Origin of the sequence: Caldicellulosiruptor bescii DSM 6725 (genome assembly GCF_000022325.1) — a bacterium.
GTDB classification, from domain to species: domain Bacteria; phylum Bacillota; class Thermoanaerobacteria; order Caldicellulosiruptorales; family Caldicellulosiruptoraceae; genus Caldicellulosiruptor; species Caldicellulosiruptor bescii.
The window spans coordinates 1721272-1777477 of record NC_012034.1 but is presented as its reverse complement, the minus strand read 5'-3'; the positions used below and the strand labels follow the sequence as shown (position 1 = coordinate 1777477).

Sequence of the window (56206 nt, the reverse complement as noted above, 5' to 3'; positions counted from 1 at the left end):
TCAGAAAGTCTAAAAGACAAATAAATTTAAGGGGATGCGAAAAACATCCCCTTTTTATATTTTCACCTTCCTACCGTGCTACGCTTCAGTTTACAGAAGCCTCCGTATTTTCACTTTCTTTCAAAAGCCGACTGATTTTCTTTGGTGTCTCCTCAATTTTTGAAAACTCTTCTGCTTCAAGATTCTCAAGTTCAACTGGCAAGTTGAATTCTTTTAAATTAATCAAGTTGTAATCAAAATAGATGTCACACCTGGGAGAAAACATTTCAAATCCCCCCTTCCAATATATATTATACCCTCTTTTTCGTTAATATGTTCGATGTATGCAGGGATACTTCAAAAATACATGTATATTTAAGGCCAAAAATTTTTGCTATAATAGAATGTAGTTTGGCAAAAAGGAGAAAAGTAAAATGAGCGCTTTTATAGAGTTTAAAAATGTGAGCTTTTCGTATGTAAGCTCTGATGGGACAAAAACACCAGCTTTGATTGATATAAATCTTAAGATAGAAAGAGGAGAATTTGTTGCGATATTGGGGCTAAATGGTTCTGGCAAATCAACCCTTGCAAAACTAATAAACGGTCTTTTAATTCCAGAAAAAGGCGATGTGATTGTAGATGGTATGAATACAAAAGATACAGAAAAAATCTGGAATATCAGAAGAAAGTGCGGATATATATTTCAAAACCCTGACAACCAGCTTGTTGCATCAATTGTTGAAGAAGATGTTGCATTTGGACCTGAAAACTTAGGAATGCCGAGAGAAAAGATAAGAAAAGCTGTTGATAGCGCACTTTTGGCTGTTGAAATGATAGAGTATAAAAATCATGCCACATACAAACTGTCTGGTGGGCAAAAACAGAGGGTTGCAATTGCTGGTGTTCTGGCGATGAAACCAGAGTGCATCATATTGGATGAGCCAACCTCTATGCTTGACCCAAAAGGAAGAAAAGAGGTTATAGCTACTATACAGAGACTTAATAAGGAAGAGAGAAAGACCATTGTTTTGGTCACACACAATATCGACGAGATGATCTTGAGCCAAAGAAGCATTGTGCTGGATAAAGGACGTATAAAGTTTGATGGTTCTTTTCTTGAGCTATTAAAGCTTGACTGGTTTTATGAGATGGGTTTTGACATGCCACAAATTTTGAAGCTCTCAATTGAACTTAGAAAAAGAGGTGTAAAGATTAATAAGGAAATCTGGTCGGTTGACGAAATGGAGAGATTTTTATGTTCATTGAAATGAAAAATGTAGACTTTATATATGGCTACAAAACACCATTTGAAAAAAAGGCGCTTGAAAATATAAACCTATCAATAACAAAGGGAGAGTTTATTGGAATTATTGGCAAAACTGGTTCGGGCAAATCTACTTTGGTTCAGCTGATGAACGGGCTTTTGGTGCCGCAGATAGGTGATGTTGTTGTTGATGGTATAAATACAAAGGATAAAAAGAAGGCAAAGGAAATTCGAAAAAGAGTTGGGCTTGTGTTTCAATACCCTGAATATCAGCTATTTGAGGAGACAGTTTACAAAGACATAGCGTTTGGTCCTCAAAACCTTGGATTTTCTGAAGATGAAGTAAAAAGAAGGGTAAAAGAGGTGTGTGAGCTTTTAGAGATACCCAAAGAGCTTTTAGAAAAATCGCCGTTTGAACTTTCGGGTGGTCAAAAACGAAGGGTTGCAATTGCAGGAATACTTGCAATGGACCCAGATTGTATAATTCTTGATGAACCAACAGCCGGGCTTGATATGCGTGGTCGAAAAAGGATTTTTAATATCATAGAAAGACTTCACAAAGAAGCAAAAAAGACAATAATTTTGATTTCACACAGCTTAGAAGATGTTGCAGTGCTCAGTGAGAGGGTTATTATTCTGAGCAAAGGCAAAGTTCATTTCGATGGTCCCAAACATCAGGCTTTTGAGAATATAGAGCTTCTTGAAAAAAGTGGACTTTTGCCACCTGACATTCTTTATCTCCAACACAGATTAAAACTTAAGGGTTTTAAGATTGACAGGTTTGAATACAGTATTGAAAATGTTGCTGATATGATTGTGAAAAATCTTGCATTCAAAAGAGAAGGTGAAATGCTATAATGGTTGACTTTGTGATTGGTCAGTATATAAAAAAAGATTCATTTGTGCACAGGCTTGACCCAAGGACAAAGATAATAGTGCTATTCTTTTTTTGTATCTCAATATTTGTGGTAAATAACTTTTATGGATATATATTTTTGTTTGCCTTAATACTTCTATGGATTTTGCTCTCAAAAGTAAACCCGCTTATACTTTTGCGCGGAACAAAACCTGTATTTATATTAATCCTTATAACAGTAGTTTTTAATCTTTTTATGACTCAAGGAAAACCTGTGATAAAGATATTAGGGCTTGTTATAACCGACAGAGGTATTATACTTTCTATCTTTTTAGTAATTCGACTTTTGCTGCTCATTTTTGCAACAAGCCTTCTTACTCTCACAACATCGCCAATTGAAATAACAGATGCTCTGGAAGTGTTATTAAAACCTCTAAAAAATGTGAAATTTCCTGTTCATGAAATCTCTATGATGATGTCAATTGCCTTAAGGTTTATACCAACCATCTACGAAGAGGCTGACAAGATTATGAAGGCTCAAATGTCAAGAGGTGCTGATTTTGAAACAGGGGGATTAATAAAAAAAGCAAAGTCGCTTTTGCCGCTTTTGATTCCACTTTTTATTTCAGCTTTCAAAAGAGCAGATGAGCTTGCAATTGCGATGGAGGCGCGCTGCTACAGAGGTTCAGAAGGTCGCACAAAGCTCAAAAAACTTGAGTTTGGAATTCCTGACTATATTTCGTTTGTTGTATGTGGGATTTTAATCATACTTGCGATTGTTGTGAGGTGAAAATGCTTGAGAAACATTCTTTTGACTATAGAATATGATGGCACAGGATATTTTGGGTGGCAAAAGCAGCCCAATAAAAAAACCATTCAGGGAACTATTGAAGAGGCTATAAAGAAGTTGACAGGAGAAGAGGTAAACTTGATTGGTTCTGGAAGAACAGACAGAGGTGTTCATGCTTTAAATCAAAAAGCTAATTTCAAAACAAGCAGCAAAATTCCAACAGACAAGTTTCCGCTTGCCTTAAATTCTGTCCTGCCTGGCGATATATCTATAAAAGACGCGGTTGAGGCGCCTTTAGATTTTTCTGCGCGATACAGTGCAAGGCAGAAGACTTATAAGTATCTTATTTATAACAAAAAAAGCCGTCCTGCGCTTTTGAGAAACTATGCGTATTATTATCCATACCAGCTTGATGTTGATGCCATGCAAAGAGCATGTGAATACTTTATAGGGGAGTATGACTTTAAAAGTTTTTGTTCTGCTGATTCTGAAGCAAAGACAACCATAAGGCGTGTATACAATGCATATTTGACCTTTGAAAATGAGTGCATTGCAATATATATAACAGCCAATGGCTTTCTTTACAACATGGCAAGGATTATCGCAGGAACAATCTTAGATGTGGGAGCAGGAAAATTAAAACCAATGGATATTCCGCTTATAATAGAAAGCAAAGACAGAACCAAGGCAGGAAAGACCTTGCCACCATGGGGACTTTACCTTGTGGATGTTGTTTACTGACAAAAATAAATGGTGGGGATAATAGGACTCGAACCTATGACCTCTTGCATGTCAAGCAAGCGCTCTAACCAACTGAGCTATATCCCCACCAGTTAGCTATTTACTTTTTGCAGTATGTATTATAACATATATCTTGTAAAATGCAAATATCAAATGAAGGCTGCAATTGAACATAAAGGAAAATTTGAAGAATGTAACGGGGAGTACTTTAAATGAGAAAGTTTTTAAAAATTTCGCTTTGCACTTTGGCTACTGTTATTTTGATATTTGCAGTTACGGAAGCATCAATAATTATTTTTGGCATTTCTGCAAAGCCTAAAAAGTCAGACTGTATTATTGTTTTGGGCTGTGCAGTTTATGGCGATTTTCCAAGTCCGTTTTTTCGAGAAAGACTTAACAGAGCTTTTGAACTTTATAAAAATGGGTATGCAAGATACATAATTGTCTGTGGTGCAAAAGGGCCGGGTGAAAACATTTCTGAAGCTGAGGCAGGCAAGAGGTATCTTGTAGAAATGGGAGTTTTGCCTGAGTTTGTTTTGAAGGAAGATAAATCTTTTTCGACATATGAAAATTTGTTGTATTCAAAAAGGATTATGAACAAGAAAGGTTTCAAAAGCGCTATAATTGTTTCAAATATGTTTCACTTAGAAAGAGCACATTTGATTGCTAAAAAATTAAAAATAAATTCTTCTTTTTCAGGTGTATATGTAAAACAATATTTGCATGAAGAATACTATGGTTTTGTGCGCGAAAGTGTAGCTGTGTGGTATGAGATTCTCAAAACTCTTACATCTTTCTGATTTTTCCCGCCCAACTTAGTGTAAAATATTTATAGGACATTGGATGGAAAAAAGCTCCCTCCTCTTGGTAGAAGAGAAAAAATGAAGTAGAATATAATGATGAAAAAATAAAAAAAGAAAAAGGAAAAACAAACCAAAGGAGGGAGCAAAATGACTGAAAATATTGTATCAAAAATAGAAGAACTTTTAAAGACTTTTGAGGAAGGATTAGAGAAGATAGTGAAAAGGGAGAAGGATTTAGCGGAATATTCAATTGAACTTAAGAAGCAGTTAGACCTGATAGGCAAGGAGATGATAAAGGAAGCATGTGAACTTATAGATGAATCATTGAAAGAAAACGAAGAGAGGAAGAAGAGGTATGAAGTTGTGAGGAGAGACAAGAGGGGTTTAAAGACAATATTTGGTGATATTGAATATGAGAGAACATATTACAAAGATAAGGAAGGCAAAGGATATGTTTATTTAGTTGATATAGTTTTAGGGATAGAGAGATATCAAAGGATAGACAATGCGGTAAAGGGAGCGATAATAGAGAGAGTAGTAGACATGTCATATGAGAAGGCAGCAAAGGAAGTATTAGGGGAGGATAGGATTAGTAGACAAAGTGTAATGAATATTTTGAAAGGGATAGATAGTAAAGAATTAGATGAAATCCAGCATAGCAAGAGTGTAAAAGGAGAGAAGAAAGTTGTAAAAGAGCTTTATATCGAGGCGGATGAAGACCATATTTCATTACAGAATGGGAAGAAAGAGATAGCGAAGCTTGCTTACATAAATACGGGATATAAGGAAGAGAAGGGCGTTGTTATTAGGAAGGAATTAAAGGATTTGCATTATTTTAGCAGTGTAAAAGAGGATGCAGATGATTTTTGGGCAAAAGTGGGTAAGTATATTGAAGAGAATTTTGAAGTTGAGAAGATAGAAAACATATATCTTTTAGGAGATGGAGCTAATTGGATAAAGAAGGGATTAGAGTGGATAGATGGAGCGGAATTTGTATTAGATAAGTTTCACTTAACGAAGGAGATAATGAAAATAGCAGGAGGGGATAGAAAATTATTTAATGAGATTTTGAAAGCATTAAGAGAGAAGGATAGAGAGGGATTTGAGGCATTAGTAAAAGAAAAGATGGAGGAGGTAAAAGAAGATGAGTTAGCTAAGAGGAGGATAAAGAAGGGAAGGAGATACATACTTTCGCACTGGGATAATATAGTATTAGAAGCAGCGAATGTTAATATAAAGGGATGTAGTGCAGAAGGGCATGTAAGTCATGTATTAGCAGAGAGGATGAGTTCAAGACCAAGAGGATGGAGCGAAGATATAGCGGAGACCATGGTAAAGTTATTGAGTTTAAAATATAATGGTTTTGAACTTATGAATGTATATTTAGAGAAGATAAAAGCCAAGAAGTCAGAAAGGCAAGAAGTTAAAGAAATAGCAAAAGGAATTATAAAGAACGGGAAAAGAGTACGAAAAGGTACGGAAAAGTGGAATAATATACCAGTTATAGCAAATGGTAAAGTTAACCAGTTACGAAGAGCATTAAAGTCTTTGATTAGTTGTAGCTTCTATAATGCAGGTATATTCTGATAAAAATTTTTTCCTACAAACTCTTGACACTATCCCCGCCCAAATACCTATTGACAACATCAAGATAAGGTATTATAATATTCAATGTGCAAAGGGAAAAAACGAGCGGGTGTAGTTCAATGGTAGAACACCAGCCTTCCAAGCTGGCAGCGTGGGTTCGATTCCCATCACCCGCTCCAGAAAAAGAATATAACGCCCTCAGCAGCAAAAAGCTGTTGAGGGTTTTTTGTTTTCTGTTTAAAAACAAAATATTCTATTTCGACAAAATATTACATTAAATACTGAAGGGTTTTTTAGGGTAATATAGAATTAGAAATAATATAACTTTCAAATCGAGGTGCAATAAAATGGATTTTGAAGCAATCATTATGGAAGGAACACTGATTTTAAAGATAAAAGGCGAGCTTGACCAGTACAATGCAGATAAATACAGAGTCAGATTTGATATGAAAATTGTAAGTCCAGAAGTTCAAAAAGTTGTGATAGACATTTCAGAACTTTCATTTATGGACTCATCAGGTGTTGGCTTTCTTGTAGGAAGGTTCAGAACGGCAAAAGCGTTTGCCAAAGAACTTGTTCTGGTTTGCAACTCAAACTATATCAACAAGCTTCTTTCAACTTGTGGAATAGAAAAGCTTATAAAGAAATATACCACTATTGAAGAGGCATTGAGTTAAATTAAAAGAATTGAAAGGGTGTGAATTTTTGAAGATGAAGGTTTTAAATTATATGGAACTAAAAATTCCGTCAAAAGCTCAAAACGAAGCATTTGCAAGGGTTGCTGTTGCTGCGTTTGTTGCTCAGCTTGATCCTACTTTAGATGAAGTTACTGAAATAAAAACTGCTGTATCTGAAGCTGTAACAAATTCAATAATTCATGCATATGAGGATAAAATTGGGGAAATAATAATAAAAGGAAAGATTTATGAAAATTATGTTGTTGAGATTGAAGTAATTGACTTTGGTAAAGGAATTGAAGATGTTGAGCTTGCTCGGCAACCACTCTTTACAACAAAACCTGACCAGGAACGCTCTGGTATGGGATTTACTGTGATGGAAACATTCATGGATAAGCTTGAGGTTACATCAGAGGTTGGTAAGGGCACATGTGTTAAGATGCTTAAAGCTATCAAAAAACGAAAGAGCGAGGGAGTTGAAATTGAGCAAGGCTTCCCAGGAGGAATTGATAAGTAGGGCTAAAAATGGTGATAAACTTGCACGCCAGCAGTTGATAGAAAACAATCTTGCGCTTGTGTGGAGTGTTGTAAAAAAGTTTGCTGCAAAAGGGGTAGAACTTGAGGATTTGTTCCAGATAGGCTCAATAGGGCTTATAAAGGCTGTTGACAGGTTTGACCCGTCGTTTAATGTCAGGTTTTCAACATATGCTGTTCCTATGATAATTGGTGAGATAAAAAGATATCTGCGCGATGATGGCAAGATAAAGGTTTCACGAAAGATAAAAGAAAATCAGGGTAAAATAAAAAAACTAAGAAACCAGTTTGTATCAAACCATGGAAGAGAACCCACAATCTCAGAGATTTCGCAGTTGACAGGACTTTCAAACGATGAGATTTTGCTTTGTTTGGATGCGTCATCTGAGGTTGCATCGCTGAGTGAAGTTATAAATCAGGAAGAGGGAAAACCTATCACGCTGATGGACATAGCATCTGATGAAGAAGATTATTCGACAAAACTTTTGGATTTAATGGCACTAAAAGAAGGGCTTAAAAAATTAAAAGGACGGGAACGCTACATAATATTTATGCGCTACTTCAAAAACAAAACACAATCTGAGATTGCAAAACAGCTCAATATCTCCCAGGTGCATGTATCAAGGATTGAAAAAAGAGCTTTGGAGAGGATAAAAAGGGAGTTTGTTTGACACGCTGTGATTGAGAAAGCGTGTCTTTTATTTTTATATAGAAATTTTTTCCCTTTTGTGATTTAATATAAATAAAATTACCTGTTCAGTTTTTAAAATTTCAATGGAAAAACTAATTGAATTTTTCTTCCCGCCGAGGTGTGCATTTTGCGGCAAGCTTGGCAAAAGCCTGTGCGATGATTGCAAGAAAAATATAAGATTTATTTCAGGCAATACATGCCAAAAATGCGGAATACCTATTGGTGATAGTGATTTGCCGTTTTGTCCATCTTGCTTGAGAGAAAACTTTGCATTTGAAAAAGTCTTTCCAGTATTCTACTATGAAGGGGTAGTTCGAAGAGGCGTTCATCTTTTCAAGTACAGAGGTTTTTATCAAAATGCAATAACCTTCTCAAGGCTTATGGTTAAAAAGATTATTGATGCTGGTATCAATGCTGATATAATAACCTTTGTGCCAACAAGCTATGAAAGGTATTTACAAAGGGGTTTTAATCATTCTTATCTGCTTGCCAAAAATATTGGGAAGATACTTAAAATTCCCACGGTTGACCTTCTTACAAGAGTAGGTTTTACAAAACCTTTTTATAACCTCTCACGCCACGAAAGACAAAGTGAAATAAAAGGTAAAATTAAGCTTAAAAAAGGGTATGAAAATATTATAAAAGGCAAAAAAGTTATTCTTGTTGACGATATCTTCACAACAGGTGCTACAGCAAATGAGTGTTCAAAAGTTTTGCTTGAAAATGGTGTAAAGTGCGTTTTTGTCTCTGTTCTTGCAATAACAAAGCTTGCAAGATAAAGTGCCAATTTAAAATTTTAAAAGGGGGTTTTAAAATATGGATGTCAGAAACTGTCGAAGATGTGGTAAAATTTATCTTTATGATGGAAGTCCTATTTGTCCTCAATGCAGAAAAGAGGAAGAAGAGGATTTCAAAAAAGTGAAAGAGTATCTTTATGATCATCCCGGTGCAACCTTGCCAGAAGTATCAAACGCAACAGGCGTGTCACCTGAAAAGATTTTAAGGTTTTTAAAAGAGGAAAGACTTGAGATTGTGGGTGAGAGCAATATCATTTTAGAATGTGAAAGATGTGGGAAGGCAATTAAAACAGGAAGGCTTTGTGATGAGTGTAAAAAAGAGGTTGGAACAAGGTTTTTGAGTTATCTTGACGACAAAAAGCTTCAAGAATCGAAAAAGAAAAATGAAGAGTTTGCAAAAAGAAAAGAAGCAGGTTACAGGTATCTTTCGAAGGAGTTAAAAGAAGATGAGAACAAGTGAAAAATTAATTAAACTTTTTTGAATTTTCACACGATAATAACTGTAGAAGAAGCTTCGAAGCTAATAAAGTCGAGGTAGGGATGCAAAATGAGGATAGAAGATAGAATTAGGATATTTCAGATCTACACCCAAACAGCAAAGGTAACCAGAGTAGAAAAGAAGCAGGAGCCTACGGCAACTGATAAGGTTGAAATATCAAGCGAAGCAAGAGATTTTCAGGCAATTTTGAATGCTATAAAGCAAACACCTGATGTTCGTGAGGATAAAGTAAATGAGATAAAAAAGAAGATTGACTCTGGCACATACAATGTATCTGGAAAAGATGTTGTTGAAAAGCTAATAAGAGAATACAAAGATTCAAAAAAGAACGAGTAAATTATTTGGCTGCTTTTAAAAATTAATAGCAGCCTTAATGTTTATTTATAAACGTTTGTGATTTTTAATATCAAATAGAATGGGAAGGAAACAGGAAGATGAACTATGTAGAAAAAATAATCGAGCTTTTAGAAGAAGAGTATAAGGTATTTGAGAGGATTTTGAACCTCAGCAATGAAAAAACAAAATACATTGTAGAAAATAATCTCTCAGCGCTAATTGAAGTATCAAATCAAGAGAAAAAAGAGACAGAAATAATCGAAAAACTTGAAAGAGAAAGGCAAGAAATCTTGAATGCTTTATCAAAAGAAAAAAATATCGCTATTGTCAATCTAAACGAGCTTGTAAATATAGCCACACCTGATGAATGGCAGAGAATAAACGATTTGAAAGTAAAACTTGGTGAAATTATTTTTAAGCTTAAAAAAACAAATGACCTTAACGCTTCATTAGTTTCAAGTGCACTTGAATATATAGATTTTATGACAAACGTAATTTCATCGTATTTTTCGGACAACACTACATATCAAAAGGATGGGCAGACAGGGTCACAAAAGAAAAACCTTTTTGATGTTAAGCTGTAGAAAAAAGGGGTTGAAGTAGAATGTCGTTTTACGGGCTTGAGATTGCAAGAACAGGTATATTTGTCAACAGAAAAGGGTTAGAGGTGACATCGCACAACGTTGCCAATGCTTCAACGCCAGGGTATACAAGACAGGTTTTAAATGTAAAGTCAAATCCACCATCTGCCAAGGTTGGTTTTTATAGCCCAAAGTTTCAGGTTGGTTTGGGTGCTGATGTGCAAAGCCTTGAGCAAATAAGAGATATGTTTTTAGATGTTCAATATAGAAACGAATATTCGCGCCAGGGAGAGTATGAAATAAAAGCTGATAACCTGAATTTTATTGAAGCCATATTTAATGAGCCAAGCGATACAGGCTTGTCTTCTGTTATAGACCAATTTTTCTCAAGCTTGCAGGAGCTTTCAAAAAATCCAGAGAGTTTAACAGTTCGTGCGCTTGTTCGCCAGAGAGCTCAAGCTTTGACTGATGCGATACATAAAATGTATAAACAGCTTGAAGATTTGCAGAGCGAGCTAAATGACCAGGTATATGATAAAATTTTAGAAATAAACAGCATAGCTTCTCAGATTGCAGATTTAAACCAGCAGATATTTGTTTTGGAGCTTCGAGGTGAAAAGGCAAATGACCTTCGTGACCAGAGAAATCTTCTTGTTGACAAACTCTCAAAAATTGTTGACACAACTGCTTATGAAGACAAAGATGGCAGGTTCATTGTGCAGATAGCTGGAGGAGAGACCCTTGTAAATCACTTTACAGTCTATCAGCTTGAGACAGACAAATCGAAAATTATGAGAAAAAGTGGATTTGACTCAAGTGGTCTGCCAACAGGATTCAATCCTGACGACCCGCTATCACAGCAAAATCTTTACGATGTTCCAGGACTTTTTGTTGTTATGTGGAAAGACACAGGGCAGGTTTTGAATATAAAATCTGGTGAATTAAAAGGATTATTAGATGTTCGTGATGGTGTAGGTGGACTTGATGAAGATGTGTCTGTAAATGGTCAGCCAGTTGATGTTCCCAATAAAAATTCTTTTACAGGTATTCCTTACTATTTGAACAGACTCAATGAGTTTGCTCAAAAACTTATCGAAAAGTTCAATGAACTTCACACACAGGGTTGGTCACTCAACGGACAAAATACAGGTATAAACTTTTTCGAACCACCTGTTGGCCAGACATTTTTCTATGCAAGGTATATAAAAGTCTCTGATGCTATTATGAACGACCTTAACAACATTGCAACAACTTATGATGCAAGTAGTCTTCCAGGTGGGAATGACCTTGTTGTTGATATGCTAAAGCTAAGAAACGACAATTCAGTTTTCAAAGAAGGAAAATTTGAAGATTTTCTAAAGTCTTTAATTTCAAACCTTGGGGTTGATTCTCAGGGTGCCAAAAACTTTGCAGAAAACCAAAAGGTAATGGTCACCCAGCTTGACAACAGACGCCAGGCAGTATCAGGTGTTTCCATAGATGAAGAGATGACAAACCTAATCAAATACCAGCACGGTTTTCAAGCCTCAGCCAGAATGATTAATGCTTTTGACGAGATGCTTGATGTTATAGTCAACAGACTTGGTATTGTTGGAAGATAGCAGGCTTTTTATAGAATGAGAAGTTTGTGAGGTGAAGCTTTCGTGAGAATTACAAACAATATGATGGTCAACAACTTTTTGATAAATCTAAACAAAAACTTAAGCAGGTTAGACGACATTCAATATAAAATGGCAACAGGTAAGAAAATCCGTTATCCGTCAGATAACCCGGTGATTACTGCAAGGTCATTGAGACTGCGAACTGACGTTTCTGAAATAGAACAGCTTCAGAAAAATGTGGATGATGCAATATCGTGGGTTGACACAACAGAAAGTGCTCTTGCGGATATCAATGAAAGTCTTCAGAGAGTTAGAGAGCTTGCTGTGCGTGGTGCAAACGGAACAAACACAAAAGAAGATATGGCTCAGATTGCAAAAGAGGTTGCTCAGATAAAACAGCATATAATTCAAGTTGGGAATACAAACTATGCAGGAAGGTATATCTTCTCTGGTTTTAAAACAGACACAGCACCGATAAATTCTGATGGTTCTTTTTCAGATACAAATAGTTTTGATTCAACTGGAGGGTATCCTATTGATTTGTCGACTGGTAAAAATATTATTCAGTTTGAGCTTATGAAAGCGAACTATATTAGCATTAATAAGATAGCCAACCAGGTTTTTTATATTCAAGGTGAAACTGATGAAAATAAAGGTAATTTATTCAAAGTTTTAGATAATCTTATAAATGCACTTGAAAGCGGGGATGTAACTTCAGTAAATTCTCTTTTGAGCGATATTGACAGACACATCGACAACGTTGTTGCACAGCGTGGAGATGTCGGTGCCCTTCAGAACAGACTTGAGCTTATTAAAAATAGGCTCAGTGACGACAATGTGAACTTTACTACATTGCTATCAAACAACGAGGATGTTGACATGGCAGAGATTATTATGCAGCTGAAAACCGCAGAAAATGTTTACAGGGCAGCACTTCAAACAGGGGCACAGATTTTGCCACCAACACTTTTGGATTTTCTAAGATTTTAAATAGCATTTGGCAGAAAAGCTTGAGGAAGTGCTAAAAATGCAAATAGCAAGGATTCAAATTCACCAGGAGTTTGTAAAGGTAAAACTTTCTCAGGAGCATATAAAAGTTAGAATAAATCAAGACAGGTGCTGGGAAGAGGTAAACCTTGGTTCAACAGACTACCTTGTGCGAAGCTCTGCACAAAGAGGTTATGAGCAGGTTTTAAGGTATATAGAAAAGACAGCAGAAAATGGCAACAGGCTTGCCAGAATTGAAGATGGTGGTCAGCCTATAATTGACATATGCATAGAAGAAGCATTTCCTGAGTATGACTATAACGTAGATGTCATCCCAAAAAGCCGCCCGCAAATTTACTTTGAAGGTGGCAAGGTGTATATAGATTTTGAGATGGGCAAGGTTGATGTGAGGGTATGATGGAAAAAGATAAGATTGTAAAAATTTTAAGGGAGTATTTTGAGAAAGAGGATGCTGTTGTATTCGCATATTTGTTTGGTTCATATGCAAAAGGGAAATTGCACGAAAAAAGTGATGTAGACGTTGCAGTATATCTTAATGAAAGGATAGCAAAGGATTCAAAAAAAGTATTAGAATTTCAAATCAAACATATGTCAAATATTTCTGATATATTAAGAAGAGAAGTGGATTTAGTAGTTTTAAATCAAGCTTCACCTCTGTTGAGGCATGAAGTAATTTCTGAAGGCATTTTGCTGCTCGAAAAAGACCATGATAAGTTAGTAAATTTCAAAAAAATGAGTTTTTATTATTATCAAGATTGGCTGCATATTATGAAAATCAAGATGATGTATATAAAAGAGAGGATAGCAGCAAATGGTAAAAAAAGAGTTGGTCAGTGAAAAAATAGATAGGATATGGTTTAGTTTAAACAGATTAAAAAGATTTCAAAATATTAACTTGGAAGAATTCAAAAAAGACCAAGATGTTCAGGACATAGTTATCTATAATCTTTTTTTAATAATTCAAAATTTAATAGATATAGGAAACCACATAATAGCAGATGAAGGTTTTGAAACTCCAGGTTATTATGGAGAGATTCCTGAGATATTATCAAAAGAAAAGGTTGTTTCAGAAAATTTGGCTTCAGTTTTTAAAAAGATGATTTCTTTTCGGAATATAATTGTGCATGAGTATTCTAAAGTTGACTTAGCAAAGGTTTATGATATTTTAATTTACGGCATTGACGATATAAATAAAATCCTTGATGAAATTATAAAATATGCAAAACTTTAAACAGTTGAGCATATAAAGAGTTAAAAAGAGGAGATTAAAGATGGTGGTACAAAAATCAGTTGTAAAATCAAGAGTTTTTGGCGAGCTTGAAGTCAGTGAAGAAAACATAATATTCTTTGAAGAGGGTATTCCTGCATTTGAGAATTTGAAGAAATTTGTCATAGTAAAAGAGGACCAAAGTCCATTTTACTGGCTTCAATCAGTTGAAGACAAGGATATCGCTTTTGTAATAATCAATCCTTTTGAAATAAAGCCAGATTATGAATTTGATTTGCCAGATGAAGTTGTAAATAAATTAGAAATAACTTCTGCTCAAGACGTTGCAGTTTTTTGTATTGTTGTAATTCCAGAAGATGTAAAGCAAACAAGAGTTAATCTCAAAGCTCCAATTATTATAAATGTGCACAAGAGAAAGGGAATACAGTATCTTTTAGATGATGAAAGATATCCACTTCGATATTACCTTTTTGAAAATTTGAATTCAGATGAGCAGAAATGAGGTATATAAAAGATGCTTGTTCTTTCACGAAAAGAAGGAGACCAAATTTTAATTGGAGATGATATAATAATAAAAGTCATCAGCATAGAAAAGGACTGTGTAAAACTTGGAATAGATGCCCCAAAAAATATAAAGGTTTTACGATATGAGCTACTTCAAGAAGTCAAAAACGAAAATGTCGAAGCGTTGCAGGGTAAAGAGAGGCTTATTAGAATCAAGGATTTGAAAGGGCTTTTCAAAGATGGTTAAAGATGAGATTGTAAAGGTTTTAAGAGAATATTTTGAGAAAGATGATAAGGTTATATTTGCATATCTTTTTGGTTCATACGCAAGAGGAAATGCTAACAAATCAAGTGATATCGATATTGCTGCATACATCAAAAAAGGCAAAGATGCAACTGAAGATCTGTTATATCAACTTGATACAAAGAAAAATCTTGAGAAGATTTTAGATAATGAAGTAGATTTTGTTATTTTGAATGATGCTGATCCTCTTTTGAAACATGAGGTTTTTAGTGATGGTATATTGATAATTGACAAAGATCATGATTTATATGTTGATGTTAGAGTAAAAAACTTTTATGAATATATGGACAAAAAAAAGTATCTTGAAATTTGTGCACTTTATCAAAGGGAGTATTTTATGGATGGTAAAAAGAGAGATTATAACTCAAAAGGTTGAAAATATAAAAGCAAGTTTAAAAAAAATTAGATTGTTTTCAGATCTTACATTAGAACAATTTTTAGAAGATGGAATAGCTCAAGATGTTGTAGTTTTCAATCTGTTTTTGATTGTCCAAAATCTTATTGACATAGGAAATCACGTTATTTCAGATAACAGTTTAGGAGAACCTTCATCTTATAGCGATATCCCTATTATTTTAAAACGTGCAAAGATATTAAATGAAAATGAGATGCAAATTTTTAGGTCTATGATTCAGTTTAGAAATATAATTGCTCATGAATATGCTAAAATAGATTTGCATATTGTATATGATATATTCAAGAACAAGTTAACTAATATAGAGTTAATCGTGAGTAAGTTTATAGAATACTGTGGGATTTAATTAAATGTTTTAAGGCAGGCAGAAGACCTGCCTTTTTACTTTTTTGGCAGGACAATCTAATAAATATAGTCTCAAAAATACAAAGTATACTTTGAAAAATTAGCTTAAAAGTATAAAGTATACTTTAAATTTTTAGACTAAAAATTTAAAGTATATGATATAATATTAAATAAGGAGGTGAAAAATTGACTATTACAAGCTCAGAAAACATATTGAGAATTTTATACTCTTATAATCCCTGGTGGAGAGAAGGATATTTTCCACAAGATTTATCTAAACCTGTAAAGAGAATGGCATACTATAGGGTTTTTAGTCTCCTAAATCATCCAACCATCAGAAGATATATTATACTCTCAGGCGCACGTCGTGCAGGTAAAACAACCATATTATACCAAATAATAGAGTCACTTTTAAAGGATAAAGTTAATCCCAAAAAGATACTATACGTTTCGTTTGATCATCCTTTGTTTAAACTTTGTTCATTTGATCAAATTTTGAGTCTTTATGAACTAAACATTAACCAATCAGAAGAAGCTTATATATTTTTAGATGAAATTCAATACGCGAGCGATTGGGACAGATGGTTAAAAGTATATTACGATACAAAACCGAAATGGAAAGTTGTTGCCACAGGTTCTGCTTCACCTAAACTTATTGAAGGAGCAAAGGAAAGCGGTGTTGGTCGCTGGACAGTGATTTCTGTTCCGACTCTTTCTTTTTATGAATTTTGTGAAATACTTGGTACTAAAGAGTGCCCCAAAGATTTACCAGATTTAAATTTAAGAGAGCTTTCAAATTTAAGTAACCATCAAATTTCTGAACTTGTCTTTTTGCTTATGCCTCTGCAGAAATATTTCAACAGGTACTTGATGGTTGGGGGCTTTCCTGAATTTGTATTTTCAGAGGACTGGTTTTTAATTCAGAGAATTTTAAGAGAAGATGTTGTAGATAAAGTCATCAAAAGAGATATTCCTTCTCTATTTAGTGTTAGAAACTTGACAGTATTAGAGAAAGTTTTCTTGTATTTGTGCTTCAACTCTTCAAGTGTAATAAATATTTCGACCATCAGCAAACAAATTGAAAATGTATCAGTGACCACGATAGAAAATTATATTCATTTACTTGAAAATGCAAATTTGATTTACAGAAGTTTTCCAATCGAATTAGGGGGCAAAAAAATTTTGAAAGCAAAACCAAAAATATATATATCTGACCCAGCTATTAGAAATGCAGTTTTAATGATAGACAATCTCTTTATTGATAGCAAAGAACTTGGAATTACAGTTGAAACAGCAGTTTTTAAGCATATATACAGCTTCTACAGTGAAGAGAATGTAAAGATAGGCTATTTTAGAAAACCGACTGATAATCAAAAAGAAATTGATATAGTTGCCCAGCTTCCAAATGGTAAGAGCCTAATTGAGGTGAAGTTTAGAGAAGATAGCACACTTTCTGAGAGTGATGCAATTGTGGAGATGTGTCAAAAAGAAAAAGATATAATCTCAGCAGTGCTTATTACAAAGAGAGCAGAAGATTATGGCTGGCTTGAGCTATCTGCAAAGGTTCGAATAATAAAGATTCCTGCGTTTGTGTTTATGTATTTGTTTGGGAGAAGGTAATTGAGAGTGTTATTTTGAAAATTTGGTGGGTAATAAAATATCAAATAATAAAAAATGAGGTGGTGTTACTTGGTGGGAGAAAATATTACATTAGGTGATATTGTTTATTGGTTTTTCAGATTAAATGGTTGTTTTACTATCAGAAACTTTGTTATTCATCCAGAAAGACGAGGAAGTCAAAGAACAGAAGTAGATCTATTAGCGGTAAGATTTCCTTATAGAGAAGAAATAGGAATGCAAGATCATGAGATTTTTGTGAAAGAGAAAACTCAATTGTTTATTGTAGAAGTAAAGTCAACAGATAAATTTGGTGACTTTAATGAAGCAACTATTAGAAACTTAGATGAGATAATAAAACGAGTAGGGTTTGTTAAAAGAAATGAGATTAGAGAGGTTGTTGATACTTTAAGAACAAGGGCATTTTGGGAAGATGGAAATAAAGTCAAGAGAATAGACTTGATGTATGTTATAAAAAAATATCCCCATGATTTAGTGAAAGTAAAAGATTTCTTATCATACAAAAATTTTCTTGTTGTTGAGAGCGATATCTTACCATTTATATTTAGAAGGTTTACAGAATACTATAGGCAAAAAAGAGATCATGAACAGTGGGATATAGTAGGAAAGTTTCTATTTGAATTGGCAATTAGAAATGCTGAAGGTGATTTTTGTAAAATGGCAATAGAAAAACTAAATAGATCTATCAAAGTTTAAAAATTTTTTTCTACCTCTAAATTTACTTCGGGATATTTCCGATAATTTTATTGAAAACAAAATAAAGCTTCACAGGGACGTGAAGCAAAAAATTAATTTCAGGGAGGGTGTTGTTAAGATGCGTATTAATAATAACATTCAAGCATTAAACACTTATAACAGGTTAACAATCAACAGTAATAATTTATCAAAGTCTTTAGAGAAGCTTTCATCTGGTATGAGAATCAACAGAGCTGGCGATGATGCAGCAGGTTTGGCTATTTCAGAGAAGATGAGAGCGCAGATTAGAGGTTTGGATCAAGCTACTCGAAATGCTCAAGATGCTATTTCGTTGATCCAGACAGCAGAAGGTGGATTAAATGAGGTACATTCAATTTTACAAAGAATGAGAGAATTAGCAGTTCAAGCAGCAAATGATACAAATGTTGAACAAGACAGAAGTGCTATTAGTGATGAAATTAACCAATTGATTCAAGAACTTGATAGAATTTCTTCAACTACCGAATTTAACACACAAAAACTTTTGGATGGTACATTTAGTGGAAAATTTCAGATTGGCGCAAATGAAGGACAAACATTGCAGCTCAACATTAGTAAGATTAATTCAGCTTCTTTAGGATTAGCATCATCGATTGAGGTAGAAACTGTAAATAATGCAAATGCGGGTAACTTGATAAAAGATGGTGTATATACAGTAGATAGTTCAAACAACTTGATAGATGCAGCTGGAAAGATAGTAGGTACAGTGAGTGGGATGACGATTACTTTAGCTGATGGAACCACAACAGTTAGTTTTACAAGTGAAAATATTACAACAGGTGCTATTATTAGAGTATCAGACAATGGTAATACTTTTACTATGGAAAAGACAGTAGTAAGTGGTCAGACAAACGATAAGTTAGCAGCTGGGACATATACAATAAGTGGTTCAGATGTGTTGAAAGACAATGTAAAAATAGGTACGGTAGACACTACAACTAAAACAAAAATTAATTTGTTAGATGGCACGTCAATTGATTTAGCAATAGTATTTGGTAAGACGGCTAATTTGGCTGATGGGGATACGTTTGTAATTAAAGGTGTTAATGTATCAAACAATTTCCTTGCAAGTGGAAGTGTAACGGCTATAGATAAAGCGTTAGAACTTGTATCAAAAGAAAGAGCAAAACTGGGTGCTTATCAGAATAGACTTGAACATACTATTACAAACCTTAGCACATCTAGTGAAAACTTGACAGCTGCAGAGAGCCGAATCAGAGACGTTGACATGGCAAAAGAGATGATGAATTATACAAAGAACAATATTCTCATGCAGGCTGCAACAGCAATGCTTGCACAAGCTAATCAGCTTCCGCAAGCAGTATTACAATTATTAAGATAAAATATATTTGTAGATATAGTAAAGGGCTACTCACAAATCTGAGGGAGAGTAGCCCTTTACTTTGTAATATATAAATTATGAAGAAACTTTGTATTGTTAGCAAAAAAGTATAAATAGATAAGGGATAATGGATTGGCCTTTATGAGTAAGAGTTTGTTTTTGGTTTTTTTGTGTTATTTAAAAATGTTAAATATGGGGTTGTGACATCAATGTCTAAAAGGAAGATATTTATAGAGGGTAAAAATGTTGACGAAAGAACTTGTTTTGGATGGCAAGATCAGGACGCAGCACTTTATGGACTGAGAGAAGGATATTTGAACGCAGCTAATGATCTAGTAAGTTTAGTTATCGAAAGGGGAAAAATAGGAGATGTGGCTATATTAGACACGTATATATTTCCGATTTTCTTCTTGTATAGACATACTATAGAATTATGTCTCAAACTCAAAGATATATATTACAGATGTTATAGACTGATACCTAAGGGTGAACATGATTTAAGTATTTTGTGGAAAGAGGTAAAAGAAAAAGTTATAGAAAAAGCAAAAGGAATTACGTCTTCTGAAAAGCTAAGAAGTGTATTTAACATGATTAACATAGAAGAGATAGAGGAAATGATTTTAGAGTTAGATGATGTTGACAAGAAAGGTGATGTGTTTAGATATCTTATTGATAAAAATGACAATCTTTATTTTACATCTCAGGAATTTATTGATTATATTAATTTAAAGGAAAATATAAACTATTTATATGAAACTCTTGATTATATTTACAATGTTATTGAAAAATGCTTAGACAAATATAGCATTAGGAATTTGATAAGTAATGATGAGTCTGACAAGGAGCATATTGAATCTTCAAGAGGAAAGGGCGAAGAAATAAAATAAAAAATTATGCAGAAGAAATTGTTTACTGGTATTTTAGATTTAATGGGTTTTTTCATCATTAATAATTTTGTTTTGAATAGATCTACAAATATGATATTTTAAAATAAATTTGATTACGGCATATTTACAATTGTTGAGTGATAAAATAAAATCGTGTTATTCCAAGATTAGTTGATAAGTATACTAAATTTGTTAAAAATAGATATTTTTGAAAAGCCAAATTATACAAAAGTAAATTATGCATTTCAAATAATATTATTCAAAGAAAGAGCAGATATGCGTTTTTTCTCTTGGTGTTAGTCCAAAGTTACTTAGATTTATTTGCAAAAATTTTATAAGGACTTGCTTTTAAAAGTGATGTTCCACTAGAAAAAATCACAGAAGGCTATATTCATACATACAAAAATTGCTTTGTATCTTTTTTGCTGGTGAAGATATATAATTTGAAAATTAGATAATTTTATTTTAAAACAAATATCAATAAGGGTATTTACATTAACGAGAATTCGTTTAAAATGTGGAGGGATGCGTTATATATTTAAACGAAAATGAAATTGAAAAGCTCGAAAAGAAATTTTATGAAGATGATTTCAATGAATGTCTTGAGCAACTCATAAAAATGGATATGATAGAAAAAGACTTTGTAAAAGATATTGCAGAAATAGTTTTGACAGAAGGATATGATTCATTGTCAGAAAATCAAAGGAGAGCTTTTATATTTTGTGCTATTAAACCAAATTCCAAAAAAGAATGTGATAGATGTGGTATTGAAATTCCATGGTCAGAGATGATAGAAGCTGTAGAGACGGGTTTATGTGGATATATTGTTTGTATAAGCTTCAGCATGACAAGTAATAAGGTGGGTAAAAGGAAGTATTACTGGAGTAAGAGTTATTTCTACTTCAAAAACCATTGAACACAACACCACATACCTTGCAAGTTTACTTCAAATCCTTGAGAAAAACCACATCAACTCCTTGGCGTATATGTCGATTTTGATGATGAGGAGATAAAGAGCACTTGGGAGGAAAATAAAAGTGGATGAGATTGTTAAAGAAATATCTGCCAAAGAATTTTATGAGATTTTTAAAAGGTTTAAGTATTTCAATAATATTTTTATAGGCTTAGAAGTTAAGAATAAAAACTTTGGATTGGGGAAAATACAATCATTTAAAAAAAATGCGGGCGATTTCTTAGTAACTGTAAAGTTTTTGAACGGTGAGTTTTTCAATTTCAGCATGAAAAGTTTTGAGATATATTTTCAATCGGTTAGGTTTCCCACTAAGAAATTAAATGTAATAAATAAGTGGATGCAGAAAAAGGTTTCAATCGTTTTTTCAAAGAAGTTATTTATTTCGAAAAGATTTAAGAGAAGATATTTTTATCAGAAGAAAAAAGGATACAAACCAGCATATTTTATGTTTAAAACTTTTATTGAGCAGCTTAGACAGAAATACAAAAGTTTCGGAATTTACCATTATACAGATTTTACTAACTTAGAATCTATTTTTAAAGAGGGTTTCTTGTATAGCAGAGTGGATTGTATAAAAAAAGGATTACAATTTACAGATGGAGCAGATCATAATGTATTAAGTATTGCACCTTATGATGTAAAAAACAAGGTCAGATTTTATTTTAGACCCAATACACCGACTCTTTTTGAAAATGAGGGAATAAAACTTCCAGCTTACATTGGGAAAGCTCATATGCCTATTCCTGTGTGTTTGTTATTTGATGATGAATTGATTTTACTTGACACCACAGAATTTTCAAATGGTAATGCAACAAGTGTTAAGTATACCCAAATTGGTTGTACATATGCTTTTTTTAAATCAATGGAATGGGATTTAATATTTCATGAAGGATATATTGAACCTTTTGAGAGGAATAAAATAGTCAACAGAAGAAATTCTGAATTGTTAAGTACTACACCTGTATCTTTGAAATATTTGAAGAAAGTGATTTTTCGAACTAAAGCAGATTTTAAAAGAGCAAGTAATTTGTTTGGTATGAATAAAAAGTTTTGTGTAGACATAAATTATTTTTCAGACAAAAGCAGGAATTATTACTCAGAAGAAAAGATGGTGAATTTTATTGTGGATTACGAAGTTGATGTTTATTTTAATAAACAAAGGAGAATTAGTTCAATAAAATTGGAACTATATTCCTGGAGGCGTCATGAAGATTATAAAATTGAGGTAAGGTTTCTCGATAAGAGGGGAAATATTCTCCCTTTTGGCAATTTTAGAATTGAAAAATCATTAAATATTTCAACTACCGATGGAATGTTTTTATATGTGGATCTTTACAACGTAAAAGGAGATTTTTCTTGTGCAGAAAAATTAGAGGTATTGATGAACAACGTCGTTTGTGTGGAAGAATTTTTAGATAGATTTAAAGTAAAAGATATAAAAATTAATTTTAATTCATGCGTGAATGGTATTCAGATTCTGTTCGAGGTAATGATTGTAGATATAAGTCTTTTGTTTAGTAAACACAGTGCTTGGCTGTACACGTCAAATGATGAAAGAAAATATCCTGATTTAGAGGAACGAAAAATTATTTCTTTTGAAAAAATATTATTGAAGCAAGAATATTATAATATTCAAAAAGAAGATGTTGAAGTAATAATCTATATGGTAGATAATAAAATTGTGAAAAGTATAATTGTTAGCAAAGGGGAATAATACAATGAGTTTGAAATCAATAGAGAGAATTGAAAATATTATATTATTTCCTGGTACTGTTTTCAACGCAAATGCTGATGCAATAGTAAATACAGTCAATTGCATGGGTGTTATGGGAGCAGGTATAGCCTTAGAATTCAAATTAAGATATCCAGAGATGTACGAAGATTACGTTGTTAGGTGCAAAAATAATAGGGTCAAAATTGGCGAACCATATTTGTATATTGCAAAAGATGGAACTAAAATTGTTAATTTTCCGACAAAATATCATTGGAGATATCCTTCAAAAATTGAGTGGATTAAGATGGGACTTGAGTATTTTGTTCAGCATTACGAAGAGTGGAAGATAAAATCTATAGCATTTCCCAAACTGGGAACAAATGCAGGGAGGTTGCCTTGGTCGCAAGTCAAAGCAGTTATGGTTGAATACCTCAAAAAGGTGGATATTCCTGTTTATATTTGTCTTGACGAATTGGAAGAAGCTGAAGGTATTGAGAGAGAGATGTTAAGAATATTAAATGAAGAAGGCGATAGGTTTTTAGCTGAAATAAAATTGAGGCGCGACCTTCGAGATGCTATTTTAAAACAGATGCCAATAAAAAGGTTAAAGTTTTTGCAAAGTGAAAAGAAAATAAGTAATAAAACGTATGAAAAATTATTTATTGAGCTCTATAACAGAGTAAAAAAATCACAGTCTAATCACTATGAGAATTTATCATTTTTTGATAGATAGGTAGATAGGCGTAAAATACTTAGTTGTAAGTTAGAAGACACTTTTATAAAGACAATTAATTTTATTTGCTCTTTGTTATCAAGATTTGTTGCTTTTTTATATAAAAAATAGGGAGATTTCAGCACTTATCAACAAAAATAAAAAATTAAATCTTTTTTCTTGATATTCGAATATAAGTTCTGATATAATATATGCTGAAGATAGAGGGTGTTAAAAAAAATGAAACTTGAAGAAATAATTGATAAAGCAAAAAGTGTAATTCCCGAACCAAAGAGTTTAAGAGCCCAACTATTTGAGGACTGTAGAAAAAAGTTTGAAGAGAAAAAAGATTTTGAGTATTTATTGCGCTTTATTGATGAACGCGGACTTGAAATGTTTAGGAAGTATGAACAGAAGGCTTTTTTATTAGCTTTGCAATTGTTCTTTGAAAATAAGTTTAAAAATAAACAAAAAACAGAAAAAGTATTGGAAAAGTGGAAAAATATTATTCAAACAAAAGGAACAACCGAATTTATTAGATTACTGTCTAAAGAACTTAATGAAGCAATTGAAATTATAAGATTATTAGAAAAAAGTATTGGACAGATGAGAAAAGCAAGAGCTGGTGTGCAGTTTCAGGAAAGTATTAAATTTTTGCTTAGTTTGTATGGGATCAAATCGGAAATTCCAACAAATAATGAAGATAAACAAAGACTTGGTTATATTGATATTGTTGTTCCTTCTGTGGCTGAAGCTTTTACAAAACCTGACAAATGTTTTTTTATAACTTGTAAAAGAACTTTACGAGAACGTTGGCGTCAAGAAGTACCACAAGCAACAGTTAATCAAAGATTTTATTTTGTTACATTGGATTTAGACGTTCCACTTAATAAAATATGTGAATTTCAAGAAAAGAAATTAATTATTTATCTTCCAACAGAAAGTTATAATAAAATAGTTGAGGAAAGCAAAGATAGTAAAAAACCTATCAATGTGAGTTATATAAGACCCTTAGGTGAATTAGTAACTGATTTAAAAAATTAAGCAAGGTGAAATAAAATGGAAAATTTGAAATTTGATTTATTTTTAAGTAATGTAGATATCGATTTTAAAGATTACAAGATAAAAGAGTCCGTTCATGGTATTCATTCTTATCCAGCAATGATGCCAGCTCCATTAGCAGAATTTTTGATTCAAAGCTTTACAAAGAAAAATGATATAGTTCTTGATCCTTTTTGTGGGTCTGGAACTGTACTTTATGAAGCTTTAAAAAATGGGCGAAATGCTATTGGCGTTGATATAAATCCTTTGGCGATATTAATTAGCAATGTTAAGATTAACATAGGGAAAATTGAATTATCTAAATTAGAAAAATTCTTTATAGAAATCTTTAAAGCTTACCAGCAACTTGAAGGTAAAGAGTTTGAGCTACCTAAATTTAAAAATATTGATTTTTGGTTTAAAAAAGAAGTTCAAATAAACTTACAAAGATTAAAAACAGCTATTGAAGTAGTAGATCAAGATATATATAAACTTTTCTTTAAACTTGTATTCGCTAAAACAGTAAGAAATGTAAGTAATACTCGTAATTCAGAATTTAAATTATACAGACTCGAAGAAGAAAAATTGAAACAACATAATCCTGATGTTTGGAAAACTTTTGAACGAGACTTTAAAGTAACAGAGGAAAAACTTTTGTACAGAGAAATTACTAATAATTCTAATTATGTAAAAATATTTCACAAAAATATTTTAGATTTGGATGAAGTAGAAAATGAAACAGTCGACTTAATATTGACCTCTCCGCCTTATGGAGATGCTAGGACAACAGTTGCTTATGGTCAATTTTCAAGACTCTCTTTGCAGTGGCTTAATTTATGGGAGTATGATGTTGATAAAGAAAGTTTAGGTGGAAAGAAAAAAATTGGAGAATTTGATCCGATTTTATTCCAATTACCTGTTTTAAATTCTGTTTTCAATAAAATTTTACAATTGGATAGTAAAAGAGCCGAAGAAGTTCTAAGATTTTTTCATGATTATTTTTATTCAATCAAGAAGTTAACTAAGTTAGTTAGAAAAAAAGGATATGCAGTTTATGTAGTTGCGAATAGAAAAGTTCGAGGTATAGAAATTCCTACAGATGAAATTACTAAAGAAATGTTTGAATTTTTTGGATTTGTTTGGGTTGATACATTAGAACGTAATATTATTAACAAACGAATGCCCTTAAAAAATAGTCCATCTAATATTCAAGGGCAAAAAGACAATACTATGCTAAAAGAAAAAGTAGTTATACTTAGAAAAATATAGCTTATTATTGGGGTTACAAAATGTACATATAAATTATATTTAAAGATATTTAAAGAATATCCAAATTAGACCAGGAGGTATTTTATTGAAACTAATATATTCCATTGGCTGTTCATCAACAAGATTAATATAATTTTATTAAAGCAACGGATAGAAAAACTATCAAATTGATTAAATATAAAAAATGGAATAGTTTAGATGTTATTTTCAAGGGTATAATAGATATGTATAGAATTTTTATATTGTACTAAGCATAGTTTTTAAAATTATTAGCAAGCCTGAAAATATTTAACAATAAATTTTCGATTATATTAGTAGGCGACTATTGACTAATGCTTTCCGTTATGCATATAATTAAATAGCAATAAGTTTTTCAAACTGGCGTGGAAGCAAAGCAGGTGATTATAATGAAAAATTATGTTAGCATTGAATATATCAAAAATAAAATGGAAATTTTATTTGAAAGTCCAGATAAAAAATATTTAAAATTGGTTTCTTTTTTGGCTTTATATCTCAAGTCACTTTTATTTATTTTTGAAAATCCGGAAATTGACATTAAAGAAAAAGAGATTTTTGATGAATGGTTTGAAGAAAAAGGGAAGCAATATTTAAATGATTTAATTGAAGTTGTTCAGAGATATGGAAAGCATGTAGAAAATTTTGATGCTGTTATTGATTATTACATGTTCTATTTAGAAGATGCGATGGAAAATAACGATTCATATGAAATAATTGATTGGTTATATGAAATTTTTAAGAGTGTGAAAAATAGGCTATTGGAAAGAATTAATGTGGGTAAAGGCTTAGATTTGAATGAGGTTACAAAGTTTGAATTTACTTTTCAAGAAAAGTTGGATAATATAAATGAAAATGTATTTGAAACCTGCGAAATAAACGCAGGTTTTTATTTATATTAAAGTTTTCAAAAAATAATAAGACCAGATAAATTTGACGAAGCCGTGATGAATTATTTAGCTTTATTGTATTCTGAGTTACATAAGGTAGAAGTAAAATCTGTAATAGGCTGTGTTACAATGGAAACTAAAGAGAGGTTAGAAAAACAATTAGAATTAATTACTAATGGAGAGAAATTTTATTATTGTTTTGGGAGAGAAGAATTAAGAGAAATAAGAGATGCTAATTTTTGGAATAATATTGCATAGAAAACAGCGAATGGTAAAATCAGGCAAATACTACCTAACATTGTATCCTAATCCCATACTCCTTAATCTCTTTTACAAAAGGATTTTCATCGGTAAAATCTTCAGGTCTAAAAGGATGGGGTTCAATCCTAAGGTCGATGTCTCTTCTAAGTCGCATTAATAATAATCTATCTTCAATGCAGTTACCTTTGAACTGGTCAGAAATTACTGCAATATCAATGTCGCTATCATTATGATAATTTCCTTTTGCATATGAACCAAATAGATATACATCAATAACATTTATTTCTTTTTTGAACTTAGCGATATAATTTTTAATTGCATTTTCTACTCTTGGCTCAAACTTTTTAGTCATACCAAGATGTTTACCAGTGTTTTTAAAAATATATTTTATCACAAATCTAAAGTGCAAAAAAAGCACTCATTAAACTTTTCCCTTCCCACAACCGATAATATAAAAAGAAAGACTAAAAAGAGAGGGAAAGATAATGGTTGTTGATGGCATTGGAGTCAAAACCATTGATATATCAAATGTAGTGCTAAGAGTTCAAGACAACCGAACAAGACCCGAAAATATTGATGTTAGCTTGCAGGAAGAAAAGGGTATAAATAAAGAAGAAGTTAATGATAAGCTTGCAGACAAGAACAGCAGAAAAGAGCTTGATGAAGATACACTTATTAAAATGATAAACCAGGCAAATAAAGCGTTTGAGGCGAAGTACACAAGGCTTGAATTTTCAATACACAAGGAGACACATGAAATTGTTGTAAAAGTATATGACAAAGAGACAAATGAACTAATTAGAGAAATACCCCCAGAGAAGATTTTAGATATAATTGCAAAACTTTGGGAGCTTGCGGGCATTTTTGTTGATGAGAGAAGATAGGTGGTGATAAAAAATGAATGTTAACTCAACTAATTCGACAAGCTATACAAATCCTTATGACATGTATAAATACTACACAAGAGTAGGTGGGCTTGCAAGCGGGCTTGACACAGACTCTATCATCCAGGGTTTGATGAGTGTTGAGAAGACAAAGTATAATAAACTCTATCAGCAAAAACAGCTTTTAGAGTGGCAAAGACAGGATTATATGGATATGGCAAGTGCTATATCAAGTTTTAAAGACTATCTATTTAATCTCAAGCTTTCAAGTAATTTCGTAAAGTTTAAAACAAGTGGAGAAGCTGTTGACGCTGGTTATGTTTCTGTTACAGGTACAGCTAATGCTCTTGAAGGAAATTATCAAATAAAAGTAGAACAGCTTGCAACCCAGGCGAATGCTGTAGTGAATGATCTTACGGTAATTACTAAAGATGCTCAGAATAATGTGAAACTTCAAGTTGAATTGACAGTTGGCAGTTCGACTGTCACAAAAACAATAGAGCTTGCATGGAATCCAGGAGATTCTACTTCAACTTTTGGTGCTAATTTGGCAAAAACAATAAATTCAGTATTCAGCAGTGATGGTGGCTTGAAAGCCTATTACGACTCAACCTTAAATAAACTAATAATAGCTTCTCAAAAAACAGGGAGCAATGTGAGTTTTACTGTGAAAGATGTAAACAACAATTATGCTCAAATAACAAGTGGAACAGGCACAGATGCAAGAGTTTATATCAAAGATAGTTTCAATAATGAATCATTTGTTCAATCATCAACAAATACAGTGAATGTATATGGTATGAGTATCACATTGAATAAAACAACATTGGATGCCCAAGGCAGCGCACAGTATAAATCTTTTTCAATTTCAAAAGATATCGATGCGATTGTAAACAATATCAAGGACTTTATTAACAAATATAATGAACTTGTTAGCAAGATATACAACAAAATTACAGAGAAGCGAAACAGAGACTATTTGCCACTGACAGAAGAACAGAAAGCCCAGATGAAGGACACAGACATTCAAAAGTGGGAGGATGCAGCTAAAAAAGGGCTTTTATATGGTGATTCTATACTTTCAAGTTTTTTGGACAATATGCGAAACTACTTATACAAACAAGTTTCAGGCCTTCCTTCTAACTTAGATACGATATCTGAAGCAGGAATAGAAACATACAGCTATTTTGAAAGCAAAGAAGGAAAAATTTATATCAAAGATGAAGCTAAGCTCAGAGATGCGATAGCAAATAATTTTGATGCATTTGTGAAGCTGTTTACAAGCAGTGGTGACGACACAAAATCTATTGATGATGATGGGATTCTCCAGCGATTTTACAGCCTTGCAAATGATACCCTAAAGAAGATATATGACAAATCTGGCAAACCATATTTTACAAGCACATATGACCCGAACAGCTTTATAGGAAAGCAGCTAAGAAGCATTATTGACCAAATGAATGCTGAGCAAGAGAGACTGCAAAAGGTGGAAGATAGATATTACAGGCAGTTTACTCAGCTTGAGCAGTTAATTGCCCAAATGAATACTCAAAGCTCGTGGTTATCTCAACAGTTTAGTGGTAGATAGCATACTTATAGAAATTTAGTAGTATAGAAATTTAGTAGTTCAGAATAACAAATTAAAATTTAAAGAATAACAAAAACATGAGGAGGCAAAATTTATGGACGCAGCAGCAAGATATCAAGAAGAAGTTATAATGACAAAGCCGCCTGAAGAACTTACTTTGATGCTTTATGATGGATGCATAAGATTTATAAAACTTGCAATGCAGGCAATTGATGAGAAAAAGTTTGACAAAGCAAATGAGAATATTATCAAGGCAGAGAATATCATCACAGAACTCATGTCAACCCTTGATATGCAATATGAGATATCAAAAAATTTGATGAGCCTATATGATTTTATTTACAGATGGCTCATTCAGGCAAATTTGAAAAAGGAAAAAAAGTATCTTGAAGAGGTACTTGAAATTGTGCAAGATTTACGAAACACATGGGCAGAGGCAATAAAGATTGCAAGACAGCAGAAGAATAAATAAAAAAGGACTGGGGTTTATGTATAATAAGCTTGTAAGTCTTCTTGAGGAAAAGGAAAAGCTTTTGGATAGGTTTTTGACGCTCACAAGTTTGCAGCAGGAGTATATTTTAAATGACAACTTTGATGAGATTTCTAAGGTTGTTGATGAAAAAGGGGATTTGATTGAGAGAATAAATAGAATAGACAGTGAGTTTTTAGAGGAGTTTGAAAGCATCAAAAGACAAAAAGGAATAAAAAGTTTTGATGAGATAACAGATATTGATAAAGAGACAGGCATTTTGCTCAAAAACCTTACATCATCTATTTTGCAAAAACTTCAAGTGATAAAAGACATAGACGAAAAGAATAATATTTTGATTCGAGCAAAATTTGATGAGATAAAAAAGACTTTAAAAAGCATGAGGTACAAAAAAGAGGCTTTGAAAGACTATTCCCAGTACAAACAAACCCAGTTTCCATCCGGCTTTGACAGGAAAGAATAGGGGCTTAAAAAGCCCCTTCTTTGTTGGTCTTTTGCCTAAACTCATTTTCTATCTTTTCAAAAAGCCAAGTAGGCTCTTGTACCTCAGGGCAAGTTTCATACAGAACAAGTGGGTCTAAGTCAAGGCAGGTTGTCTCATCGTAATTTCCACTTACATCCCATGCAAGTGTTCCATTTAAAACAGTGCATCTTTCCATAAAGAATATTTTATCTTTAAGTCTTTGAAACTCACCCTTTTCAAGAAGACTTGATGCATCAAAGAGTTTTATGCTGCCGTCATCAAAGTAAATATAAACTTTATAGTCTTCTGTAGGTATAACCTGTACAACCTCAGGATAGTATTCCATCATATATTAATCACCTCAAAAATTTTAAACTAAAGGATTAATTCTCATCAGTGATTTGTGATCTTTTGCAAGTTCCCAGTTTTGCATAAGTTCATCTTTATGAATTTCTGCCCAAGCCAACACAAGTTTTAATTGTCTTTTAGGCAAAAAACCTTTTATAACCCTTGTATTTAATATATCAATTTCTGCTTCAAATCCGGCGAAGGTTGCATGAAAGTGAGGAGGATTATGGTCGTCATAATACATTGTAATCCTTATGCCGTAGAAGAGGCAAATTTCTAGCATATTTATCTTTCACCTCAGTGCAAACGAAGGTTTATTTCTTAAAAATTATACTCTAAATTTCATTAAAATCACATTTAAAAATCTTGACAGAAATTAACTTTCAATTTCAATCTTCCTCACAAAATACAAATTCCCCAGCGCAAAGAAAGCTGCAAGTAAGAACACATATTCATACCCAAACTTATTCCACAAAAAACCAGAAAGCATGGGGAGGCTCATAGAAACAGCGTGATCCATACTTGTACCTGTTGAAAGAGTAGGAGTTAGGTCATCAGGATGTTTTATAATCTTCTTTATGTATGTTGACCTTGCCATTGATGTTGCAAACATCAAGTTGTCAATGATGTAACAACCATATGCAACCGAAAGTGCAACCCATTTTATTTTTATGTTCTCAGTTGCTGCATATCCAAGGCATATAAAAAAGATTACTAACGCATCAAATGTAAGTATGGTCTTTTCGCCAAGTCTGTCAATGAGCCTTCCGATTATGTTTCTAAAACCAATTCCTAAAAACGAACAAATGATTCCTACAAGTGCAAAATTTTCAACAGGCTGTTTGAAAATCTTAATCAAGACCCAGGGTGCAAAGGTGATAAATATTTGCTTTCTTGCTCCAAAGAAGATTGAAAGTACATAATAAAGCCAGTAATCTTTTTTGATGACAAACTTGAATCCTTTGTGCTGAGGTTTTCTTGGGAGTTTAACAGGCAGTAAAAATAATGCTGCAAATAGATACATCAGAGCAGCAATAACATATGCTGTCTTGAAAGAAAAATTCAGAAATTTAAATCCTACCATAACTATAAAATAACCTATTATAGATGCAGCTGTTGCTACAGAACTGATAAGACCCAAAGTTTTTCCGTATTCCTCTTCTTTAGAAAGCTCCATTCCAATACTTGAGCTCAAGACCATGTTCAGGTGTGTTCCGGTATTGTAAATAGCAGTCCATACAATCAATAGCAGAAAAGTTGGGGCAAAAAATCCAAGACCAAGCAAGGCAAATGAACACAAAGATGTCGCAATTATACTTACCCTCAAATCACCGAGGAAATATAAAAAGCCTATTAAGAATATAATCAAAAAACCAGGAGTTTCACGGGGAAACTCCAAAATTCCTCTTGCCATGGGAGATATCTTGTATGTTGCAGCGATGTAGTTGTTAAATATTGTATCGTTTATTCCACCGCCAATTCCCATAAAAGCGTTGGCAAAAATAAATAAAAAAATACTTGAAAAAATAACTTTAATGTTCTGCTTTGAGTTATTGTTCAGCACAATTTTTCATTCCTTTCTGTAAAATTTAAGAAACGCTTATTTATACAAGCTCAATATGAAATATAGGTGTATAGACTCTTTTTCTATCTATCTCCTCACTCAAAAAAAGAATGACCTTTTCCACAGGAATTTCATCAAAAGAAAAGTTTTCAACATAATTTTGAAAATTCTCAAAAGGTTCATTTAACACAACATCCTGAGCAATTGTTATATGGGGTGTGTACGCTCTTTTTTCTCTTTCAAATCCAACATATGCCATTGCATCCTCAACAAGCGAAAAAAGGTTATTGAGTTTTTCAAGATTGCCATCTGGTTTTAGATACACAACTCTCAAATTTCCATGCCCTTTAAAATATCCACAGGATGAGATTTTCAATGAAAAACGGGAAAAATCTTTTAGATTTTTTTCAAGCGCCTGTCTGATTTTTTCTACCTTTTCATATTCAATATCACCTAAGAACTTGAGGGTTAAATGAAAGTTATCAATGTACTTCCATCTGCCTTTTTTGCTGATTGACTTTAAAAAACTTTGTACTTCAACAATCTGCTCTTTTAAGCTTTTTGGGAAGTCAATACCAATGAATGTTCGCATTCTATCTTCATTCCTTTCAATACAGAATTTTTAGAAAAATCTTTGAATGGTACACATTAATTTGATAGAATAAATATAAACAGCTCATATCTTAAATTTTATCAGGGGGAAGTGCATTATGGAAGTACTTTATAACGTAAAACTTTTATATCCAACAGACATCCCTGTGTCACCAGGTGTAATAAACGTTGAAATTTACAAACCCCAACAAGGCAAACTTCCAATATATATTAAAAGTCTTGATGAAAACGACCCCAAAAGATTTATACAAAATATTGCTTCAATCATACAAGAAGAGCTTTTAAACAGAATAAATATTGATATTGTTACCCAAACCCAGCTTTATGTGATTGACGAGAATTCAAAGTATAAAATCATTTTTAACAATAGCTTGAAAGACTTTACCATAGAAAAGGAGTAGAAAATGGAAAATGCGAGACTTTGGAAATGTAAAAAAGATTGTTGTAAAGGTTGGGACAAGTACTGTAACATATCCAACCGGCAAACTAAATCTTTCGCGTTTAGAAAAACTTGCAAGAGTTCTTTCTGACATAAAAAATGAAGGAAGAGACGTTGTGCTTGTAACATCTGGTGCTGTTGCATCAGGTTTGGGCAGGCTTGGGCTTACCAAAAATCACAAAACCACTCAAGAAAAACAAGCACTTGCGGCAATTGGCCAGGGAATTTTAATGCAGATTTATGAAAAGCTTTTTGGTGAATACGGAGTTGTGGTTGCCCAGGTGCTTCTTACAAAGGATGTTGTTGATGAAGAGAAAAAGATGCTAAATGTTAAGAACACATTTGAGTACCTGTTCAAATATGGTGCAATTCCAATTGTGAACGAAAACGACGTTGTTGCAATTGAAGAGCTTGAGTTTGGCGACAACGATACTTTGTCTGCTTATGTTGCCACAATAATTGGTGCTGACCTTTTGATTATCCTTTCTGACATAGATGGGCTTTATTCCTGTGACCCGAGAATTGACAAGAGAGCAGAGCTTATAAAAGAGGTTTTTGAGATTGACTCATATATAGAAAGCATTGCGGGCGGTGCAGGCACTCTCAACTCAACAGGCGGTATGCAGACCAAAATTGAAGCTGCTAAGATTGCAATGCAACATGGGATTCCTATGGTTATTGCAAATGGCGAAAATCCATCAATTGTAAAAGAGATATTAGAGGGCAAAGAGATAGGGACGTTATTTGTTAATAAAAACACCGTTTCAAGATAAGTGCAAAGGGGGCAGAATAAAGATGAATGATTTGATTGAAAAAGCAAAAAAAGTGAAAGAAGCGTCAAAAAAGCTCATGAACCTTTCTGAAAATGAAAAGAACAGGGCACTTTCATGCATATCTCAAAAGATATTAGAAAAGATGGACTTTATTTTGCAGGAAAACCAAAAAGACATGGAAAATGCTGTCTCTAAAGGTATCAAAGGAGCACTTTTAGACAGGTTAAAGCTAACAGAGGACAGAATAAAGCAAATCTGCAAGGGGATTGAGGATGTTATAAAACTTCCTGACCCAGTTGGCGAAGTTATTTCTATGTGGAAGCGTCCCAACGGGCTTGTAATTGGTCAAAAGAGAGTACCGATTGGTGCAATTGGAATAATCTATGAGGCAAGACCAAATGTTACTGTGGATGCAGCCGTTTTGTGTTTAAAAGCAGGGAACAGTGTTCTTTTGCGAGGAGGATCTGAAGCCATAAACTCAAATGTTGCACTTGTAAAGGTAATGAAAGAGGGTTTGCTTGAGGCTGGAATTGAGGAAGGTAGCATAGAGATTGTGGAGGACACATCGCGAGAGACTGCGATTGCCATGATGAAATTAAATGAGTATTTGGACCTTTTAATTCCCCGCGGTGGTGCAAACCTTATAAAAACTGTTGTACAGAATGCAACAGTTCCTGTGATAGAAACTGGTGTTGGAAACTGTCACGTTTTTGTTGATGAAAGCGCTGATTTTGAGATGGCAAAAGCGATTGTTATAAACGCGAAAACACAGCGGCCCGGTGTTTGCAATGCAGCTGAAAAGCTTTTAGTTCACAAAAATATAGCAGAGAGCTTTTTGCCAATGATTGTAAAAGAACTGATGGCAAAGGGTGTTGAAATAAGAGGTTGCAGTAAGACAGTTGAGATTTGCAAGAAAAATGGTATTGAGGTAAAAGAGGCAACTGAAGATGACTGGTACACAGAGTATTTGGATTTGATAATAGGTGTGAAGGTTGTTGATAGCATTGATGCGGCAATAGAACACATAAATAAGTACGGTTCAAAACACTCAGAGGCAATTGTTACAAGAGATTATTTCAATGCACAAAAGTTTTTGGACTATGTAGATGCTGCGGCCGTGTATGTGAACGCATCAACAAGGTTCACAGATGGCTTCGAATTTGGTTTTGGTGCAGAGATTGGGATCTCAACTCAAAAACTTCATGCAAGAGGCCCTATGGGCTTAAAAGAGCTCACAACTATAAAATACATTATCTATGGAAGCGGGCAGGTAAGAGAATAGAAGAAATTGGAGTTGATTTGTTGTGAGTGATATCAAACTGGAAAATTACCAAGATATTATTAATAAAGTGGTTGAAGAGTTAAAAGGATTATATGGTGATAAACTAAGGAAAATAGTCCTCTATGGTTCATATGCTAAAGGAACTCAAAATGAAGAATCTGATATTGATATAGCGGTATTAGTTGATGAGGACGAGCAAGTGTTAAAAGACTATGAAAATAAGTTGGATGAAATAATAAGTGAAATTGGATATAGAAGCTTTAAATTAATTTCTATAGTAGACATCAGTTATCAGAGATATATGCAATATAAAGAAATCTTACCTTACTATAAAAATATAGAGAACGAAGGGATTGTATTGTATGAATGAGCATATTCAATAAGGGGCTGTTTTCATGAAATATGAAGACAGCCCGCTTTTGTTTTGTGGTATAATTAAAACTTGAGAACTTAAATTTCATATAAGAAGGGGTTTTGAAAGTTGAACCAAAAGACACTCAAAGCGTTGGAGTATGACAAGATAGTTGAGATTTTAAAAAACATGGCAAAGTCAACTCCAGCAAAGGAATATTTTGAAAACCTTATTCCATCAACCAATGTTGCAGATATAGAAAATGAACTTAATAAGGTCGATGAAAGCTACAGGTACGTTCTAAAGTATGGAAATCTACCAACTTTGGAGTTTGAAAATATACTGCCAAGCCTTAAGAAATCAAAGCTTGGGGCAACTTTAAATCCACATGAGATTTTGCAAATTGGAAAAGTGTTGAAACTTTCTTATGAGATGCGAACTTATCTTTCTTTCACACAAGACTTTAGTTTTCTTGAAAGTATGAAAAAAAGACTTGTAAATTTAAAAGAAGTAATCTCAAGAATTGACCAGACATTTTTAACACCAGATGAAATCTTAGATACAGCATCGTCAAAGCTCAAGGAGATAAGAGATAAAATCAGAAAGCTTGAAAATAAAATAAGAGACGAGTTAAATAGCATGATTCGCGACCCAAAAATCCAAAGGTTTTTACAAGAACCAATTATAACAATCAGAGGTGAAAAGCTCTTACTTCCTGTCAAGGCAGAGTTTAGAAATGAAGTAAAAGGAATTGTCCATGACCAGTCAGCAACAGGTGCAACTTTATTTGTTGAGCCTTTTGTTTGTGTTGAGATATCAAATCAAATCAAAATTTTAAAAAATCAAGAAAAAGAGGAAATAGAGAGAATTTTGCAAGAGATATCCTCTTTGATAGCAAGCTATTGTGAGGTAATTGAAACATCTTTTTATGCACTTGTTGAGCTTGACATAGTATTTACGAAAGCTATTTGGGCAAAAGAAATGAACGCAAGCAAACCAATTATTAACGCAAGTGGCATTATAAATCTCAAAAAAGCTCGGCATCCATTAATACAAAAAGACAAGGTTGTTCCTATTGATATTCATTTAGGCAAAGACTTCGACGTTCTTATAATAACAGGTCCAAACACAGGTGGAAAGACTGTAACACTAAAGACGGTTGGACTTTTTTGTCTTCTTTGCCAGAGCGGAATATTCATTCCAGCAGATGAGGGTTCTGAGCTTTGCATATTTCAAAAGATTTTTGCTGATATTGGAGATGATCAAAGTATAGTCCAGAGTCTTTCCACATTTTCAGCACATATGAAAAACATCATTGAAATAACAAAAAATGCAGATGATAAAACTCTTGTGCTATTAGATGAGATTGGAGCAGGTACAGACCCTGAAGAAGGTGCAGCTTTGGCGAAGGCAATCTTGAAATATCTTTCTGAGAAGGGCAGCAAGGTGATAGCTACAACACACTATGGTGAGCTAAAAATATTTGCTCAGCAAGAAGATCGGTTTGAAAACGCTTCTTGTGAGTTTGATGTAAAAACCCTAAAGCCTACGTACAGGCTTTTGATAGGAATTCCAGGAAGGAGCAATGCACTTGTAATTTCATCCAATCTTGGGCTTGACAAAGGTATTGTTGAGATGGCAAGAGGGTATCTGTCTCAAAAGACAATTGATCTTGACAGAATAATAAACGAAATGGAACAAAAGAGAAAAGAAGCTGAAGAAAACCTTGAACTTGCTCAAAAATTGAAGCATGAAGCACAAGCTTTAAAAGCGGCGTATGAAGAGGAGAAGAAAAGGTTTGAGACTGAAAGAGAGAGAATTCGCAAAAAGGCCATAAATGAGGCAAAAGAGATTGTTGAAAGCTCACAGTATGAAATAGAAAATCTTTTTAAAGACCTTCGAAAACTTGCTGAAAACTTAAAGGAAAAAGAAGTTTTAAAGGAGTTAGAAGAGAAAAAAAGAGAATATGAAAGGCTGATTCAAAGTATTTCACAGCAGGTAAAACAAGAAGCTGAGTCCAAAACCAAAAAAACAATACAGAATCTTCGCTTAGGTCAAAAGGTATATGTCAGAAGCTTTGATGCTGAGGGGTTTGTCGAAAGCCTGCCAGACTCAAAGGGAAATCTTACTGTCCAGATAGGTATTATGAAGATAAATGTCAATCTTTCTGATATTGAAGAGGTGGAAGGACAAGATAGCAAAATATATCAAATAGCATCTAGAAATGTAATAATCAAAGAAAAGAACATTGACATGTCCATTGATGTAAGGGGCAAAACAAGCGATGATGCTATTTTAGAGGTTGACAAGTACTTAGATGACGCATACACAGCGGGACTAAAACAGGTTACAATAATCCATGGGAAAGGCACGGGGGTTTTGCGCCAGGCGATAAGGAATTTTTTGAGACGGCATCCGCATGTAAAATCATTCAGAGATGGAACATATGGTGAAGGTGAACAGGGTGTTACGGTGGTTGAGCTGAAAGACTAATGATTTTCTTGATATTGACTTGGCAGATAAATTCAATTAAACTTATATTTAAGCTTCTATTTTTTTAACTTAAAAAAGAAGGGGACGAAATTGTGATGGAACAGCATCAAACGCTGAAACTTCAAAACAAAGTGGTAAAAGAAGCAGTTGAATGGATTTTATGGATTGGCGGTGCAGTGCTTATTGCTCTTATCCTACGCACTTATGTCTTTTCACTTGTGATTGTCCCGACCGGCTCAATGCTCAATACAATTCAGCTAAACGATAGGCTCTTTGTATATAAGCTTGGTTATGTTCTTCATATAGAAGATGTAAAAAGAGGGGACATTGTAGTTTTCAAGTATCCAGATGATAGAAAAACTTTATATGTCAAAAGAGTTATAGGTCTTCCTGGCGACACAATCGAGATAAAAGATGGTGTTTTGTACATCAACGGTAGAGTCTATGAAGAAAATTATCTGAAAGAACCCATGGTAGGAAGCTTTGGACCTTACAAAGTTCCGCCCGGACACTATTTCATGATGGGTGATAACAGGAACGACTCTCACGACAGCCGGTTCTGGGAACACAAGTATGTTCCAAGAGACGATATTTTAGGCAAGGTAGTCTTCAGGGTATGGCCGCTCAGCCGCGCAGGAATAGTGAAATAGATGAAGGCAAAAACTGCTGATAGTAATAAAAGTTTATCTTTATGATAGATTCGTTGTTTTAAAAAAATTTGAGTGATTCGGAGGGTTGATTGTAAGTTATGAATGATGTTTTCCATGAACAGTTGATTGTGAGAAAAAAGACATCAAGCGAAAAGGCAAAACAAGTGCTGATTATTATCGGCGGAGTGTTGGTTGGACTTATAACATTCTTTATACCAATCATAAACACCTTAGGTCCTGTTCTTTTAGTTTTGGCTATATGGGGGGCGATTTATCTTTCGAGGAACTACAATGTTGAATATGAATATGCAGTAACAAACCACTATCTTGACATAGACAAGATAGTTGCCCAAAGAAAACGAAGCAGAGTTGTCTCTTTGGACATCCGAAAGATTGACTATTTTATTTCTTCAAAAGATACAAGCATGTTCAACGCTCAAAAGAATGACAAAAGTATTGTCCAGTCATTTGACTGCACGTCAAACAGTGGCGAGGAGAATGTATATGCTATTGTTGCCAATGTAGAAGGCAAAAAAACAAGAATCTTGTTTGAGCCAAACGAAGAGATAATTCAGGCAATAAATAAATTCTTCCAGAAAAAGCCTTACCAGATTTATAGATAAAAATTTTTCCAAAGGAGATTGAGATTAAAATGGCGTTCGAGGACAAAATAATCAAAGAAGCATTAACATTTGATGATGTCTTACTTGTACCTCAATACAGCGAGGTTTTGCCAAAGGATGTGGATGTGTCAACTTATCTTACAAAGACGATAAAACTCAACATTCCTCTTATGTCAGCTGGTATGGACACTGTAACAGAGTCGCGCATGGCAATTGCCATTGCCCGTGAGGGTGGAATTGGTGTTATCCACAAGAACATGACAGTTGAAGAGCAGGCAAGCGAGGTAGACAAGGTAAAAAGATCTGAGCATGGTGTAATAGTTGACCCGTTTTATTTGTCCCCAGACAACAAGATATATGAAGCAATGGAGCTAATGGCAAAGTATCGCATTTCAGGTGTTCCAATAACAGTAAATGGCAAGCTTGTTGGTATTATCACAAACAGGGATATTCGATTTGAGACAGATTATTCAAAGCCAATCAAAGAAGTTATGACGTCAAGTAACCTTATCACTGCAAAGGAAGGCATCACTTTAGAAGAAGCAAAGGAGATCATGAAAAAACACAAAATAGAAAAGCTTCCTATTGTTGATGATGAAGGAAATCTAAAAGGTCTTATCACCATAAAAGACATTGAAAAGGCAGTAAAGTATCCAAATGCAGCAAAGGACAGCAAAGGAAGGTTACTTTGTGCTGCTGCGGTAGGTGTGTCAAAAGACACAGATGATCGTGTTGACGCTCTTGTTAAAGCCCAGGTTGATGTGATTGTTGTTGACACAGCTCACGGGCATTCAAAGGGTGTAATTGAAACGGTAAAGAGAATAAAATCAAGGTATCCACACATTCAGGTTGTTGCGGGCAATATTGCAACTGCTGAGGCTGCCCGTGATTTGATTGAGGCTGGAGCAGACTGTGTGAAGGTTGGAATTGGTCCTGGGTCTATCTGTACAACGAGAGTTGTTGCAGGTATTGGTGTGCCGCAGATAACTGCTATAATGGATGTTGCTGAGGTTGCAAAAGAATATGGTATTCCTGTCATTGCTGATGGTGGAATCAGGTATTCTGGGGATATAACAAAAGCGCTGGCAGCTGGTGCTGATGTTGTCATGATAGGAAGTCTTTTTGCAGGATGTGAAGAAAGCCCTGGAGAGTGTGAGATTTACCAGGGACGAAGGTTTAAGGTTTACAGAGGTATGGGTTCGCTTTCTGCAATGAAAGCCGGGAGTAAAGATAGATATTTCCAGGAAGATGCTTCAAAGCTTGTTCCTGAAGGGGTTGAGGGTAGAGTTCCATATAAAGGTCCGCTTGAAGACACTGTTTTCCAGCTCATTGGCGGTTTAAAGTCAGGTATGGGTTATTGCGGAGCAAGAACCATAAAAGAGCTTCAGCAAAAGGCAAAGTTTGTTAAGATTACCCAGGCTGGTGTCAGAGAAAGCCATCCACATGACATCTATATTACAAAAGAAGCACCAAACTATTCGGTTCATGTTGAGTAGTCAGAAGTTTTGAATAGGGGAGGAAAGCTGTTTTGGAATTTGTTGAAAAGTCATTTGAAAATGGTTTGGAGCTTGTTAAGATATATTCAAAGACAAAAAATTCATATTTTACAGTTGCACCCGAGCGGGGTGCAATTGTTATTTTACTCAATCTTTCAGGCAAAGAGATTCTTTATTTGAATGAGGCGACACTTTTTGACAGAACAAAAAACATAAGAGGCGGAATACCAGTTTTGTTCCCGATATGTGGAAGAGTTGTGGACGGCAAGATTTTTTTCAAAGGTCAAGAGTTTGAAATGAAAAATCATGGATTTGCAAGAGACAGCAATTTTAATATAGCAGGGTACGTTGATATGCCAGACAAAAATGGTATAATTTTGAGGCTTTCAAGTAACGAATTTACAAAAAGGTTTTATCCATATGACTTTGAGCTTCTGATGCAATATACGCTAAATGATGAAATGTTTGAAGTGAAGATGATTGTGAAAAATGAGGACAGCGATATAATGCCTTTTTATGCAGGATTTCACCCTTATTTTTTATGCAATAAAGAGGAGTTTACTCTCAAGCTTGAATGTGAAAAGTGCTTTGACGATGTTGAAAAAAGGTTTATTGATCTTCAGGATTTCAAAGAGATTGATTTTTCAAAACCTGAGGTCAACCTTGACTTTTTAGATGTAGGAAGTAGCGAAGTTGAAATTACTCTTGACAGGGATAAAAAAATAGTGCTTTTGAAAGATGAAAATTTCAAAAACATAGTAGTTTGGTCTTTAAAAGATTTTGATTTTGTATGTGTGGAGCCCTGGATGGGTGAACATGAAGGATATATCAACAATAAGTTTTATTACTTAGAGCCAGGGGCAATCTTTGAAGGATGGTTTGCAATTAAACTTGCAAGCAAAGTAAAATAAAAGAGGCAGGGATTAAAACATTGGTGGATAAAAAAATTGCATATGAAAAACTTGAAAGACTAAAAGAAATTATAAAAGACTATGAAAGCGTGCTTGTTGCGTTTTCGGGGGGAGTTGACTCTACATTTTTGTTAAAGGTTTCGTTTGATGTGCTGGGGGAAAAAGCCATCGCCGTGTTTTCAAGTTCAGTTTTGAGCCCGCAAAGGGAAAAGGAAGATGCAGCAAAGCTTGCAAAAGACATTGGGGCAAGGCTGATTGTTATAGAGAGAGACGTTTTTTCAAATGAGGATTTTATGAAAAATGATAGACTTAGATGCTATTATTGCAAGAAAGATTTGATAAAGAGATTAAAAGTATTAAAAGAGGAGTTAAATCTAAACGAGATAGTTGAAGGTTCAAACATAGATGACCTTCAGGATTTTAGACCCGGCAGAAAAGCTCTTGAGGAAGAAGGTATCAAAAGCCCACTGGTTGAAACAGGACTTACAAAAGAGGAGATAAGGTATTTGTCGAAAGAATTTGGGATTTCCACATATCAAAAACATTCTTCTGCATGTTTGGTTACAAGAATTCCATATGGTGATGAAATTACATTGGAAAAACTTCAAATGATAGAAAAGGCAGAGGATTTTTTGGTTCAAAAAGGATTTTCACAGGTGAGAGTAAGACATCACGGAGCTATTGCGCGAATTGAGGTTGCAAAAGAGGAGCTTTCAAAATTTTTCAACCTTAAACTGATTGATGAAGTTTCAAACGTTTTGAAAGCCTTGGGATTTAAGTATGTAACGCTTGACCTTTCCGGCTACAGAATAGGAAGCATGAACTGATTTAACACGAAAGGAAGAAGGTATGATATGGATGTAAGAAAAATACTTGAAGATGTCAGAGACGGCAAAATTTCGGTTGACGAGGCACTGAAGGTTTTTGCCAAGATGCCGTTTGAAGACATTGACTTTGCAAAGATTGACCATCACCGCAAGCTCAGACAGGGCATGTCTGAGGTCATCTTTTGTGAAGGGAAGACAAAAGAGCAGGTTTTAAAGATTTTTGAGAGGATGATTGAAAGAGGAGAAGTAAACATTATTGGTACAAGGGCAAGCAGAGAGCAGTATGAATACTTGAGAGAACATCTAAAAGATGATGTGATATATTATGAAACAGGTAGAATTATCTGTGCAAAGAGGGTTGAAATTATCAAAAATCCAAAAGGACACGTTGCTGTTGTGTCTGCTGGAACTGCTGATTTAAAAGTAGCAGAGGAAGCAGCTATAGTTTTGGAGATTTTGGGGAACAATGTAAAGAGGATGTACGATGTTGGTGTTGCAGGAATCCACAGGCTGTTTGCACACCTTGATGATATTCAATCAGCAAATGCAGTTGTTGCAGTTGCTGGTATGGAAGGTGCACTTGCATCAGTTGTTGCTGGGCTTGTTTCAAAACCTGTTATTGCTGTTCCAACATCTGTTGGTTATGGCGCAAATTTTAAGGGGCTTTCAGCTCTTCTTACCATGCTAAACTCGTGTGCAAACGGTGTTTGTGTGGTCAACATTGACAATGGATTTGGTGCAGCTATTGTTGCACATATGATAAATTCGCTTGCAAATCAGAACTTGTAAAGAAGGAAGAAAAGAGGAGGAAAATTTTTATGATTCTCTATTTTGATGCAATCTCAGGTCTTGCAGGTGATATGCTTGTTGCATCACTGATTGACTGTGGAGTTGATTTTGAGTATATAAAATCAGCTATTTCCCTTTTAAAGCTTGATGTAGAACTTTCGGTTGAGGAGAAGTTTGTAAATGGTATTAAGGCAAAAAGGTTTATAGTAAATACTCAATCACATGAACATGACCATCACAGCGATAGCACCCATCATCACAGAACTTTTAAAGACATAAAAAAGATGCTGATAGAAAGCTCTTTGCCAGAGGCTGTAAAAGAGATGTCGATAAAAATATTTGAAAAGATAGCTTTGGCAGAGGCTAAGGTGCACGGCAAAAACCCAGAAGAAATTTCTTTCCACGAGGTTGGAGCAGATGATTCAATAGTGGATATTGTTGCATTTTCTCTTTGTATAGACAATTTAAAGCCTGAAAAAATAGTATTTTCGCCTCTTTGTGACGGCAGAGGTTTTACAAAATCGATGCACGGGATTATTCCCGTGCCAGCGCCAGCTGTTTTGGAAATAGCAAGGCAAAATGGTATTCCACTTTCCACAAAGGATATTGAATCTGAACTTATAACCCCAACAGGCATTGGTATTGCAGCGGCAGTTGCAAGCTCGTTTTCCCAAATGCCAAATATGACCATCGAAAAGATTGGGTATGGTGCAGGGACAAAAGAACTTCCTATTCCCAATGTTGTGAGAGCTATAGTTGGAAAAAAAAAACTGAATTTTGATGGTGATTATTTTGAGATATTTGCAAACGTTGATGATATGACAGGCGAAGAGCTTTCGCTTGCGTTTGAAAAAATAATGCAAAGCGGTGCTTTGGATGTCTATTTTACTCCAATTTTCATGAAAAAAGGTAGGCCAGCTTACAAGATTGGGGTCATAACAAAAGCTCAAAACTTTGAGGATGTAGCCTCTGCAATATTTCGCTGGACATCTACAATTGGTATAAGATTTGTAAAAATGCAGAGAATAGAGATGGAAAGACAGGAGAAAAGAATTCAGGATAATCCCGAGCTGAGATTAAAGATAAGTTCTTATGAGGATATTAAAAGAATCAAACTTGAATTTGAAGATATTAAAAAGTTAACTGAATAATAAAAAAGGGGCAATCCGAAAAATACATTGGATAGCCCCTTTCTTGCAATATACAATATTATCTACACATTGAACCTGAAAATGACCACATCACCATCTTGCATGACGTAATCTTTCCCTTCTGACCTGACAAGCCCTTTTTCTTTTGCCTGGGCAAACCCGCCACATTCTACCAGCACTTCAAACGGTACAACTTCAGCTCTTATAAATCCTTTTTCAAAATCGCTATGGATTTTGCCAGCAGCCTGTGGTGCTTTTGTTCCTTTTTTGATTGTCCATGCTCTTACTTCTTTTTCTCCTGCTGTCAAAAACGAAATCAGTCCCAAAAGCCTGTATCCTGCCTGGATTAAATTGTCAAGTCCCGATTTTTCAATGCCAAGTTCTTTTAAGAATTCTTTTTTTTCTTCTTCTGGCAGAGCAGCAATTTCCTCTTCGATTTTAGCGCAGATGACAATTACTTCTGACCCTTCTTCTGCTGCGATTTCCTTTACTACTTTTACATATTCATTTTCTTTTCCAATATCCTTTTCAGAGATATTAGCTGCATAAATTGTAGGCTTGAATGTAAGAAGATTGAGCGAATTTACAAATTTTAAATCGTCTTCATCATCGAATTTGAGCGTTCTTGCCATTTTGCCACTTTCCAATGTAGAATAGATCTTTTCCATGATTTCAAGCTCGTGTACTGCTTCTTTGCTATTTTTTGCAAGTTTTCTTGTCTTGTCAAGCCTTCTTTCCAGCATTTCCATATCAGCAAAGATCAGTTCTAAATTGATTATTTCAATGTCTCTTCTTGGGTTTACACTTCCTTCCACATGGACTATATCAGTGTCGTCAAAACAGCGAACAACATGAACAATTGCGTCAACCTCTCTTATATGAGACAAAAACTTATTGCCAAGGCCTTCACCTTTGCTTGCACCTTTTACAAGCCCTGCAATGTCAACAAATTCAATAAAAGCAGGTGTCACCTTTTCAGGATTGTATATTCTGGCAAGTACATCGAGTCTTTCATCAGGCACTGCGACAACTCCCACGTTGGGTTCAATTGTACAAAAAGGGTAGTTGGCAGCTTCTGCACCCGCTTTTGTTATAGCATTAAAGAGAGTACTCTTGCCTACATTTGGAAGTCCAACAATACCAAGTCGCATTTTTCTTTTTTGCCCCCTATGAAAATCTTTTGTTTTTTACAAATAAACAGTATAGAATACTTTGTGTCAAAAATCAATTTAGAATTGCACAAAATAAAAACGCCACCCCGCTTTCTTTTGAGCCATTTTACGAGGTGGCGCTAAAAAATTTTTAGAGCCCTTTAATCTTTTCTAAGTTTTTTCCCGATTATCATTCCAATCATCATACCCTTAAAAAGCCCTGTAAGATAAGAGCCGAGCATACATAGCATATTCTTTTTTGCCTTGAGTATGCTGTATCTACTTCTTTGGCGATTATACAGCTTTCTTGTTCTGACCATTTTTAATCTCCCCCTCTTTCTATTAATGTGTGCAACTGAAGAGGGGGATTATACATCATATTCTCTGTATTTTCGAGAAAGCAAAAGCACCCTTTGAACGTAGTTTATAGTCTCATCAAACGGTGGAATTCCACCAAACTTTAAAACATTTGCTGGACCTGCATTGTAAGCTGCCAGCGCAAGTTCAATGTTTCCACCAAACTCTTCAATCTTTTCCTTCAAATATCTTATCCCACCGTCTAAGTTTTCTATAGGGTCATATGGGTTTACACCAAGAGATTTTGCAGTTTGAGGCATAAGCTGCATAAGACCAATTGCGCCAGCCTTTGAGACTGCATCTTGACGAAAACCTGATTCTGCTTCAATTACGCTCAAGACAAGGCTTGGCAAAACTCCATATTGTTTTGCCTTTTGTGTTGCGATTGATATTATATCGTCTTTGCTAAGATTAAATTTGTCGGTCGAAGGCTCAAAAGAATAGCTTGAGCTTTGCAGGTTGTAGCTGCCAAGTCTTTTGTTCAAAATAATATCTGCAGCTTTTGTCTGTATGCTCAAAATTGGTGTATCAGTTTCTACATTGGTTGTTTGAACGGCATTTTCAAAACTCTTCACAAATATATCTTTAAAATTTTGGGGCAGGTTAGTTTTGCTTGATATTCTTTGCGCTATCTGGGAAAATTTCTGCGCAATAAAATCCTGAACATTATAAATTAACATAACAAAATCCCCTCAAGCTACTTTATTTTTAAATGCCTTTAGCATTCAAGATTCATATACTGAAGTTTTACATGCTCAAGCTGTTTCACATCGTTTTCAAATGCTTTTATCTCATCCTCTGTTGCCTGCATGTGCAAGATGATAAGTCCCTGGTTTGAACAGCTCTCACCTGCCTCATGAATTCCAAGTCTTGTTTTGATTAGACAGCCATGTTTCGTCAAAATTTCCTGAAGTTTTGGTGCATCATGCAACCTGTTGTCAACTAAAATTGCAGCTATAAAAGTTTTGCACATTTTCAAAACCCTCCTCTTTATTTTTATAATCGGTATTTTGAAAGCTCTTCTTTAAATACATTTGAAAGATTTTCCAGATCAGCAACCTTGTTCAAAAGCTCTTTTATGCTTTCTGCATACATGGAAATTGAAGCCGCCATCTCCTGTGCAGATGCAGAGTTTTCTTGAGATATTGCCGAAAGAGATGTAATTGTTTCGAATACACTTGAAATCCTCTCGGCTTCCTGCGAAAGAGATTCAATTTGCAAAATTAAAGTCTCAACCACATTTGATATTCTTTCAATGTTTTGATTGTTATTATTCACCACGTCATTTAAAGTAGATTCACTCTTTGTGAGTTTTTCAAACTGCTGGGTCAAAATAGTCGACAGATTTTCAATCTCCTCCACAAATGTTTTGAGGTTTTTGTTAATTGTCTTTGCAAACGACATGGTGCTATCTGCAAGTTTTCTTATCTCATCTGCGACAACTGCAAATCCAACACCGACATTTCCAGCTCTTGCAGCTTCAATTGAAGCATTGAGAGCAAGCATATTTATCTGGTTTGAAATCTCTGCAACTGTTGATGTTATCTTCATAACCTCGTTTGCCTCTTCAGAAAGTTTACTACCTTTTTGAACTATCTCAGAAAACTCGGTGCTTATTCTGTTTATATCCTTTGCAGCTTCACTTATGTCTTTTCCAGAATTATTAAGGATTTGATTAACATCAGTCAAAATATCTTTTGTTTGAGTTTGTTGAGAAACAATTTGTTTAAGATTTTCAATATTTTCATTCAAAGTTGTTACAGCTTTTTCAATTTCTTCTGCTTGATGAACAGCACCTTGAGCAACATCATTTACAATTCCAGCAACAGAATCAGAAAGATTTTTCATCTTGTCAGCAATCTCTTTTATGTTTTTAGAGAAGTTATATATCTCGTCACTTCCGCCTTTGAGTAAAAGCAAATCTTTTTTTACAGAAGATTTTGTAGTTGCTAACATTTTTGCAAAGTTTTCTAATTTGTCATTTGTCTTTATTATCAGTGAGCCGCTAAAGTCTAAATTCTTAAGTGAATTCAATTCGTCATAAATAGGCTTTAATGGTCTTAAGATGAAAAAAGCCGCAATGAATGTGGTTATGAAAGTTAGACCTGCCATAAGAAGATGGTTGACATATTCAGTTTTGTTTGAGTCAAGTATGAAGCTTAAAACTATAACAGCGATGCTTGAGAATATAGAAATCTTAAACTCTAAGGATCTTATAAAGCCTAAACCTGCTATTATATTAAAATAAGCTTTTTTAACCTTTCGGTTTGTCTTTTCAAATTTAATTCTAATCTTTAGATGATAAAATCCTTCACCATCTTTGAACCTTTCAAGCTCTTCAAAGTCAAGTTTCTCATTGAAAAATTCAGCACTTCCTTCAAGAAGACCAAGGAAATAATCATAAAATCCTCTTTTGGACACATATGTTATGTAGGCCTCGTTTGGCGATATCTCTTCAAAGATTATTCTGGGTGGTTTTGCACCTTTTATCATTCGGGTAAGCTGACTGTGAACATCGTCCATATATTCCAAAAAGCCTTTGAGAGACAGTCTTTGGAAATATGAGGGGAACCATTTACTAAAGGTTCTTATGTTGTTTTTTCCAATCTCTCTCCACATCTGCGATGGAAGAATATTTGCCTTTTCGCACGCCTTTTCAATCATCCTGTGAACAAGTTCATCGTCAATATCATCTGTGGGTGAAATTATTACCGACTCATCGAGCCCCATACCTTGCTTTGCATACTTTTTAACATCATCTCCCCATATATTTCCAATTGTTTCAAGCCAGGTTAAAACAACAGTTCCTTTCAAGCCTATATTTCCCCCTTCTAATAAAGTGCGATATATTAAAATAATACCACAAAAAATGAAAAAGAGCACAACTTTTATGTGCTCTTTTCAATTCTTCTTTGTGCTTCGCTTTCTATAAGTCTGTCCAAAAATATAGATTTTTCAAACACTTCTTTTCGTGCGATAATGCCTTTGTCAACCAAAACTTCAATTAGCGAGGTTATCATCAAGGTGTTTTTATAATCAACCTCTTTGAGCTGTGAAATCTGAGACAAAATATCAATTGATCCTTTCATTTGACCTCAATACCTCTCTTTCCATCAAAAATTTTAATTGCTATCATTTTGATTATTGGCTAAAATGTAATTGACTATACATCTGATGAAAACGGAGGGATTAATATAATGAACTATTTGTGGCTAATATTCGGACTTTTATCAGCTCTGTTTGCATCTCTTGTTGCAATATTTGGGAAGATTGGTCTAAAAGGCATTGATACAAACGTTGCAACATCTATAAGAGCCGTGATTATGGCTGCTTTTTTAATCATTGTAGTTGCATTTCAGGGGAAACTGAGCAAGGTTGGGGAAATATTAGCTGATAAAAAAGCTATTTTGTTTATTGTTTTAAGTGGCGTTGCAGGAGCTCTATCATGGCTTTTCTATTTTTTGGCTCTCAAGAATGGGAAGGTTCAGCAGGTTGCGCCAATCGACAGGCTTTCGGTTGTGTTTGCAATAGTACTTGCTGCCATTTTTCTTGGCGAGAAAGTTTCATTTTACACAGCAATTGGAGTGCTGCTAATTGCCGCAGGTTCTATATTTGTTGCACTGGGCTAAAAGAATATTTTTTTCAGATTTTAGAAAACAAACTTTGAAACTTTTAAGAGGGGAAAGACAGCATTATGAAAACCTGCTTTATAGTCAACACTTCTTTGGAAAAAGGACTTCCTATTTATCTCAAAAGCGTGGGCTTTAATCGGTATCAAGAACATATTGTTCGAAAGAATGGGCATCCGGATTATCATTATCTTCACACCGCGCAAGGTAGAGGAGTTTTGATTGTGGATGGAAAGGAATACATTGTGGATGAGTCTACTGCTTTTTTCTTGTGGCCAGGTGTTCCTCATGAATATTATGCGATATCTTCTGAGTGGTCAACATTGTGGCTTACTTTCAACGGTCCTGCTTGTGAGATGATATTAAAAACCATGGGAGTAAGGCCTTTTGAAATATTCAAGCTCTCAAGCAAAAAATATTTGGAAGGTATTTTAGAAGCTATTTCAAACAAAGCATCATTTTACAATTATATAGTGTCGATTGAGTGTTCGCAGCTCATTTATAGCTTCATCCTTCACATGGCATTAAATCTGCAAAATAAAATTGAGAGAAATTTTGAGAGCAACTATTTGAAGTTACTTCCAATCTTGAAATATATTGAAGATAATTATTCTAAAAACATTACCTTAGATGAACTTTCTAAGCAGATTGGTCTTTCACCGCAGCATCTTTGCTCAGTTTTTAAGAAGACTTTTCAAACAACACCCTACGAATACTTGATAAGAATTAGGATTCAAAAAGCAAAAGAACTTTTGATAAAAAACTCGATGATTCAAATAAAAGAAGTATGTTATGAGGTTGGATTCAAAAATCCAAGCTATTTTTGCTATATGTTCAAAAAGCTGGAAGGAATAACACCAATGCAGTTCAAAAGGCTTTTTGGTTAAAAAATTTTTTAAATGTCGTAACATTTATGGAAGCTTAGCGTTATATAAGGTAGAATAAAAAACAAGAAGAAGCTATTTTTTAGGAGGGAATTTAGTTAAAGATGAAAAACAGAAAGATTGGAGCTGTAAGTTTGGCAATCTTGCTGCTGCTGGCAACTTTTTTGGTATTTTTTGCGCGAAAGGCGGATGCATCATCTGCATCTTCTCAAGCCAAAACAGAGATTACTGTAAAAGGACAGGCATCTTTGTATGTAGAGCCTGACATAGCAATTTTGACATTTGGAGTTTTGAGCGAAGATATCAGTGCAGATACTGCTTACTCTTTGACATCAACCAAGATCAACAAGACAATTGAGGGGATAAAAAAGCTTGGCATTGACTCAAAAGATATAAAAACTCTTAGAATTAATGTTTATCCTAAATATTCTTACAACAAAGATGATGGTGCTTCAAAGATAGTGGGCTTTTATGCATCAACTGATTTGACCGTAACTGTAAGAAATCTTTCTCTTGTTGGAAAGGTTATTGACACTGCATTCAAAAACGGCGTGAATACGTTCAGCGGCTTGACATTTGATATTTCTAATTCATCACCTTATTATAACCAGGCACTCTCAAAAGCACTTGAAAATGCAAAGCAAAAGGCAGCAACAATTGCAAAAGGACTTGGCATAAGTCTTGGCAAGCCAAAATCTGTTACGGAAAATAGCTATGTGAACAATCCTCCAATAGTCTACTACAAAGCAGAAGCTATGGCTTCTTCAACATCAACCCAAATTCAGCCTGGAACAATTGAGATAAAGGCAGAGGTAACATTGGTATATTAAGATTTTCTAAAATATATGCAAAAAAATATATGCAAAAAGGCGGCAGTTTATTCCTGCCGCCTTTTCAGGTAGTTTTTTCAAGTAGCATCAAGATATTACAGATTTCTGTTTATAAAGTTTACAAAGTCACTCTTAGGTCTTGCACCAATAATCTTGTCAACTGCCCTGCCATTTTTGAAGAGCATTATTGTCGGAATGCTCATGATCCTGAATGCATATGCTATGTCGCCATAATCGTCAACATTGAGTTTTGCGAATTTTACTTTCCCTGCATATTCCTGAGCAAGCTCTTCTATAACAGGTGCAACCATTCTGCAAGGTCCACACCACGCTGCCCAGAAATCCACAACAACAGGAATATCTGATTGCAAGACCTCTCTTTCAAAGTTTTCACTTGTTAAAGTTACAATGTTATCTGCCATCTTTATCACATCTCCTTTCAATTTTTATATATACCCACTTTTATTTATTTGATAAACCTTAATAAGGTTTCAATCAGCTCATCAATGCTTTTTTCATTTTCAGTATTTTTGTACTCAGCAATGCATGACTTTGAATACTTTTCAAGTATAATTGCTCCCACCTTGTTGAGTGCAGCTTTTACAGCTGCAATCTGTGTCAAAACATCATTGCAAGACTTGTCATTCTCAATCATTTTCTGGATACCCTTAATCTGTCCTTCAATTTTTCTGAGTCTCAGCAGTAGATTTTCTTTTTCTTTGCTCAATTCATCCACTTTCTAACCCTCCCTATACCATATACCCCTATCACTTAATTATTATACTCTCTTTTTTCATTTTGTCAACATTTTTTAAAAATAATTTTTTGCAAAAGGTTTCTAAAATAAACATTAGATTTTAAGAGATAATTAAAGATAGAATTGATTTATCTCAAAAAATTTAAAAATAATAAAGAATTTTGGTCTTAAATTGCCCAAAATAGACTTTTTTAATAATTGACAAGTATTCACAGATGGGTATAATTAAAAATCAAGGAAGGTCAAAGTAAAACAAATCAGGGTATAAAGTCAAAGTCTCATGTCGTCTATGGGTTTCCAGCGGTTTTGAGGGCAAGGTATAAGTAAAAGTGGCAGTGGGAAAAATAATTTTAGCTATAAAACTAAATATTTTTTGAAAAGGAGGGATTTAAATGGCTATAAAGCCAGTGTTTGTAAGCACATATCCTCCGAGAGAATGTGGTATTGCCACTTTTACGCAGGATTTGGTAAATGCAATTGAAAAATATAATGATGTAAGACGTTGTTATATAATTGCTCTAAGCAAAGACAAGCATATTTATGACAATAGAGTGCTATATGATATTAATCAAGACAAATTTTCAAATTATGTAAAAGCAGCTAATCTTATTAATATGTCGGACATTGATGTTGTGGTAATTGAGCATGAATATGGAATATTTGGCGGAGAGGATGGAGATTATATAATCCCATTTGTGAAGCTTATCAAAAAACCAATCATTACAACATTCCACACAGTTTTGAAAAACCCAACTGCAAAACAATTTGAGATACTGAAAAAGTTGGCAGATGCAAGTTTCAAGGTCATAACAATGGCTAAAACCACCAAGGATATTCTCATGGAAGTGTATGACATAGAAGAAGAAAAGATCGAAATTGTTCACCATGGTGTACCATATATGGAGCTTGATGATAGAGAGACTTTGAAAGAAAAGTATGGATTAAAAGGTAGAAAAGTGATATCCACGTTTGGACTTATTAGTCCTGGCAAGGGTTTAGAGTATGCGATTGAAGCAATGAACAAGGTAAGAAAAGAATTTCCAGAGGCTGTGTATCTGATTTTGGGTCAAACACATCCAAATATCAAAAGAATAAAAGGCGAAGAGTATAGAGAAAAACTTATGAATATGGTAAAAGAATTAAAGTTAGAAAACAATGTCCAGTTTGTTGATAAATATCTAACAAAAGTAGAAATAATGGAATATTTGCGCCTGAGCGACATTTACCTGACTCCTTACATAGGGAGGGAGCAGGCTGTATCAGGGACACTCGCATATGCTATCGGTTCTGGCAAAGCTATAGTTTCGACGCCTTATACTTACGCTCAGGAAATGCTCTCGGATGGCAGAGGTGTTCTTGTAGAGTTTGAAGATGCACAGTCGATTGCAGATGGAATATTGATGCTTCTAAGAGATGAAAATCTCAGGAAAGAGATTGAAAGAAAGACATTGGAGATTGGCAAAGAAATGTACTGGCACAATGTCGCAAAGAGAATGATAGATATATTCTATGATGTTGTTGAAATAAACAAGAAGGTAGGGGTGATAGCATGAAAAGAGGAACAAAGAGGCTTGCCCTTCCTTCTTTAAACACAAAACATCTTTTTAGAATGACAGACTCAACAGGAATTTTGCAGCACGCTAAATTCTCAGTCCCAAACTATAAAGAAGGATATACAACAGATGACAATGCAAGAGCACTGATTGTTGCCTTGAGGCTTTATGAAAAGACGGGAGACAAATTATACCTTGACCTTGTTTATAGATACATGGCATTTTTATACAATGCTTACACTGAGGATGGCTTTTTCAGAAACTTTATGAATTATTCAAGGGTATTTCTGGACGAAAAAGGCACGGAAGACTGTTTTGCAAGGTCTTTGATTGCTCTTTCGTATGTTTACAGCTCTGAGATACTTGATAGTTCTATTAAAGAGCTTGCGTATGTGATGTTAAAACGCTCGCTCAGAAATGTTTTGCACCTCAGCTACCCGATTAGCATTGCTTATTCAGTAGTTGCACTTTCAATGTTGCACGACATAAAAGAGTTTTCAAGCGAAGCAAAAATGTACTTAGAAGCTCTTTCTGAAAAACTTTTAAACTTTTACCACAAACACTCAGATGAGAACTGGAAATGGTTTTCTGACAAGCTCACATATGCCAATGCAATAATTCCCTATGCTTTGTTTAGAGCTTTTGCTGTTACAGAAAAAGAAAAGTATTTAAAGGTTGCAAAAGAAGCTCTTGATTTCTTGTCTGGTATTTTATTTGAAAATGGAATTCTAAGAGTTATAGGGAACAGAGGATGGTATGAAAAAGGAAAAGAACGTCCTTATTTTGATGAGCAACCAATTGATGCATGTGTCTGTGTGATTGCCTATACTGAGGCTTATAAAATCACTGAAGAAAAAGAATACAAAGAAAAAGCTCTCAAAGCTTTCAAGTGGTTTTTAGGTGAAAATATTCACAAAAAACCTCTGTATGATGAAAAAACAGGTGGATGTAGAGACGGTATAGAAGAGGATGGCATTAACCAGAACCAGGGTGCAGAATCTACCATTTGTTACCTCTTAGCAAGGCTCTTCATCGAAGATCTTGTTAAAAGTGAAGAAAAGAATAAAGAGGTTGTGTAAGTTTTTCACAACCTCTTTTTTTCTTCTAATTTTTTAAAAATTGGCATATTTTGATTTTCTATGGTTGTTTTGAAATTACTTTGAGTATCTTCCTTACTAAGATTTAAAAAATTTTGTAGCATTTCAGTTATTCTTTCAATATCACTTGGCTTTTTCAATTCTTTTCTTCCTGCTGAGTAAAGTGTTTGATATTATTATTGACAAAAATTATAATTGTTATTAGAAAGAAAAAGATAGATTTTGGGGAGAAAGGTTTTAGTGATTTCAAAGCGAATTGAAGAAATCATAAATCTTTTGGATAGGTGCAATACTCTTGCTGATATAGGATGTGACCACGGGTATGTTGCGGTAGAAGCTATCAAAAGAAAAATTGCAGATAAAGTCTTTGCAGTTGACATCAATTTTCAGCCTCTTTTGAAAGCAATAGAGCTTTCTAAAAAAGAAAATGTAGATGATAAAATAGAGTTTTTGCTTGGCAACGGATTTGATCCAATTGAAGAGGATGTTGATGAAGCTGTTATAGCAGGGATGGGAGCAGAAAACATCTGTAGTATCTTATCCAGGGCAAAGGACAGAATATCTAATACCACTTTGATATTGCAGCCAATGAAAGACATTGAGCTTTTAAGAAAATGGCTTTTTGAAAATGGGTTTGATATATTAAATGAAAAGGTTATAAAGGACCAAAACAGGTTTTATGTCATTATAAAATCCAGCTACTCGGAAGAAAAAATATCTTTTTCAGACAAAGATATTTACATTGGAAAGCATATTCTTAACAGAACAGAAGAAGCTTACGAATTTCTTTTGAAAATGAAAGAAAAGATGCAGAAAATCATGGGGATGAAAAAGGAAAGTTTTTTAGATACCTCATATGAAGAAAAGGTTTTAATTATGATTGAGGAGGAATTGAAAAAGTGGTAAGTGCTCAGGAGATAATTTCGTTTATAGAAACCTATTTTCCCAAAAAACTCTCATATGAATGGGACAACTGCGGTCTTCAGGTTGGAAGTTATTCAGACAAAGTAGATTCAGTTTTGATATGTGTGGATGTGACAGAGGAGGTCTTAAAAGAAGCTATCTTGCTTGGAGCAAAGCTTATAATTTCCCATCATCCACTTATTTTTCAGGGAATCAAAAGTATAAAAGATGACACACCAGAAGGAAGGATTATCATAGATGCTATCAAAAACGGCATAAATATATATTCTGCT

General features: G+C 34.1%; 71 protein-coding genes and 2 tRNA genes (2 of these 73 running past the window's edge). 58 read left to right on the top strand and 15 right to left on the bottom strand.

Annotated features, from left to right (window positions below):
• Positions 1-24 carry the end of a tryptophan synthase subunit alpha gene (gene trpA / locus ATHE_RS08465; RefSeq protein WP_015908114.1) on the top strand. Its footprint begins 747 nt before the window's first position, so the window shows 24 of its 771 coding nt (coding positions 748-771); its start codon lies off the left edge, out of view; its stop codon occupies positions 22-24.
• A 61-nt stretch (positions 25-85) separates the two neighbouring features.
• Here trpA and ATHE_RS08460 read toward each other — a convergent pair whose 3' ends face one another.
• Positions 86-265 (bottom strand): hypothetical protein, encoded by a 180-nt coding sequence (locus ATHE_RS08460; protein ID WP_013290205.1) that lies wholly within the window; start codon positions 263-265, stop codon positions 86-88.
• A gap of 148 nt (positions 266-413) precedes the next feature.
• Here ATHE_RS08460 and ATHE_RS08455 point away from each other — a divergent pair, with 148 nt between their 5' ends.
• The 4 genes from ATHE_RS08455 to truA are packed head-to-tail and all read left to right on the top strand — an operon-like array spanning position 414 to position 3630.
• A complete protein-coding gene (locus ATHE_RS08455) occupies positions 414-1250 on the top strand; it encodes an energy-coupling factor transporter ATPase (protein ID WP_015908113.1) in 837 nt (278 codons plus the stop codon).
• Positions 1235-2101, top strand: a complete 867-nt coding sequence (locus tag ATHE_RS08450; protein ID WP_015908112.1) for an energy-coupling factor transporter ATPase — start codon at positions 1235-1237, stop codon at positions 2099-2101. The genes ATHE_RS08455 and ATHE_RS08450 overlap by 16 nt, the downstream gene beginning before the upstream one ends.
• Positions 2101-2889: an energy-coupling factor transporter transmembrane component T family protein gene (locus ATHE_RS08445; protein ID WP_015908111.1), complete on the top strand. Its 789-nt coding sequence runs from the start codon at positions 2101-2103 to the stop codon at positions 2887-2889. The genes ATHE_RS08450 and ATHE_RS08445 overlap by 1 nt, the downstream gene beginning before the upstream one ends.
• A 6-nt stretch (positions 2890-2895) precedes the next feature.
• On the top strand, positions 2896-3630 hold the full coding sequence (gene truA, locus ATHE_RS08440) for a tRNA pseudouridine(38-40) synthase TruA (protein ID WP_015908110.1): 735 nt from the start codon (positions 2896-2898) through the stop codon (positions 3628-3630).
• 10 nt (positions 3631-3640) lie between these two features.
• Here truA and ATHE_RS08435 read toward each other — a convergent pair.
• Positions 3641-3717: transfer RNA gene (locus tag ATHE_RS08435), tRNA-Val, on the bottom strand.
• A gap of 125 nt (positions 3718-3842) precedes the next feature.
• On the opposite strand from ATHE_RS08435, the gene ATHE_RS08430 reads away from it, so the two are divergent.
• The 30 genes from ATHE_RS08430 to ATHE_RS08285 all read left to right on the top strand — a co-directional run bounded on the left by ATHE_RS08430 (position 3843) and on the right by ATHE_RS08285 (position 27014).
• Positions 3843-4430, top strand: a complete 588-nt coding sequence (locus tag ATHE_RS08430; protein ID WP_015908109.1) for a YdcF family protein — start codon at positions 3843-3845, stop codon at positions 4428-4430.
• A 150-nt stretch (positions 4431-4580) separates the two neighbouring features.
• The gene (locus ATHE_RS08425; protein ID WP_015906731.1) at positions 4581-6020 is read left to right on the top strand and encodes an ISLre2-like element ISCbe4 family transposase; all 1440 of its coding nucleotides are present in this window, start codon (positions 4581-4583) and stop codon (positions 6018-6020) included.
• Positions 6021-6125: 105 nt separating this feature from the next.
• A tRNA-Gly gene (locus ATHE_RS08420) sits at positions 6126-6199 on the top strand.
• A gap of 168 nt (positions 6200-6367) precedes the next feature.
• The gene (locus ATHE_RS08415) at positions 6368-6697 is read left to right on the top strand and encodes an anti-sigma factor antagonist (RefSeq protein WP_015908108.1); all 330 of its coding nucleotides are present in this window, start codon (positions 6368-6370) and stop codon (positions 6695-6697) included.
• Positions 6698-6731: 34 nt separating this feature from the next.
• Positions 6732-7214: an anti-sigma F factor gene (gene spoIIAB / locus ATHE_RS08410; RefSeq protein ID WP_041727394.1), complete on the top strand. Its 483-nt coding sequence runs from the start codon at positions 6732-6734 to the stop codon at positions 7212-7214.
• Positions 7180-7902: a SigF/SigG family RNA polymerase sporulation sigma factor gene (locus ATHE_RS08405; protein ID WP_041727160.1), complete on the top strand. Its 723-nt coding sequence runs from the start codon at positions 7180-7182 to the stop codon at positions 7900-7902. The genes spoIIAB and ATHE_RS08405 overlap by 35 nt, the downstream gene beginning before the upstream one ends.
• A gap of 103 nt (positions 7903-8005) precedes the next feature.
• The gene (locus ATHE_RS08400) at positions 8006-8701 is read left to right on the top strand and encodes a ComF family protein (protein ID WP_015908105.1); all 696 of its coding nucleotides are present in this window, start codon (positions 8006-8008) and stop codon (positions 8699-8701) included.
• A gap of 37 nt (positions 8702-8738) precedes the next feature.
• Entirely contained in the window at positions 8739-9179 is a 441-nt protein-coding gene (locus ATHE_RS08395; RefSeq protein ID WP_013430025.1) for a TIGR03826 family flagellar region protein, read from the top strand.
• A gap of 87 nt (positions 9180-9266) precedes the next feature.
• Positions 9267-9554, top strand: coding sequence for a flagellar biosynthesis anti-sigma factor FlgM (flgM, locus tag ATHE_RS08390; RefSeq protein ID WP_015908104.1), 288 nt, complete (start codon positions 9267-9269; stop codon positions 9552-9554).
• A gap of 98 nt (positions 9555-9652) precedes the next feature.
• On the top strand, positions 9653-10138 hold the full coding sequence (locus ATHE_RS08385; protein WP_015908103.1) for a flagellar protein FlgN: 486 nt from the start codon (positions 9653-9655) through the stop codon (positions 10136-10138).
• 20 nt (positions 10139-10158) lie between these two features.
• A complete protein-coding gene (flgK, locus tag ATHE_RS08380; RefSeq protein ID WP_015908102.1) occupies positions 10159-11736 on the top strand; it encodes a flagellar hook-associated protein FlgK in 1578 nt (525 codons plus the stop codon).
• Between the two features lie 42 nt (positions 11737-11778).
• The gene (flgL, locus tag ATHE_RS08375) at positions 11779-12726 is read left to right on the top strand and encodes a flagellar hook-associated protein FlgL (protein ID WP_015908101.1); all 948 of its coding nucleotides are present in this window, start codon (positions 11779-11781) and stop codon (positions 12724-12726) included.
• Between the two features lie 37 nt (positions 12727-12763).
• Positions 12764-13141 (top strand): DUF6470 family protein, encoded by a 378-nt coding sequence (locus ATHE_RS08370; RefSeq protein ID WP_015908100.1) that lies wholly within the window; start codon positions 12764-12766, stop codon positions 13139-13141.
• Positions 13138-13581: a type VII toxin-antitoxin system MntA family adenylyltransferase antitoxin gene (gene mntA / locus ATHE_RS08365; RefSeq protein ID WP_231503319.1), complete on the top strand. Its 444-nt coding sequence runs from the start codon at positions 13138-13140 to the stop codon at positions 13579-13581. The genes ATHE_RS08370 and mntA (ATHE_RS08365) overlap by 4 nt, the downstream gene beginning before the upstream one ends.
• A complete protein-coding gene (hepT, locus tag ATHE_RS08360; RefSeq protein ID WP_015908098.1) occupies positions 13556-13975 on the top strand; it encodes a type VII toxin-antitoxin system HepT family RNase toxin in 420 nt (139 codons plus the stop codon). Before mntA (ATHE_RS08365) ends, hepT (ATHE_RS08360) begins: the two co-directional genes overlap by 26 nt.
• Before the next feature lie 40 nt (positions 13976-14015).
• Positions 14016-14474: a flagellar assembly protein FliW gene (gene fliW / locus ATHE_RS08355; RefSeq protein WP_015908097.1), complete on the top strand. Its 459-nt coding sequence runs from the start codon at positions 14016-14018 to the stop codon at positions 14472-14474.
• 12 nt (positions 14475-14486) lie between these two features.
• Positions 14487-14723 carry a carbon storage regulator CsrA gene (csrA, locus tag ATHE_RS08350; protein ID WP_015908096.1) on the top strand — a complete coding sequence of 79 codons (237 nt, stop codon included), beginning with the start codon at positions 14487-14489 and terminating at the stop codon, positions 14721-14723.
• Entirely contained in the window at positions 14716-15156 is a 441-nt protein-coding gene (gene mntA, locus ATHE_RS08345; RefSeq protein ID WP_015908095.1) for a type VII toxin-antitoxin system MntA family adenylyltransferase antitoxin, read from the top strand. The genes csrA and mntA (ATHE_RS08345) overlap by 8 nt, the downstream gene beginning before the upstream one ends.
• Complete coding sequence (gene hepT, locus ATHE_RS08340; protein ID WP_015908094.1) at positions 15122-15541, top strand: type VII toxin-antitoxin system HepT family RNase toxin; 420 nt, start codon at positions 15122-15124, stop codon at positions 15539-15541. The genes mntA (ATHE_RS08345) and hepT (ATHE_RS08340) overlap by 35 nt, the downstream gene beginning before the upstream one ends.
• A 185-nt stretch (positions 15542-15726) precedes the next feature.
• Positions 15727-17160, top strand: coding sequence for an ATP-binding protein (locus ATHE_RS08335; RefSeq protein ID WP_015908093.1), 1434 nt, complete (start codon positions 15727-15729; stop codon positions 17158-17160).
• A 72-nt stretch (positions 17161-17232) separates the two neighbouring features.
• Entirely contained in the window at positions 17233-17874 is a 642-nt protein-coding gene (locus tag ATHE_RS08330) for a hypothetical protein (RefSeq protein ID WP_015908092.1), read from the top strand.
• A 118-nt stretch (positions 17875-17992) separates the two neighbouring features.
• Positions 17993-19255, top strand: coding sequence for a flagellin N-terminal helical domain-containing protein (locus tag ATHE_RS08325; protein ID WP_015908091.1), 1263 nt, complete (start codon positions 17993-17995; stop codon positions 19253-19255).
• 209 nt (positions 19256-19464) lie between these two features.
• Positions 19465-20142: a hypothetical protein gene (locus tag ATHE_RS08320; RefSeq protein WP_049760256.1), complete on the top strand. Its 678-nt coding sequence runs from the start codon at positions 19465-19467 to the stop codon at positions 20140-20142.
• Positions 20143-20659: 517 nt separating this feature from the next.
• A complete protein-coding gene (locus ATHE_RS08315; protein WP_015908089.1) occupies positions 20660-21058 on the top strand; it encodes a hypothetical protein in 399 nt (132 codons plus the stop codon).
• Between the two features lie 121 nt (positions 21059-21179).
• Positions 21180-22829: a DarT ssDNA thymidine ADP-ribosyltransferase family protein gene (locus ATHE_RS08310; RefSeq protein WP_015908088.1), complete on the top strand. Its 1650-nt coding sequence runs from the start codon at positions 21180-21182 to the stop codon at positions 22827-22829.
• Positions 22830-22833: 4 nt separating this feature from the next.
• Complete coding sequence (locus ATHE_RS14105) at positions 22834-23562, top strand: macro domain-containing protein (RefSeq protein WP_015908087.1); 729 nt, start codon at positions 22834-22836, stop codon at positions 23560-23562.
• Positions 23563-23781: 219 nt separating this feature from the next.
• Positions 23782-24585, top strand: a complete 804-nt coding sequence (locus ATHE_RS08300; protein ID WP_015908086.1) for a type II restriction endonuclease — start codon at positions 23782-23784, stop codon at positions 24583-24585.
• A 15-nt stretch (positions 24586-24600) separates the two neighbouring features.
• Positions 24601-25851 (top strand): DNA methyltransferase, encoded by a 1251-nt coding sequence (locus tag ATHE_RS08295; protein ID WP_015908085.1) that lies wholly within the window; start codon positions 24601-24603, stop codon positions 25849-25851.
• 407 nt (positions 25852-26258) lie between these two features.
• Positions 26259-26768, top strand: a complete 510-nt coding sequence (locus tag ATHE_RS08290; RefSeq protein ID WP_015908084.1) for a hypothetical protein — start codon at positions 26259-26261, stop codon at positions 26766-26768.
• A gap of 45 nt (positions 26769-26813) precedes the next feature.
• Complete coding sequence (locus ATHE_RS08285; RefSeq protein WP_015908083.1) at positions 26814-27014, top strand: hypothetical protein; 201 nt, start codon at positions 26814-26816, stop codon at positions 27012-27014.
• A 34-nt stretch (positions 27015-27048) separates the two neighbouring features.
• On the opposite strand, the gene ATHE_RS08280 is transcribed toward ATHE_RS08285, so the two are convergent.
• Complete coding sequence (locus ATHE_RS08280; protein WP_041727390.1) at positions 27049-27369, bottom strand: nucleotidyltransferase domain-containing protein; 321 nt, start codon at positions 27367-27369, stop codon at positions 27049-27051.
• 133 nt (positions 27370-27502) lie between these two features.
• Here ATHE_RS08280 and ATHE_RS08275 point away from each other — a divergent pair, with 133 nt between their 5' ends.
• The 4 genes from ATHE_RS08275 (at position 27503) to ATHE_RS08260 (ending at position 30442) form a co-directional block, all read left to right on the top strand.
• Positions 27503-27901, top strand: coding sequence for a flagellar protein FlaG (locus ATHE_RS08275; protein ID WP_015908081.1), 399 nt, complete (start codon positions 27503-27505; stop codon positions 27899-27901).
• 13 nt (positions 27902-27914) lie between these two features.
• Positions 27915-29489 (top strand): flagellar filament capping protein FliD, encoded by a 1575-nt coding sequence (gene fliD / locus ATHE_RS08270; RefSeq protein ID WP_015908080.1) that lies wholly within the window; start codon positions 27915-27917, stop codon positions 29487-29489.
• A gap of 94 nt (positions 29490-29583) precedes the next feature.
• Entirely contained in the window at positions 29584-29961 is a 378-nt protein-coding gene (gene fliS, locus ATHE_RS08265; protein ID WP_015908079.1) for a flagellar export chaperone FliS, read from the top strand.
• A gap of 16 nt (positions 29962-29977) precedes the next feature.
• Positions 29978-30442 carry a flagellar protein FlgN gene (locus ATHE_RS08260; RefSeq protein ID WP_041727389.1) on the top strand — a complete coding sequence of 155 codons (465 nt, stop codon included), beginning with the start codon at positions 29978-29980 and terminating at the stop codon, positions 30440-30442.
• Positions 30443-30446: 4 nt separating this feature from the next.
• Here ATHE_RS08260 and ATHE_RS08255 read toward each other — a convergent pair whose 3' ends face one another.
• From ATHE_RS08255 to thpR, 4 genes are all read right to left on the bottom strand, one after another.
• Entirely contained in the window at positions 30447-30788 is a 342-nt protein-coding gene (locus ATHE_RS08255; protein WP_041727158.1) for a DUF2442 domain-containing protein, read from the bottom strand.
• 24 nt (positions 30789-30812) lie between these two features.
• Positions 30813-31073, bottom strand: a complete 261-nt coding sequence (locus ATHE_RS08250; protein ID WP_015908076.1) for a DUF4160 domain-containing protein — start codon at positions 31071-31073, stop codon at positions 30813-30815.
• Positions 31074-31166: 93 nt separating this feature from the next.
• Complete coding sequence (locus tag ATHE_RS08245; RefSeq protein ID WP_015908075.1) at positions 31167-32354, bottom strand: MFS transporter; 1188 nt, start codon at positions 32352-32354, stop codon at positions 31167-31169.
• 40 nt (positions 32355-32394) lie between these two features.
• Positions 32395-32946 carry an RNA 2',3'-cyclic phosphodiesterase gene (gene thpR / locus ATHE_RS08240; protein ID WP_015908074.1) on the bottom strand — a complete coding sequence of 184 codons (552 nt, stop codon included), beginning with the start codon at positions 32944-32946 and terminating at the stop codon, positions 32395-32397.
• Between the two features lie 118 nt (positions 32947-33064).
• Between thpR and ATHE_RS08235 the strand changes: the two genes are divergently transcribed.
• The 12 genes from ATHE_RS08235 (at position 33065) to larC (ending at position 44752) form a co-directional block, all read left to right on the top strand.
• The gene (locus ATHE_RS08235; RefSeq protein WP_015908073.1) at positions 33065-33367 is read left to right on the top strand and encodes a hypothetical protein; all 303 of its coding nucleotides are present in this window, start codon (positions 33065-33067) and stop codon (positions 33365-33367) included.
• Between the two features lie 10 nt (positions 33368-33377).
• Positions 33378-34178, top strand: a complete 801-nt coding sequence (gene proB, locus ATHE_RS08230) for a glutamate 5-kinase (protein WP_015908072.1) — start codon at positions 33378-33380, stop codon at positions 34176-34178.
• 22 nt (positions 34179-34200) lie between these two features.
• A complete protein-coding gene (locus ATHE_RS08225) occupies positions 34201-35460 on the top strand; it encodes a glutamate-5-semialdehyde dehydrogenase (protein ID WP_015908071.1) in 1260 nt (419 codons plus the stop codon).
• Between the two features lie 22 nt (positions 35461-35482).
• Positions 35483-35830, top strand: a complete 348-nt coding sequence (locus ATHE_RS08220) for a nucleotidyltransferase family protein (RefSeq protein ID WP_015908070.1) — start codon at positions 35483-35485, stop codon at positions 35828-35830.
• A 111-nt stretch (positions 35831-35941) separates the two neighbouring features.
• Positions 35942-38305 carry an endonuclease MutS2 gene (locus tag ATHE_RS08215; RefSeq protein ID WP_015908069.1) on the top strand — a complete coding sequence of 788 codons (2364 nt, stop codon included), beginning with the start codon at positions 35942-35944 and terminating at the stop codon, positions 38303-38305.
• Positions 38306-38397: 92 nt separating this feature from the next.
• The gene (gene lepB, locus ATHE_RS08210) at positions 38398-38955 is read left to right on the top strand and encodes a signal peptidase I (RefSeq protein WP_015908068.1); all 558 of its coding nucleotides are present in this window, start codon (positions 38398-38400) and stop codon (positions 38953-38955) included.
• A 98-nt stretch (positions 38956-39053) separates the two neighbouring features.
• A complete protein-coding gene (locus tag ATHE_RS08205) occupies positions 39054-39578 on the top strand; it encodes a DUF6106 family protein (RefSeq protein ID WP_015908067.1) in 525 nt (174 codons plus the stop codon).
• Positions 39579-39607: 29 nt separating this feature from the next.
• The gene (gene guaB / locus ATHE_RS08200; RefSeq protein WP_015908066.1) at positions 39608-41074 is read left to right on the top strand and encodes an IMP dehydrogenase; all 1467 of its coding nucleotides are present in this window, start codon (positions 39608-39610) and stop codon (positions 41072-41074) included.
• Positions 41075-41106: 32 nt separating this feature from the next.
• Positions 41107-41985: an aldose epimerase family protein gene (locus ATHE_RS08195; RefSeq protein ID WP_015908065.1), complete on the top strand. Its 879-nt coding sequence runs from the start codon at positions 41107-41109 to the stop codon at positions 41983-41985.
• A 20-nt stretch (positions 41986-42005) separates the two neighbouring features.
• Positions 42006-42812, top strand: a complete 807-nt coding sequence (gene larE / locus ATHE_RS08190) for an ATP-dependent sacrificial sulfur transferase LarE (RefSeq protein ID WP_041727156.1) — start codon at positions 42006-42008, stop codon at positions 42810-42812.
• A 27-nt stretch (positions 42813-42839) separates the two neighbouring features.
• Entirely contained in the window at positions 42840-43601 is a 762-nt protein-coding gene (gene larB, locus ATHE_RS08185; RefSeq protein WP_015908063.1) for a nickel pincer cofactor biosynthesis protein LarB, read from the top strand.
• A 29-nt stretch (positions 43602-43630) separates the two neighbouring features.
• The gene (larC, locus tag ATHE_RS08180) at positions 43631-44752 is read left to right on the top strand and encodes a nickel pincer cofactor biosynthesis protein LarC (protein WP_015908062.1); all 1122 of its coding nucleotides are present in this window, start codon (positions 43631-43633) and stop codon (positions 44750-44752) included.
• A 62-nt stretch (positions 44753-44814) separates the two neighbouring features.
• On the opposite strand, the gene ychF is transcribed toward larC, so the two are convergent.
• The 6 genes from ychF to ATHE_RS08155 form a co-directional block, all read right to left on the bottom strand.
• Complete coding sequence (gene ychF, locus ATHE_RS08175; protein WP_015908061.1) at positions 44815-45903, bottom strand: redox-regulated ATPase YchF; 1089 nt, start codon at positions 45901-45903, stop codon at positions 44815-44817.
• A 161-nt stretch (positions 45904-46064) separates the two neighbouring features.
• Positions 46065-46223, bottom strand: a complete 159-nt coding sequence (locus ATHE_RS14785) for a hypothetical protein (RefSeq protein ID WP_015908060.1) — start codon at positions 46221-46223, stop codon at positions 46065-46067.
• Positions 46224-46271: 48 nt separating this feature from the next.
• Positions 46272-46940 (bottom strand): lytic transglycosylase domain-containing protein, encoded by a 669-nt coding sequence (locus ATHE_RS08170; RefSeq protein WP_015908059.1) that lies wholly within the window; start codon positions 46938-46940, stop codon positions 46272-46274.
• A 38-nt stretch (positions 46941-46978) separates the two neighbouring features.
• Complete coding sequence (locus ATHE_RS08165; RefSeq protein ID WP_013430076.1) at positions 46979-47233, bottom strand: hypothetical protein; 255 nt, start codon at positions 47231-47233, stop codon at positions 46979-46981.
• A gap of 23 nt (positions 47234-47256) precedes the next feature.
• Complete coding sequence (locus ATHE_RS08160) at positions 47257-49143, bottom strand: heme NO-binding domain-containing protein (RefSeq protein WP_179121863.1); 1887 nt, start codon at positions 49141-49143, stop codon at positions 47257-47259.
• A gap of 5 nt (positions 49144-49148) precedes the next feature.
• Complete coding sequence (locus ATHE_RS08155; RefSeq protein ID WP_013403025.1) at positions 49149-49349, bottom strand: hypothetical protein; 201 nt, start codon at positions 49347-49349, stop codon at positions 49149-49151.
• 108 nt (positions 49350-49457) lie between these two features.
• On the opposite strand from ATHE_RS08155, the gene ATHE_RS08150 reads away from it, so the two are divergent.
• The 3 genes from ATHE_RS08150 (at position 49458) to ATHE_RS08140 (ending at position 51603) form a co-directional block, all read left to right on the top strand.
• Positions 49458-49889, top strand: coding sequence for an EamA family transporter (locus ATHE_RS08150; RefSeq protein WP_013430078.1), 432 nt, complete (start codon positions 49458-49460; stop codon positions 49887-49889).
• A 65-nt stretch (positions 49890-49954) separates the two neighbouring features.
• Complete coding sequence (locus tag ATHE_RS08145; protein ID WP_015908057.1) at positions 49955-50776, top strand: AraC family transcriptional regulator; 822 nt, start codon at positions 49955-49957, stop codon at positions 50774-50776.
• Positions 50777-50877: 101 nt separating this feature from the next.
• Positions 50878-51603: an SIMPL domain-containing protein gene (locus tag ATHE_RS08140; protein ID WP_015908056.1), complete on the top strand. Its 726-nt coding sequence runs from the start codon at positions 50878-50880 to the stop codon at positions 51601-51603.
• A gap of 95 nt (positions 51604-51698) precedes the next feature.
• Here ATHE_RS08140 and trxA read toward each other — a convergent pair whose 3' ends face one another.
• Positions 51699-52025: a thioredoxin gene (gene trxA, locus ATHE_RS08135; protein ID WP_013430081.1), complete on the bottom strand. Its 327-nt coding sequence runs from the start codon at positions 52023-52025 to the stop codon at positions 51699-51701.
• A 44-nt stretch (positions 52026-52069) separates the two neighbouring features.
• Complete coding sequence (locus ATHE_RS08130; protein ID WP_013290262.1) at positions 52070-52339, bottom strand: metal-sensitive transcriptional regulator; 270 nt, start codon at positions 52337-52339, stop codon at positions 52070-52072.
• Positions 52340-52752: 413 nt separating this feature from the next.
• Between ATHE_RS08130 and ATHE_RS08125 the strand changes: the two genes are divergently transcribed.
• The 4 genes from ATHE_RS08125 to ATHE_RS08110 all read left to right on the top strand — a co-directional run.
• Positions 52753-53913, top strand: coding sequence for a glycosyltransferase family 4 protein (locus ATHE_RS08125; protein WP_015908055.1), 1161 nt, complete (start codon positions 52753-52755; stop codon positions 53911-53913).
• Complete coding sequence (locus ATHE_RS08120; RefSeq protein ID WP_015908054.1) at positions 53910-54992, top strand: D-glucuronyl C5-epimerase family protein; 1083 nt, start codon at positions 53910-53912, stop codon at positions 54990-54992. Before ATHE_RS08125 ends, ATHE_RS08120 begins: the two co-directional genes overlap by 4 nt.
• A gap of 258 nt (positions 54993-55250) precedes the next feature.
• Positions 55251-55916 (top strand): tRNA (adenine(22)-N(1))-methyltransferase, encoded by a 666-nt coding sequence (locus tag ATHE_RS08115; RefSeq protein ID WP_015908053.1) that lies wholly within the window; start codon positions 55251-55253, stop codon positions 55914-55916.
• Positions 55910-56206, top strand: the start of a protein-coding gene (locus ATHE_RS08110) for a Nif3-like dinuclear metal center hexameric protein (protein WP_015908052.1). It continues 804 nt past the right edge of the window; only the first 297 of its 1101 coding nucleotides appear in the window; the start codon lies at positions 55910-55912; its stop codon lies beyond the right edge, outside the window. The genes ATHE_RS08115 and ATHE_RS08110 overlap by 7 nt, the downstream gene beginning before the upstream one ends.

Bases quoted from the DNA above. Each gene is read 5' to 3' on its own strand.
- hepT (WP_015908098.1), top strand. From the start codon at position 13,556: ATGGTAAAAAAAGAGTTGGTCAGTGAAAAAATAGATAGGATATGGTTT.
- ATHE_RS08140 (WP_015908056.1), top strand. From the start codon at position 50,878: ATGAAAAACAGAAAGATTGGAGCTGTAAGTTTGGCAATCTTGCTGCTG.
- ATHE_RS08275 (WP_015908081.1), top strand. From the start codon at position 27,503: ATGGTTGTTGATGGCATTGGAGTCAAAACCATTGATATATCAAATGTA.
- fliS (WP_015908079.1), top strand. From the start codon at position 29,584: ATGGACGCAGCAGCAAGATATCAAGAAGAAGTTATAATGACAAAGCCG.
- ATHE_RS08260 (WP_041727389.1), top strand. From the start codon at position 29,978: ATGTATAATAAGCTTGTAAGTCTTCTTGAGGAAAAGGAAAAGCTTTTG.
- trxA (WP_013430081.1), bottom strand. From the start codon at position 52,025: ATGGCAGATAACATTGTAACTTTAACAAGTGAAAACTTTGAAAGAGAG.
- larB (WP_015908063.1), top strand. From the start codon at position 42,840: ATGGATGTAAGAAAAATACTTGAAGATGTCAGAGACGGCAAAATTTCG.
- ATHE_RS08460 (WP_013290205.1), bottom strand. From the start codon at position 265: ATGTTTTCTCCCAGGTGTGACATCTATTTTGATTACAACTTGATTAAT.
- ATHE_RS08170 (WP_015908059.1), bottom strand. From the start codon at position 46,940: ATGTTAATTTATAATGTTCAGGATTTTATTGCGCAGAAATTTTCCCAG.
- ATHE_RS08125 (WP_015908055.1), top strand. From the start codon at position 52,753: ATGGCTATAAAGCCAGTGTTTGTAAGCACATATCCTCCGAGAGAATGT.
- ATHE_RS08165 (WP_013430076.1), bottom strand. From the start codon at position 47,233: ATGTGCAAAACTTTTATAGCTGCAATTTTAGTTGACAACAGGTTGCAT.
- spoIIAB (WP_041727394.1), top strand. From the start codon at position 6,732: ATGAAGGTTTTAAATTATATGGAACTAAAAATTCCGTCAAAAGCTCAA.
- csrA (WP_015908096.1), top strand. From the start codon at position 14,487: ATGCTTGTTCTTTCACGAAAAGAAGGAGACCAAATTTTAATTGGAGAT.
- ATHE_RS08295 (WP_015908085.1), top strand. From the start codon at position 24,601: ATGGAAAATTTGAAATTTGATTTATTTTTAAGTAATGTAGATATCGAT.
- ATHE_RS08415 (WP_015908108.1), top strand. From the start codon at position 6,368: ATGGATTTTGAAGCAATCATTATGGAAGGAACACTGATTTTAAAGATA.
- ATHE_RS08255 (WP_041727158.1), bottom strand. From the start codon at position 30,788: ATGGAATACTATCCTGAGGTTGTACAGGTTATACCTACAGAAGACTAT.
- ATHE_RS08400 (WP_015908105.1), top strand. From the start codon at position 8,006: ATGGAAAAACTAATTGAATTTTTCTTCCCGCCGAGGTGTGCATTTTGC.
- mntA (WP_015908095.1), top strand. From the start codon at position 14,716: ATGGTTAAAGATGAGATTGTAAAGGTTTTAAGAGAATATTTTGAGAAA.
- ATHE_RS08445 (WP_015908111.1), top strand. From the start codon at position 2,101: ATGGTTGACTTTGTGATTGGTCAGTATATAAAAAAAGATTCATTTGTG.
- guaB (WP_015908066.1), top strand. From the start codon at position 39,608: ATGGCGTTCGAGGACAAAATAATCAAAGAAGCATTAACATTTGATGAT.
- flgM (WP_015908104.1), top strand. From the start codon at position 9,267: ATGAGGATAGAAGATAGAATTAGGATATTTCAGATCTACACCCAAACA.
- proB (WP_015908072.1), top strand. From the start codon at position 33,378: ATGCGAGACTTTGGAAATGTAAAAAAGATTGTTGTAAAGGTTGGGACA.
- ATHE_RS08280 (WP_041727390.1), bottom strand. From the start codon at position 27,369: ATGACTAAAAAGTTTGAGCCAAGAGTAGAAAATGCAATTAAAAATTAT.
- ATHE_RS08155 (WP_013403025.1), bottom strand. From the start codon at position 49,349: ATGAAAGGATCAATTGATATTTTGTCTCAGATTTCACAGCTCAAAGAG.
- ATHE_RS08395 (WP_013430025.1), top strand. From the start codon at position 8,739: ATGGATGTCAGAAACTGTCGAAGATGTGGTAAAATTTATCTTTATGAT.
- ATHE_RS14785 (WP_015908060.1), bottom strand. From the start codon at position 46,223: ATGGTCAGAACAAGAAAGCTGTATAATCGCCAAAGAAGTAGATACAGC.
- ATHE_RS08300 (WP_015908086.1), top strand. From the start codon at position 23,782: ATGAAACTTGAAGAAATAATTGATAAAGCAAAAAGTGTAATTCCCGAA.
- ATHE_RS08250 (WP_015908076.1), bottom strand. From the start codon at position 31,073: ATGCTAGAAATTTGCCTCTTCTACGGCATAAGGATTACAATGTATTAT.
- hepT (WP_015908094.1), top strand. From the start codon at position 15,122: ATGGTAAAAAGAGAGATTATAACTCAAAAGGTTGAAAATATAAAAGCA.
- ATHE_RS08325 (WP_015908091.1), top strand. From the start codon at position 17,993: ATGCGTATTAATAATAACATTCAAGCATTAAACACTTATAACAGGTTA.
- ATHE_RS08320 (WP_049760256.1), top strand. From the start codon at position 19,465: ATGTCTAAAAGGAAGATATTTATAGAGGGTAAAAATGTTGACGAAAGA.
- flgK (WP_015908102.1), top strand. From the start codon at position 10,159: ATGTCGTTTTACGGGCTTGAGATTGCAAGAACAGGTATATTTGTCAAC.
- larC (WP_015908062.1), top strand. From the start codon at position 43,631: ATGATTCTCTATTTTGATGCAATCTCAGGTCTTGCAGGTGATATGCTT.
- ATHE_RS08370 (WP_015908100.1), top strand. From the start codon at position 12,764: ATGCAAATAGCAAGGATTCAAATTCACCAGGAGTTTGTAAAGGTAAAA.
- fliD (WP_015908080.1), top strand. From the start codon at position 27,915: ATGAATGTTAACTCAACTAATTCGACAAGCTATACAAATCCTTATGAC.
- ATHE_RS08285 (WP_015908083.1), top strand. From the start codon at position 26,814: ATGAATTATTTAGCTTTATTGTATTCTGAGTTACATAAGGTAGAAGTA.
- ATHE_RS08290 (WP_015908084.1), top strand. From the start codon at position 26,259: ATGAAAAATTATGTTAGCATTGAATATATCAAAAATAAAATGGAAATT.
- ATHE_RS08205 (WP_015908067.1), top strand. From the start codon at position 39,054: ATGAATGATGTTTTCCATGAACAGTTGATTGTGAGAAAAAAGACATCA.
- ychF (WP_015908061.1), bottom strand. From the start codon at position 45,903: ATGCGACTTGGTATTGTTGGACTTCCAAATGTAGGCAAGAGTACTCTC.
- ATHE_RS08430 (WP_015908109.1), top strand. From the start codon at position 3,843: ATGAGAAAGTTTTTAAAAATTTCGCTTTGCACTTTGGCTACTGTTATT.
- ATHE_RS14105 (WP_015908087.1), top strand. From the start codon at position 22,834: ATGAGTTTGAAATCAATAGAGAGAATTGAAAATATTATATTATTTCCT.
- ATHE_RS08235 (WP_015908073.1), top strand. From the start codon at position 33,065: ATGGAAGTACTTTATAACGTAAAACTTTTATATCCAACAGACATCCCT.
- fliW (WP_015908097.1), top strand. From the start codon at position 14,016: ATGGTGGTACAAAAATCAGTTGTAAAATCAAGAGTTTTTGGCGAGCTT.
- ATHE_RS08225 (WP_015908071.1), top strand. From the start codon at position 34,201: ATGAATGATTTGATTGAAAAAGCAAAAAAAGTGAAAGAAGCGTCAAAA.
- mntA (WP_231503319.1), top strand. From the start codon at position 13,138: ATGATGGAAAAAGATAAGATTGTAAAAATTTTAAGGGAGTATTTTGAG.
- ATHE_RS08385 (WP_015908103.1), top strand. From the start codon at position 9,653: ATGAACTATGTAGAAAAAATAATCGAGCTTTTAGAAGAAGAGTATAAG.
- ATHE_RS08120 (WP_015908054.1), top strand. From the start codon at position 53,910: ATGAAAAGAGGAACAAAGAGGCTTGCCCTTCCTTCTTTAAACACAAAA.
- thpR (WP_015908074.1), bottom strand. From the start codon at position 32,946: ATGCGAACATTCATTGGTATTGACTTCCCAAAAAGCTTAAAAGAGCAG.
- ATHE_RS08150 (WP_013430078.1), top strand. From the start codon at position 49,458: ATGAACTATTTGTGGCTAATATTCGGACTTTTATCAGCTCTGTTTGCA.
- ATHE_RS08425 (WP_015906731.1), top strand. From the start codon at position 4,581: ATGACTGAAAATATTGTATCAAAAATAGAAGAACTTTTAAAGACTTTT.
- ATHE_RS08455 (WP_015908113.1), top strand. From the start codon at position 414: ATGAGCGCTTTTATAGAGTTTAAAAATGTGAGCTTTTCGTATGTAAGC.
- ATHE_RS08145 (WP_015908057.1), top strand. From the start codon at position 49,955: ATGAAAACCTGCTTTATAGTCAACACTTCTTTGGAAAAAGGACTTCCT.
- ATHE_RS08450 (WP_015908112.1), top strand. From the start codon at position 1,235: ATGTTCATTGAAATGAAAAATGTAGACTTTATATATGGCTACAAAACA.